47 protein-coding genes, 2 tRNA genes and 1 pseudogene (1 of these 50 running past the window's edge) are annotated in these 57671 nt (G+C 43.6%); 22 read left to right on the forward strand and 28 right to left on the reverse strand.

What is annotated here, in order from left to right:
- On the forward strand, positions 1-322 hold a 322-nt coding region (locus CRENPOLYSF2_RS12500; protein WP_140396859.1), incomplete at its 5' end, for a transposase.
- Between the two features lie 64 nt (positions 323-386).
- Here CRENPOLYSF2_RS12500 and CRENPOLYSF2_RS12505 read toward each other — a convergent pair.
- Positions 387-1085 (reverse strand): TSCPD domain-containing protein, encoded by a 699-nt coding sequence (locus CRENPOLYSF2_RS12505; RefSeq protein ID WP_087144284.1) that lies wholly within the window; start codon positions 1083-1085, stop codon positions 387-389.
- 153 nt (positions 1086-1238) lie between these two features.
- Here CRENPOLYSF2_RS12505 and CRENPOLYSF2_RS12510 point away from each other — a divergent pair, with 153 nt between their 5' ends.
- Positions 1239-1634, forward strand: coding sequence for a hypothetical protein (locus CRENPOLYSF2_RS12510; RefSeq protein ID WP_087144285.1), 396 nt, complete (start codon positions 1239-1241; stop codon positions 1632-1634).
- 138 nt (positions 1635-1772) lie between these two features.
- Positions 1773-2162 carry a hypothetical protein gene (locus CRENPOLYSF2_RS12515; protein WP_087144286.1) on the forward strand — a complete coding sequence of 130 codons (390 nt, stop codon included), beginning with the start codon at positions 1773-1775 and terminating at the stop codon, positions 2160-2162.
- A 67-nt stretch (positions 2163-2229) separates the two neighbouring features.
- Here CRENPOLYSF2_RS12515 and CRENPOLYSF2_RS12520 read toward each other — a convergent pair whose 3' ends face one another.
- From CRENPOLYSF2_RS12520 to cysD, 11 genes are all read right to left on the reverse strand, one after another.
- On the reverse strand, positions 2230-2463 hold the full coding sequence (locus CRENPOLYSF2_RS12520; RefSeq protein ID WP_087144287.1) for a hypothetical protein: 234 nt from the start codon (positions 2461-2463) through the stop codon (positions 2230-2232).
- On the reverse strand, positions 2451-2732 hold the full coding sequence (locus CRENPOLYSF2_RS12525; protein ID WP_087144288.1) for a type II toxin-antitoxin system HigB family toxin: 282 nt from the start codon (positions 2730-2732) through the stop codon (positions 2451-2453). The genes CRENPOLYSF2_RS12520 and CRENPOLYSF2_RS12525 overlap by 13 nt, the downstream gene beginning before the upstream one ends.
- Before the next feature lie 346 nt (positions 2733-3078).
- Positions 3079-3543: a hypothetical protein gene (locus tag CRENPOLYSF2_RS12530; protein ID WP_087144289.1), complete on the reverse strand. Its 465-nt coding sequence runs from the start codon at positions 3541-3543 to the stop codon at positions 3079-3081.
- A gap of 35 nt (positions 3544-3578) precedes the next feature.
- The gene (locus CRENPOLYSF2_RS12535; protein WP_087144290.1) at positions 3579-6860 is read right to left on the reverse strand and encodes an LAGLIDADG family homing endonuclease; all 3282 of its coding nucleotides are present in this window, start codon (positions 6858-6860) and stop codon (positions 3579-3581) included.
- 429 nt (positions 6861-7289) lie between these two features.
- Complete coding sequence (gene galU / locus CRENPOLYSF2_RS12540; RefSeq protein ID WP_087144291.1) at positions 7290-8177, reverse strand: UTP--glucose-1-phosphate uridylyltransferase GalU; 888 nt, start codon at positions 8175-8177, stop codon at positions 7290-7292.
- A 59-nt stretch (positions 8178-8236) separates the two neighbouring features.
- On the reverse strand, positions 8237-9637 hold the full coding sequence (locus CRENPOLYSF2_RS12545; protein WP_087144292.1) for a mannose-1-phosphate guanylyltransferase/mannose-6-phosphate isomerase: 1401 nt from the start codon (positions 9635-9637) through the stop codon (positions 8237-8239).
- Positions 9638-9712: 75 nt separating this feature from the next.
- Positions 9713-10243 (reverse strand): hypothetical protein, encoded by a 531-nt coding sequence (locus CRENPOLYSF2_RS12550; RefSeq protein ID WP_087144293.1) that lies wholly within the window; start codon positions 10241-10243, stop codon positions 9713-9715.
- Positions 10240-10770: a hypothetical protein gene (locus CRENPOLYSF2_RS12555; RefSeq protein WP_087144294.1), complete on the reverse strand. Its 531-nt coding sequence runs from the start codon at positions 10768-10770 to the stop codon at positions 10240-10242. Before CRENPOLYSF2_RS12555 ends, CRENPOLYSF2_RS12550 begins: the two co-directional genes overlap by 4 nt.
- A gap of 347 nt (positions 10771-11117) precedes the next feature.
- Positions 11118-12743 carry a sulfate adenylyltransferase subunit CysN gene (gene cysN / locus CRENPOLYSF2_RS12560; protein ID WP_087144295.1) on the reverse strand — a complete coding sequence of 542 codons (1626 nt, stop codon included), beginning with the start codon at positions 12741-12743 and terminating at the stop codon, positions 11118-11120.
- 81 nt (positions 12744-12824) lie between these two features.
- Complete coding sequence (locus tag CRENPOLYSF2_RS12565; protein WP_087144296.1) at positions 12825-13166, reverse strand: four helix bundle protein; 342 nt, start codon at positions 13164-13166, stop codon at positions 12825-12827.
- A 42-nt stretch (positions 13167-13208) separates the two neighbouring features.
- Positions 13209-14117: a sulfate adenylyltransferase subunit CysD gene (gene cysD / locus CRENPOLYSF2_RS12570; RefSeq protein ID WP_087144297.1), complete on the reverse strand. Its 909-nt coding sequence runs from the start codon at positions 14115-14117 to the stop codon at positions 13209-13211.
- A gap of 301 nt (positions 14118-14418) precedes the next feature.
- On the opposite strand from cysD, the gene CRENPOLYSF2_RS12575 reads away from it, so the two are divergent.
- The 11 genes from CRENPOLYSF2_RS12575 to CRENPOLYSF2_RS12625 all read left to right on the forward strand — a co-directional run bounded on the left by CRENPOLYSF2_RS12575 (position 14419) and on the right by CRENPOLYSF2_RS12625 (position 28138).
- Positions 14419-14495, forward strand: a tRNA-Met gene (locus tag CRENPOLYSF2_RS12575).
- A gap of 164 nt (positions 14496-14659) precedes the next feature.
- Positions 14660-15121: a ribosome maturation factor RimP gene (gene rimP / locus CRENPOLYSF2_RS12580; protein WP_087144298.1), complete on the forward strand. Its 462-nt coding sequence runs from the start codon at positions 14660-14662 to the stop codon at positions 15119-15121.
- A 13-nt stretch (positions 15122-15134) separates the two neighbouring features.
- Entirely contained in the window at positions 15135-16649 is a 1515-nt protein-coding gene (nusA, locus tag CRENPOLYSF2_RS12585) for a transcription termination factor NusA (RefSeq protein WP_087144299.1), read from the forward strand.
- Positions 16650-16662: 13 nt separating this feature from the next.
- On the forward strand, positions 16663-19287 hold the full coding sequence (infB, locus tag CRENPOLYSF2_RS12590; protein WP_087144300.1) for a translation initiation factor IF-2: 2625 nt from the start codon (positions 16663-16665) through the stop codon (positions 19285-19287).
- A 5-nt stretch (positions 19288-19292) separates the two neighbouring features.
- Positions 19293-19634 (forward strand): 30S ribosome-binding factor RbfA, encoded by a 342-nt coding sequence (gene rbfA / locus CRENPOLYSF2_RS12595; protein WP_087144301.1) that lies wholly within the window; start codon positions 19293-19295, stop codon positions 19632-19634.
- A gap of 13 nt (positions 19635-19647) precedes the next feature.
- Complete coding sequence (truB, locus tag CRENPOLYSF2_RS12600; protein WP_087144302.1) at positions 19648-20553, forward strand: tRNA pseudouridine(55) synthase TruB; 906 nt, start codon at positions 19648-19650, stop codon at positions 20551-20553.
- Between the two features lie 98 nt (positions 20554-20651).
- Complete coding sequence (gene rpsO / locus CRENPOLYSF2_RS12605; protein WP_087144303.1) at positions 20652-20921, forward strand: 30S ribosomal protein S15; 270 nt, start codon at positions 20652-20654, stop codon at positions 20919-20921.
- 67 nt (positions 20922-20988) lie between these two features.
- On the forward strand, positions 20989-23067 hold the full coding sequence (pnp, locus tag CRENPOLYSF2_RS12610; protein ID WP_087144304.1) for a polyribonucleotide nucleotidyltransferase: 2079 nt from the start codon (positions 20989-20991) through the stop codon (positions 23065-23067).
- Between the two features lie 698 nt (positions 23068-23765).
- Positions 23766-25838, forward strand: a complete 2073-nt coding sequence (gene prsK / locus CRENPOLYSF2_RS12615; RefSeq protein WP_087144305.1) for an XrtA/PEP-CTERM system histidine kinase PrsK — start codon at positions 23766-23768, stop codon at positions 25836-25838.
- 170 nt (positions 25839-26008) lie between these two features.
- Positions 26009-26821, forward strand: coding sequence for a monofunctional biosynthetic peptidoglycan transglycosylase (gene mtgA, locus CRENPOLYSF2_RS12620; RefSeq protein ID WP_087144306.1), 813 nt, complete (start codon positions 26009-26011; stop codon positions 26819-26821).
- 228 nt (positions 26822-27049) lie between these two features.
- Positions 27050-28138 (forward strand): L,D-transpeptidase family protein, encoded by a 1089-nt coding sequence (locus tag CRENPOLYSF2_RS12625; protein ID WP_087144307.1) that lies wholly within the window; start codon positions 27050-27052, stop codon positions 28136-28138.
- Here CRENPOLYSF2_RS12625 and chrA read toward each other — a convergent pair.
- Together chrA and mutS are read right to left on the reverse strand one after the other, a co-directional pair.
- Positions 28135-29517 carry a chromate efflux transporter gene (gene chrA / locus CRENPOLYSF2_RS12630; protein ID WP_087144308.1) on the reverse strand — a complete coding sequence of 461 codons (1383 nt, stop codon included), beginning with the start codon at positions 29515-29517 and terminating at the stop codon, positions 28135-28137. The two genes, CRENPOLYSF2_RS12625 and chrA, sit on opposite strands and share 4 nt — an antisense overlap.
- The gene (gene mutS / locus CRENPOLYSF2_RS12635) at positions 29514-32105 is read right to left on the reverse strand and encodes a DNA mismatch repair protein MutS (RefSeq protein ID WP_245807993.1); all 2592 of its coding nucleotides are present in this window, start codon (positions 32103-32105) and stop codon (positions 29514-29516) included. Before mutS ends, chrA begins: the two co-directional genes overlap by 4 nt.
- A 36-nt stretch (positions 32106-32141) precedes the next feature.
- On the opposite strand from mutS, the gene CRENPOLYSF2_RS12640 reads away from it, so the two are divergent.
- Positions 32142-32627, forward strand: coding sequence for a CinA family protein (locus CRENPOLYSF2_RS12640; protein WP_087144309.1), 486 nt, complete (start codon positions 32142-32144; stop codon positions 32625-32627).
- A 169-nt stretch (positions 32628-32796) separates the two neighbouring features.
- On the opposite strand, the gene CRENPOLYSF2_RS12645 is transcribed toward CRENPOLYSF2_RS12640, so the two are convergent.
- The 8 genes and pseudogenes from CRENPOLYSF2_RS12645 to CRENPOLYSF2_RS12680 form a co-directional block, all read right to left on the reverse strand.
- Positions 32797-32884 (reverse strand) — tRNA-Ser (locus tag CRENPOLYSF2_RS12645).
- A 57-nt stretch (positions 32885-32941) separates the two neighbouring features.
- A complete protein-coding gene (ttcA, locus tag CRENPOLYSF2_RS12650; protein ID WP_087144310.1) occupies positions 32942-33823 on the reverse strand; it encodes a tRNA 2-thiocytidine(32) synthetase TtcA in 882 nt (293 codons plus the stop codon).
- Between the two features lie 212 nt (positions 33824-34035).
- Positions 34036-35259 (reverse strand): beta-ketoacyl-ACP synthase I, encoded by a 1224-nt coding sequence (fabB, locus tag CRENPOLYSF2_RS12655; protein ID WP_087144311.1) that lies wholly within the window; start codon positions 35257-35259, stop codon positions 34036-34038.
- Between the two features lie 10 nt (positions 35260-35269).
- Positions 35270-35785 (reverse strand): 3-hydroxyacyl-[acyl-carrier-protein] dehydratase FabA, encoded by a 516-nt coding sequence (gene fabA, locus CRENPOLYSF2_RS12660; protein ID WP_087144312.1) that lies wholly within the window; start codon positions 35783-35785, stop codon positions 35270-35272.
- 69 nt (positions 35786-35854) lie between these two features.
- Positions 35855-37777: a lytic transglycosylase domain-containing protein gene (locus CRENPOLYSF2_RS12665; protein ID WP_176371119.1), complete on the reverse strand. Its 1923-nt coding sequence runs from the start codon at positions 37775-37777 to the stop codon at positions 35855-35857.
- A 61-nt stretch (positions 37778-37838) separates the two neighbouring features.
- Positions 37839-38084: pseudogene (locus tag CRENPOLYSF2_RS12670) on the reverse strand (type II toxin-antitoxin system YafQ family toxin); the annotation flags it as partial.
- Between the two features lie 37 nt (positions 38085-38121).
- Positions 38122-38379 carry a type II toxin-antitoxin system RelB/DinJ family antitoxin gene (locus tag CRENPOLYSF2_RS12675; protein WP_176371120.1) on the reverse strand — a complete coding sequence of 86 codons (258 nt, stop codon included), beginning with the start codon at positions 38377-38379 and terminating at the stop codon, positions 38122-38124.
- Between the two features lie 122 nt (positions 38380-38501).
- Positions 38502-41153, reverse strand: a complete 2652-nt coding sequence (locus tag CRENPOLYSF2_RS12680; protein WP_087144316.1) for a UPF0182 family protein — start codon at positions 41151-41153, stop codon at positions 38502-38504.
- 886 nt (positions 41154-42039) lie between these two features.
- Between CRENPOLYSF2_RS12680 and CRENPOLYSF2_RS12685 the strand changes: the two genes are divergently transcribed.
- Positions 42040-44487 carry a cadherin-like domain-containing protein gene (locus tag CRENPOLYSF2_RS12685; RefSeq protein ID WP_087144317.1) on the forward strand — a complete coding sequence of 816 codons (2448 nt, stop codon included), beginning with the start codon at positions 42040-42042 and terminating at the stop codon, positions 44485-44487.
- 123 nt (positions 44488-44610) lie between these two features.
- On the opposite strand, the gene CRENPOLYSF2_RS12690 is transcribed toward CRENPOLYSF2_RS12685, so the two are convergent.
- The 5 genes from CRENPOLYSF2_RS12690 to CRENPOLYSF2_RS12710 all read right to left on the reverse strand — a co-directional run bounded on the left by CRENPOLYSF2_RS12690 (position 44611) and on the right by CRENPOLYSF2_RS12710 (position 49202).
- Positions 44611-45204, reverse strand: a complete 594-nt coding sequence (locus CRENPOLYSF2_RS12690; protein ID WP_087144318.1) for a hypothetical protein — start codon at positions 45202-45204, stop codon at positions 44611-44613.
- Positions 45205-45225: 21 nt separating this feature from the next.
- Positions 45226-45771 carry a hypothetical protein gene (locus CRENPOLYSF2_RS18590; protein WP_140396860.1) on the reverse strand — a complete coding sequence of 182 codons (546 nt, stop codon included), beginning with the start codon at positions 45769-45771 and terminating at the stop codon, positions 45226-45228.
- Positions 45749-46576 (reverse strand): serine/threonine protein kinase, encoded by an 828-nt coding sequence (locus tag CRENPOLYSF2_RS12700; RefSeq protein ID WP_087144320.1) that lies wholly within the window; start codon positions 46574-46576, stop codon positions 45749-45751. Before CRENPOLYSF2_RS12700 ends, CRENPOLYSF2_RS18590 begins: the two co-directional genes overlap by 23 nt.
- Before the next feature lie 17 nt (positions 46577-46593).
- Entirely contained in the window at positions 46594-47397 is an 804-nt protein-coding gene (locus CRENPOLYSF2_RS12705) for a Stp1/IreP family PP2C-type Ser/Thr phosphatase (RefSeq protein ID WP_176371121.1), read from the reverse strand.
- A 95-nt stretch (positions 47398-47492) separates the two neighbouring features.
- Positions 47493-49202, reverse strand: a complete 1710-nt coding sequence (locus CRENPOLYSF2_RS12710) for a trypsin-like peptidase domain-containing protein (protein ID WP_140396861.1) — start codon at positions 49200-49202, stop codon at positions 47493-47495.
- Positions 49203-49996: 794 nt separating this feature from the next.
- Here CRENPOLYSF2_RS12710 and CRENPOLYSF2_RS12720 point away from each other — a divergent pair.
- The 6 genes from CRENPOLYSF2_RS12720 (at position 49997) to CRENPOLYSF2_RS12745 (ending at position 54125) form a co-directional block, all read left to right on the forward strand.
- Positions 49997-50824: a class II aldolase/adducin family protein gene (locus CRENPOLYSF2_RS12720; RefSeq protein ID WP_087144324.1), complete on the forward strand. Its 828-nt coding sequence runs from the start codon at positions 49997-49999 to the stop codon at positions 50822-50824.
- A 93-nt stretch (positions 50825-50917) separates the two neighbouring features.
- Positions 50918-51427 carry a gluconokinase gene (locus tag CRENPOLYSF2_RS12725; protein WP_217884112.1) on the forward strand — a complete coding sequence of 170 codons (510 nt, stop codon included), beginning with the start codon at positions 50918-50920 and terminating at the stop codon, positions 51425-51427.
- A gap of 312 nt (positions 51428-51739) precedes the next feature.
- Entirely contained in the window at positions 51740-52519 is a 780-nt protein-coding gene (locus tag CRENPOLYSF2_RS12730) for an RNA polymerase sigma factor (RefSeq protein WP_087144325.1), read from the forward strand.
- Between the two features lie 19 nt (positions 52520-52538).
- On the forward strand, positions 52539-53120 hold the full coding sequence (locus CRENPOLYSF2_RS12735) for a hypothetical protein (protein WP_087144326.1): 582 nt from the start codon (positions 52539-52541) through the stop codon (positions 53118-53120).
- Positions 53121-53349: 229 nt separating this feature from the next.
- Positions 53350-53634, forward strand: a complete 285-nt coding sequence (locus CRENPOLYSF2_RS12740; RefSeq protein ID WP_087144327.1) for a type II toxin-antitoxin system TacA family antitoxin — start codon at positions 53350-53352, stop codon at positions 53632-53634.
- Positions 53631-54125, forward strand: a complete 495-nt coding sequence (locus CRENPOLYSF2_RS12745) for a GNAT family N-acetyltransferase (protein WP_087144328.1) — start codon at positions 53631-53633, stop codon at positions 54123-54125. The genes CRENPOLYSF2_RS12740 and CRENPOLYSF2_RS12745 overlap by 4 nt, the downstream gene beginning before the upstream one ends.
- Before the next feature lie 62 nt (positions 54126-54187).
- Here CRENPOLYSF2_RS12745 and CRENPOLYSF2_RS12750 read toward each other — a convergent pair whose 3' ends face one another.
- A protein-coding gene (locus CRENPOLYSF2_RS12750) for a CHAT domain-containing protein (RefSeq protein WP_087144329.1) crosses the window boundary here: on the reverse strand, positions 54188-57671 show its 3' portion. The gene runs 1187 nt beyond the window's last position; 3484 of the gene's 4671 nt are visible here — the last part of the coding sequence; the start codon falls outside the window, past its right edge; its stop codon occupies positions 54188-54190.

A 57671-nucleotide genomic window follows, 5' to 3' on the forward strand; every position in this document is an offset into this window, starting at 1 on the left:
ACCAGGAACCACCGTCAATACTGACGAGTGGGGGGCGTACAACCATCTTGCAAAATCAGGCCGTCTGCATGTAACAGTTTGCCATACACCCGGCAAACGTGAATGGGCAAGGGATGATGACGGGGACGGTATCCGTGAGGTGCACACCAACACCAGCGAGGGTTTCTGGACAGGACTTCGCAACTTCCTTCGCCCTTTTCGGGGCGTTAATAAGGTGTTCTTGCAACAGTACATAGCTATACATGAATGGGCTCACAATATCAAAAGATGTACTTTGGCATTTTTGAGAATTATGTGTGGCATCACACAATTCGCCCCATGAGCCATAAGTGTTTGTCTGTGCGTGCAATCATATTATTTTAGTGAGTCGATCTATAATGGCCACATTAGCCGCACTTACTGTCGCCACAATTAAGACACGTCATACAGCCATCCATTAATACCAGCGCTTTGGTTTGGCATTTGCTACATAACAGGGCTTTGGCTGGAAATGCGCCATTATCACCCAGTGCTGAGGTATCATTATGCAATGCTTCAAATTCTTGGCGTTTGGCGGCTAAAAATTGTCTTTGGTGTTCATCCATTTCTTTGTCTTTTAACATACCGATTTGTTTCATGTGCGATTCAATCGCGCAGCCTATTTCAGCCACCAAAGACGGCATAAACACCCCGCCTTTTTTAAAATAACCTCCTTTGGGATCAAAAACCGCTTTTAGTTCTTCCACCAAAAACGTGGCATCGCCACCTTTACGCAATACAGCGGAAATAACCCGTGTAAGTGCTAAAACCCATTGAAAATGTTCCATGTTTTTAGAGTTGATAAATACTTCATAGGGTCTGCGCTCTTCATACTCTGTGCCCACATTAAGCACCATATCGTTAATGGTAATGTATAAAGCATGCTCGGATTGCGGGGTTTTTATTTTATAGGTTGAACCAAATAAAATTTCTGGGCGCGTGACATTTTCGTGCATGCTTTCCAGCGCATTGATTTTGGCATCGTTAGCCGATTGTTCGGATGCGGCCTTGTCTTCGCCGGACAATACTTTGTAAGTGGTGATTTTTTTGTCTATTTTAAAAGTCATAATGGTAAATCCGTAAAGTAAAAATAGTTAAGAACAGTATGGTATTAGGTGCGTAGCTTAGCAAGCTACGGTAAACGATAAAATATAAATAGGGTTCTTCTGGTAGTGCGCGTACAATTTTCGATAATTATTTAATTTTTATAGGGTGTAATAATGAAAAAAATAACTTTGGCATCTGTTGTACTGGCGTTGTCTGTATTTGCACATGTCGGTTACGCGGATGTTGAGCTGAAAACGAAAGAGCAAGTTGAAGGTAATTGGAAGTTGCAATATACCAAAAGCTCTTTAACGACCCAACAAATCATCAAGCGTGAAGATACTTGGTTAATGAAAGATGGCAACATTACTATCTCAAATATCCCGCATGATGGAAAACATTATGATCAGCCAGCGCTGATCTATTCTGTAGAAGATGGTAAATTAAAAGTACCGTATTTAGGCAGAGGCGGTGGTGACTTTTTCTCATTGGTTTCCATTGATGATAAAAATATGGTATTAAAAGGTAAGTTTGGCGAATATTATTATTTCGATAAAGTCGCTGCCAAGTAGCCTTGGTTTTTCGTGTTGTTTAATTGGCTAAATGACTGTTATTAGCTGATTAGGCACAACATAACGTTTTGTTTTAACGTGGCATCTTTTGCGACAAGATGTTTAATCATCATAGCTATTATTAACGCAGGTGAAAATATGAAAATGACTACTTTGTTAATCAGTGTTGCTATGGCTAGCTTGCCTGCGGTTGGTTTGGCTGCCAAGTGCCCGCGTTCTGATCTTGCTGGTACGTGGCGTGTATACACGGTATTTCAATCGGTGGTTCGTTGTACACTTGTTATGTCGAGCAGCGGCGTAATTGGTGGCCGATCCTCTTGTTATGCGCCCGATATTTTCGATTCCGTTCCCGCTACAGGTAAGTTAGTACTAACAGCAGATTGCCATGTAACGGGTAGTATTAATGCCAATGCTCAGCTGCGCTATCTTGATGGCTGGATCAGTAAAGGCAAAGACAGTGTTTCGGGTATCGGCTGGAAGCCTGGTAATGTGTTTGCCGGCAATGTGTTTTCTGGCGTGAAGCAATAGTGTTTGTTTTGTTGGGGTGATGTTAGGAACCCCATAGTGGATGTACGAATACGCATTGCCTATTGTGTCAGTCAGTCGATAAGTGTTGTTCATAGCTTTCAATAAAAATACCTAACGCGGTTACCAAACGGGCAAGCGGATGGTTTTCGTCGGCTCCGCCTAAATCCATTAGATGGTTTAGGGCATCAATGGCGATTTCGTAATCGTGTTCATTTTTAATAGGATACAGCGGTACGGCTTCGCACAGTGCCGCATAGTGGTTGATTGCTTGGATTGTTGTGTTGGCGGTTAAGGTTTCCATAGGTCGTACTCTTTGTGGGTTAACACGGCGCGAATGTAAACGGTTTGGGTATTAAAATGGATTGCAGTTATTAAGCGGTAATGATTGCCTGCAATATCAAATACATAATATTGGCCTACTTTGTCCACGGAATTAAAAGTGGTTTTCAGATCAGCATAAGACTTAACGTTTGTAGTTTCAATTTTTTTACGCCATTCTTGCAAAGCAGGTTTGGCCTGTGGGTGAATTCTCGAAAAATCCTGCAATGCTTTATTGCTTATAATTCGCATAGAATGAGTTTAAGTTATTTTTACAAATAATTGTATCGCACAAATGCTGTAGGTTGGTGCTGACGTTAGGAACCCCAACATTAGTGTATCAATCTGTTATGTTCTGGGGGGGCATAATCTACGGTATTAACTTTAGCCTGCTCAATGTCGGCTTGACCTGATTTATGAAAATAGTTGATAAATACCTCTAAAGGATTGGGAATTTTCGATCGACAAAAAGCCTCGGTGGAATTTATCGGGGCTTTTGGTTTTCTAAAAATCACATCAAAACTTTGTAACACTCTTCTATCAACACATCAATCAAACCCACCACACTAAAAACATCCCTGTATAGTGCAGCTTGTGGTCAATGAATAATTTTGCCCACAGTTTCATCCACACAAATCCTATCCAACCCAAAGCTACTGATTTCGTTAGCCCACTTTTCTTCTGATTCGGCAAGTGCAGCAAAGCGCTCTGTCTTTTTAATATCGGTTACATCAGTTACCTTGGCTTTTTTAAGCACGTCTCTTTCTGATAATCTTGAAATTAACTCGTCCCAAAAAGTATTGTTTTCAAATTCTTGAATAAACTCCTCAACAGCAGATTCTAATTCGACAGTTGGATAGTATTTGTTATCTTCCTCTTCAAGTTCGACCAAATCTTCACAGCCTATTTGATTGGCAAGTGCTAATAATTTGTGGAACAATTCCCCAAAAGCCTTGGTATCAGATCTAGATTCCGTATTATCGTGCGCATGCAGTACCCAATCAGCAATTTGCATGGCCTCAAGCAAGGAGCGGTATTCTTTTTTGGTAAAGTTAATTTTCATGATAGGTACATAAGATTATGTGAGTCATTAAAAGATCAAAACTTCCCATAATAGCCTTCCTTCAAGGCATCAAACAAATTCGCGGCACTGTGAATTTCACCGTCATACTCCACATCATCATTGCCTTTAAATTCCACCACCGAACCGTCTTCCAAGGTAAATTGATAGGTAGTATTTTCCAAATCTGACTCTTTAACCAGCACGCCTTGGAACACCTCAGGATTAAATCGGAACGTCGTACAGCCTTTTAAGCCTTTGTCGTAAGCGTATTGGTAAATGTTCTTAAAATCTTCATACGGGAAATCAGTCGGCACATTGGCGGTTTTGGAGATCGACGAATCAATCCACTTTTGCGCTGCCGCCTGAATATCCACATGTTGCTTCGGGGTGACATCATCAGCGGCAATAAAATAATCCGGCAATTTTTGGCCTGCTTCCTCGCTGTACGGCATGGCATTGGGGTTAACCAACGTGCGGTATGCCAACAGTTCAAACGAATACACATCCACCTTTTCTTTAGATTTTTTACCAGAGCGGATCACATTACGCGAATAATGGTGTGCAAAGCTGGGTTCAATGCCGTTGCTGGCATTATTGGCCAGCGATAACGAAATCGTACCGGTAGGCGCAATGGAACTGTGGTGGGTAAAACGTGCGCCCACTTCAATCAATTCCGCGACCAGTTCCGGCTCTTCCCTGGCCACTTGCTGCATATAGCGGCTGTATTTGGCCAGTAAAACCTTACCGGTGATGGCATCACCAATCTTATAGCCATCCGTTACCATTTCTGGGCGTTTGTGCAACATTTCACTGCTTACCGTGAAGACTTGTTCCATAATCGGCGCAGGGCCTTTTTCTTTGGCCAGTGTTAACGCGGCTTTCCAGCCTTCTATCGCCATTACTTTGGTGACTTCTTCAGTAAATTGTAAGGAGTTATCGTCGCCGTATTTCATACCCAGCATGGTAACGGTAGAACCTAAACCTAAATACCCCATACCGTGGCGGCGCTTGCTGGTAATTTCTTCGCGTTGCTTTTCTAACGGCAGGCCGTTAATTTCCACTACGTTATCCAGCATACGGGTGAATATACGGATGGTTTTGCGGTAAGTGTCCCAGTCAAAGCTGGCTTCTTGGGTAAAGGGTTTTTTAACAAAGCGGGTGAGGTTGATTGAACCTAGCAGGCAGCTGCCGTAGGGTGGTAACGGTTGTTCGCCACAATTTCCTGTTACAATTCCGTTAAATATAATTGTATTATTGTCATCTTGAGTTGTATCAAAGACGGATTCTTTTCCAATATATGCAATATGGGCGATTGAACTGGTGAAGTCATTTTGTTTAGCCCAAGTGCGATCTCTTGCCCATTCAGAATATTTTTCATTTTTCTCTTTTCCTAAAAAACCAATTTCATCCATAAAAACATCACGCGATTCTGAGCCGATAATCAACTCATAATCTGCTTTACATTCGTAAGCTTTTTGGCCACCCTTACCATCGGGCAACATTCTTGAACCCGCTTTTCGGCGCTTGAGGATTCGGCAAAAAATACCAAAATTGCTTAATAACTTTTGTACATCTCTAAGCAGATCAGGATGGCTTGATGCTAATCGAATCGTGCAATAATGATTTTTGTCATCACGTTGAACAGTACCATCAGCTTGGAATAAAGCGCTCAAATAGCCTTTTACACAGTCTTCCGTACCTTGCCAGATAACTTCTGGTACACGTAGTTTGCTGTCTTTATTAAAACCGTAAAATTCCAGTACTCTCGCTAATAAAACTGAGCGAATCATAATTAGGTTACGATCTGGAATAGCAACCGCTGAAATGGTATAGCTTCTAGTCGCGTTATGTTGCAAGGTGGTTGTGGCGATTAATTGATTAATATAAGCCACTAATTTTGGTGCAAAACCACGGTCGTCATTCCATAAGTTAATAACAGCCGCTTGTTGCTGTTTGCCGCGATTGGTGAAATGGCCATCGCCGGTAATAAAACCTAATAGGTTGCCGAAGTTTTTATCACCTTGCTGGCCAAATTGGCCTTTACCGGATTGGATCAGTAATTTGTCACGGATTTTTAAATCCTTTAATTTAATCTTGCCGCGAGAAGTGTAAAAGTCATGCCAAGCGGTGGCTTTGATTTCATAACCATCGCGCGTGGTAACACGATAAATGTCTGCTGACTCGGCGGTCATAAAAGCTGGTTTAGCGGGGCGGACAGCCGTGCCTTTTTCCTTTAAGCCCAATGCGCGATGATCAACGGTAACTTCCAATGGTGTATTACTGGCGTAAAGATCGCCAATTTTTACCATACCGAATTGCGTATGTAGGCGTGTATCAGCGGTAACACAAGGATTAGTCGCACGAATATTCTCGCAAAACCAGTTGTTATTCATTTCGTTCACTTTGTCGATCAGAATAAAACCCGGTTCGGCGTAATCATAAGTCGAACTCATGATGATGTCCCACAAGCGCCGTGCTGGAATCGTCTTACTGATACGGCAGGCCACCAAGCCAGCACTATTGACTACATAGTTTTCTTTATTGGCCAGATCGCGCCAGATAATGCTCGCTGTATCGTTTAAATCTAATTGATCTTGCTGCACTTCTCTGTCATTAATGGGGAATGACAACGGCCAGGGCGCATCGTTTTTAACCGCATCCATGAACTCGGTGGTAATCAACAACGACAGGTTGAACTGGCGCAAGCGGCCATTCTCGCGTTTGGCGCGGATGAACTCCACCACATCAGGATGGCCGACATCAAACGTGGCCATTTGTGCGCCACGACGGCCACCGGCGGAGGACACCGTAAAACACATCTTGTCGTAAATATCCATAAACGACAGCGGCCCTGAGGTATACGCACCCGCACCGGACACATAGGCATCCTTAGGCCGGAGGGTAGAAAATTCATAGCCGATACCACATCCCGCTTTTAACGTAAGCCCCGCCTCATGCACCTTGGCGAGAATATCGTCCATAGAATCAGCAATAATGCCCGACACCGTACAGTTAATCGTAGACGTAGACGGCTTATGCTCCAGCGCACCGGCATTGGAAATAATACGTCCGGCTGGGATAACACCTTGGCGTAACGCCCACAAAAATTCTTTGTAATACTTCTCTTGATTAGCTTTGCCTTTTTCAACTTCAGACAAGGCTTTGGCGACCCGTTGGTAAGTTTCATCAATAGTAGCATCCAGTGCCGTGCCGTCTTTGGACTTTAAGCGGTATTTGGTGTCCCAGATATCCATAGAGGCATCTTGGAAAGTGATTTCGGTTACGGCATTGGGGATGATGTGCAGTTGTGCGGTCATGATGAATCCTCCAGGCAGGATGTGGTGAGTGGACTGCGGTTACAAAGTGATTAGGCAAGTCTAGGGGGCTAAGGTTTTTTTGTCAATATATAGTGGGTTAAATACTTTATTTGCACAATATATAGTATTTTTGTTGATTTTTTAAATTCGTCGCTCGATCAATAAGTTAAAATAATGCTTTTTTTGTAAGCAAGATAAGGTATTGATAAGCGCTATTATCAGCACATTATTAATTAGACACGTCTTAGAAAATATTTTGGAAATTGGTTTGGTGCGGGTGTAGGCAGAGAAAAATACACGTATTGTGGCTACGACTGATTGTTTGGTGTGTTTTATACCCTGTGGAGAGTGGGTGTAAAGCGAATGATAATGAGCGCCGTTAGGCGCTCACAGTAAATTTATATGGCTTGTTTTAGTGGTCAAATGATTTTAGAAGTTTTCATCTTTGGTCAGTTCTCTCAAATACGCCAAAAAGTCATCTTTTAGTTCTTTATGCAATAGGCCATGCTCAACCGTGGCAATCAAAAAGCCTAATTTAGTCCCGCAGTCGTAACGCTTGCCTTCAAATTCATAGGCTAACACTTGCTCATCATGCATCAACTCGGCAATAGCATCAGTTAATTGAATTTCACCACCAGCACCGCGTTTGGTTTTTTTCAGCTTATCAAAGATGCCGGGCGTTAAAATATAACGCCCGACAACAGCCAGATTTGATGGTGCAACATCTGGTTTTGGCTTTTCAACAATCATTTCCACGGGGCCGTATTTGCCAGTAAATTCGCCGGTTCTGACAATGCCGTAACTGCCGGTATCGGCTGGATTAATTCTTTCTACACCCAGTATGGAGCTGTGTTTTTTTTCATACAAATTGACCATCTGCGCCATACAACCGCGCGTAGAGTCTTCAATTAAATCATCTGCCAAGATAACAGCAAACGGTTCGTCGCCAATAACGGGTCTGGCGCAATAAACGGCATGACCAAGCCCTAACGCTTCGGGCTGCCTAATAAATACACATGAAACGTGTGAGGGTAAAATATTACGAATCAAATCTAGCGTTTCTGTTTTACCCTTGGCTTCCAGCTCTTTTTCCAGCTCATACGCTTTGTCAAAATGATCGGGAATAGCACGTTTGCTGCGTCCCGTAATAAATACCATTGTGTCAATGCCGGCTGCAACGGCCTCTTCTACGGCGTATTGAATCAGTGGTTTATCAACAATAGGCAGCATTTCTTTAGGACTGGCTTTGGTGGCTGGTAAAAAACGTGTGCCTAAACCCGCCACTGGGAAGACGGCTTTGGTAATTTTTCTGGTCATTATAATGATTTCCTTATTATGGATATAAAATTGAAAATTAAAGTATTTTAAGTATTTAATTACACACGACCGTATTGATCGTTAAACCGGACAATATCATCTTCGCCCAGATAGCTGCCGGATTGCACCTCGACAATCTCCAGCGGAATAACGCCAGGATTTTCCAACGAATGCACTACGCCCAACGGAATATACGTTGATTCATTTTCGGTAATCAGTATTTGCTCATCGCCTTTACTGACCAAGGCGGTGCCTTTAACGACTACCCAGTGTTCAGCGCGGTGATGATGTTTTTGCAGCGATAATTTTGCGCCCGGTTTAACCACAATGCGCTTGGTTTGGTGGCGATCGCCACTGTCTACCGAATCATAATGCCCCCACGGGCGGTACACTTTACGGTGGGTTTGCGCTTCGCTACGGCCAAGTTTTTTTAATTGATCAACAATTAGCTTCACATCTTGCACGCGGTCTTTGCTGGCTACCATGACTGCATCGCTGGTTTCTACGATGACTAAATCATGAACACCAATCACAGTTACCAGCTTGTTCTCCGAGTAGATGAAAGAATTAGTGCTGTCAACAGTAAAGACATCACCGCAGATGGCATTGCCAGCGGTATCTTTAGCAGTGACATCCCATAATGCCGACCACGATCCCACATCATTCCAGCCTGCATCCAGTGGAATCACCACGGCTTTATCGGTTTTTTCCATCACCGCATAATCGATAGAATCGGCAGGGCAGGCAGAGAACAAGGCTTTATCCAGGCGGACAAAATCCATATCGGCTTTGGCGGCCGCGAGGGCTTTTTTACAAGCCGCTAGCATGGTGGGGTGAAATTTTTCCAGTTCCTGCAAAAAACTACCGGCGGTAAAGGCAAACATACCGCTGTTCCAGAAATAATTGCCGCTTTGCAAATACTGAACAGCGGTGGCTTTATCAGGTTTTTCTACAAATGCGGCGACTTTCATGGCGCTATGGGCGATTAACTCGCCGCTTTTAATATAGCCATAACCGGTTTGTGGTTCGGTAGGTACAACACCAAAAGTGACCAAAAAGCCTTGTTTGGCCATTAGCTTGGCTTGCATAACCGCTTTATGGAACGCCACTGTATCAAGAATGACATGATCGGCGGGCAGTATTAACAGCACATCCTCGGCAGAGGCGGCGGTTAAGGCGGCGACTGCAACCGCTGGTGCGGTATTTTTGCCGACTGGCTCAAGAATAATGGCGGCGGGGTGGGCATCAATCTCGCGCAGTTGTTCGGCCATAATAAAACGGTGATCTTCGTTACACACGGCAATGGGGGCTTGCAATCCAGCAAGGCCATCTAGGCGTTGTAAGGTGTCTTGCACCATCGTATGTTTGGCGATCAGCGGCAAAAATTGTTTGGGGTATTGGCCGCGCGACAGTGGCCAAAGCCGTGTGCCTGAGCCACCAGATAGAATGACGGGTATCATTGCTTTTTTTCCTTAATGTAAGCGTTGTTATGCGCCGGATGTACCGGCAGGGCTATGTTACGTGAGAAATCTTAACTATTGCTGAATTAGCTTAAGTGTATTTTCAGGTAATTGGTGTGCTGTTGCGTCTTGCAGATGCAGTTTGGCATCTTCATGCACGGTCGCCATGAAGGTAATCAACTGCATTTCATGCTTCATTTTCTGCTCTATGTCGGAGGCTTCCCACATGGCATTAAGCAGAACTTTAGCGTGATGATGGATGGTAAAAGCCACAGCTTCCGGTAGGTGCGTGTAGCTGTTTTGGATGGATTTTTTCAGCCGATCCAGAGAATTTAAGTATTGCTCATAATCTTTTACATCTTGGTTGCATTTGGTTTTATACATGGACAGTTCGCTGTCGTGGCGGACTTTAAGCAAACTGATGTCGTGTTCCAATTGCACACTGTGTTTTTTTAATTTGGCTGCCAAGGTTTCTTCGGCAAAGATTTGCATGTGCTTAAGCTTGGTCTGCTGCATCAGATTAGCGGTTTGCCATTGCAGGTTTTCATCTTTAACCGCATGGAACAGATCAATAATCTGCGATAGCCAGTTTTTGAGTGACATCATACCTTGGTGAGTGACGCTATGTGTTGCTGTAATTTTAACAGAGCGGCGCTATTTTGGTCATTTTTAAAACGCATACAGTCCGCTTGTAATTGGTTAAACTGGCTATCAGAAAGGTGTTTTTTTAAGGCTAATAAGTCATGATTGATGGCTTTGCTTAAGCTGCGTAAATGATTTTTGTTATTTTTGTACAGCAGACGTTTACGTTTTAATTCGGCAAGATAGCGTATTTTGTCGGTTTTAAGATGGAATAAACGGGTAATTTCTTGTTGTTTTTGCGATATATAGAGCAGTCTGCGCTGCATGCGCTGATGGTTGGAAAAATAATCTAAAATAGCTTGGGTGGTTAATTTGGCGATCAGTAGCAAGCCAGTGACCAGTATCAGGCTAAATGCACAAAAAAGCAGAGCGATGCCCAGTGTGTTAATGGTAGTGGGCAGCAGGGGAATCGACAGCCGCAGTAGTATATCCGCCAATAAAAATACGGCCAGTGCGGACACAAACAGTAATAAGGCAATGCGGATGATCAAGGGGCGTTAGTATGATGTTCAGGTTTGTGTCGGTTCATACCCGTGGTATTGCCTTCGCAGCCCACGGTAAGCATAATTAAAACTGTCCAAAATAAGACTGTGTGTTTTTTCATGGCGCATTTTTCCTATCACGATGATTGCCCATCAAGCGCAATGGATCACGTTGATCTGTAAGGGCGAAAAACAGCTATGACAATACTTTCATAGTATTTGGATTTTCACATGTTTTAATATGGCTTTCAATCGTTTTTAACGCGTTATTGTCCACGGAATACACAAAACAGGGGCATTTTCATTGCCTGTATTTTTTGTTTTTTGTGTACCCCGTGGACTAAAGTTTTTAGTCGTTAAAAAATAATTTTCTGCTTTTTTAGGGTATTGTAAATATCATCAAGCGTGTTTTGCTGGCAATCAAATACTACATCAGCCAATTCCGCCGAGCTATTAATACAAAGTCCAATCAAACCAGCGTTTTTAATGGCTTGCATCAGCGCGAAATCCTGGCTTTCCAGCACAGTAGCCGCATGGCCGTTATCAAACAGTTTTCTTTCCAATTGGTAGGCGAGTGCTTTACCTGCATCGCCTGTTAAAGACACAATGCTGGCCATCTGGCCAAAACGCGCGGCACGCTCTTCGCTGCTGACGGGGCGTTGCAGGCTTTCATCGATAGTGCCGGTAATCATGCCCGCACCCACCGTGCCGTTGGTCAAGCGGTCGATGATGATGAATGCGCCAGTGCCTTTGTTGGTTTTGTAGGTGTCGTATACCACGGGCGCGGTTACCGAAATCGCACACGAGCCGATTTCGTTTAGCTGCAAGGTAGTGGCATCGTGGTGTTCCAGGGTATTGACATCAATGCGGTGGTGGATCATGGCTACCGAGCCTGGCACGCTGCGGGTGGCCAGTTTGATGGTGTATTGCCGTCCCGGTGTTAAAGCGGCATCGGCCATCCATACAATGGTGGCGTTAAATTTATCGGCTACTGTGATGGTGGATGTGGTTGTACCCACCAATATATCGCCGCGACTGACATCGATTTCATCATCCAGCGTCAAGGTGACTGCCATTGAGGTAAACGCTGATGCCAGCTCGCCGTCATAAGTCACGATAGATTTGATGGTGCTTTTTTTACCGGACGGTAGGGCGGTTACTGTGTCGCCTTTACGGAAAATACCGGATGCAATTGTGCCACAAAAGCCGCGAAAATCCAGGTTAGGGCGGTTGACGTACTGCACCGGCAAGCGGGCATCGGTAAAGTTTCTATCGCTCATGATTTCTATGGAATTGAGCAGTTCCATCATCGGTTGGCCGGTAAACCACGGCATGTTTTCGCTGGGGTTGACGACGTTATCACCATCCAGTGCCGACATCGGGATAAAGTGAATATCCTGCAAGTCCAGCGATTGGGTGAAATTCATATAATCTTGTTTGATATTATTGAACACGGTTTCGCTGTAACCGGCCAAATCCATTTTGTTGATGGCCACGATAATGTGTTTAATACCTAATAGCGAGGCAATAAAACTATGGCGTTTGGTTTGGGTTTGCACTCCGTAACGGGCATCAATCAGAATGATGGCCAAATCGCACGTAGATGCGCCAGTGGCCATGTTGCGGGTGTATTGCTCGTGGCCTGGTGTATCGGCAATGATGAATTTGCGCGTTGATGTGGAAAAATACCGATAGGCAACGTCAATGGTAATACCTTGTTCGCGTTCGGCTTGCAGGCCATCGACCAGCAAGGCCAAATCTATTTTGCCAGCGCCAGTGGTGCCAGATTTTACGCTGTCGGCTTGCACGGCGGCCAATTGATCTTCGTAGATCATCTTGGAATCGTGCAGCAAGCGACCAATTAAGGTGGATTTACCGTCATCGACATTGCCACAGGTTAAAAAACGCAGCAGTTCTTTATTTTCGTGCTGTGTCAGGTAGGCGTTGATGTCGGTGCTGATGAGGTCGGATTGATGAGACATGGGTAAGGTTCAAGGTTCAAGGTTCAAGGTTCAAGGTTTTGTATTAAGCGGTTGCAGATGGCTTAATGATATAACCGAGGTTCATGGTTGGCGGGCTTTTATTAAAGCTGCGATCATTTTTGATATTTGTTCGACTTCTTGTATCCACGTTAATCCGGTGTGCTTGTGAATATAGCCAATCTCAATACCGATATAAATCTGAGTTCGCAGCTCACCTGCCGAGCCTTTGGCGTAAAAGAAAAACTTTATAGCATCTTTGTTAGTACCTCGTTCATAGCTTTCGGCAATATTACTGGATATGGATAATGCGCTACGGGTGATTTGGTCTTTAAAACCAAAGTCTTTGCAGTCTTTAAGGGCTTTATATATTTCCACGCATAATCGACAGCCACGTTTCCATACCTCCAAATCCTCAAAGCGCATAATGCTGTTTTTAACCTTGTTCCTTTTACCCTGAACCTGCTTTTAAAAATAACCTTCACGCTTCTTTTGTTCCATAGAGCCAGCTTGATCATGGTCAATCAACCGCCCTTGGCGTTCCGACGTCGTAGTCAACAACATTTCCTGAATAATCTCCGGCAATGTGGTGGCTGTTGATTCCACTGCACCGGTTAATGGATAACAACCCAGGGTACGAAAACGCACCATTTTTATTTCGACTTTTTCGTTGTCGGCTATCGGCATACGCTTATCATCGACCATAATTAACATGCCGTCGCGATTAACCACGGGGCGTTCTTTGGCAAAATACAGCGGTACGATAGGAATATTTTCCAGATGAATATACTGCCAAATATCCAGCTCAGTCCAGTTTGACAGCGGGAAAACGCGGATGCTTTCGCCCTTGTCAATCTTGCCGTTGTAGATATTCCATAACTCAGGGCGTTGGTTTTTGGGGTCCCAGCGGTGGTTTTTATCGCGGAACGAATATACCCGCTCTTTGGCACGGGATTTTTCTTCATCACGTCTAGCGCCACCAAACGCTGCATCAAACTGATATTTATTTAAAGCTTGCTTTAAGCCATCGGTTTTCATGACATCGGTGTGTTTTTTACTGCCGTGGGTAAACGGGCCGATACCTTGATCTACGCCATCTTGATTGATATGCACCAGCAGTTCCAGACCCAATTTTTTAACCAGATCATCACGAAAGCTAATCATTTCCTGAAATTTCCAGGTGGTATCAACGTGCATGAGTGGGAAGGGCGGTTTACCCGGATAAAATGCCTTCATGGTTAAATGCAGCATGACGGCAGAGTCTTTGCCTATGGAGTACAGCATCACTGGGCGTTCAAATTCCGCCGCGACTTCGCGGATAATGTGTATGCTTTCGGCTTCCAGTTGTTTAAGATGGGTAAGTTTAAAATCAGTCATTGATAACCTTTGTAGGTCTTAAAAATCCGCCCGCTTGGTAATGGCGCGGTGTACGGGTTGAATAATGTGGAATAGTCGGCTATTTTAGAGTGTACACGCCGTTAATGCCAGACTTGTATTTGCTTTGAAAGGTGTTTAAGTATTTTAAACTTATTTTTATATAGTCTTTGCTAGTTGTGCCAATGGTCTGTAATTGTTAAATACATTGCTTATAAATTTAGACTAAATCGTAGATAAGCTGGAGCGTTAGAAAATATAAGTTGCTAATTATTATAAACTGTCTATAATGTCTTAAATCAATCGCGGGGTGGAGCAGCTTGGTAGCTCGTCGGGCTCATAACCCGAAGGTCGTAGGTTCAAATCCTGCCCCCGCTACCAGTATATAGTATACGGATATGTGTATAGGCATAATGGATTTTGCCTGGAAAGCCCCTTATTAGGGGTTTTTTGTTTTCTGGCCTTTGGAAATTAAGGCTGGCATTAGGTTGTCAACGGAAGAGCTTCAGGCTCTTTTTTTATGTGCGTAGATAAGTGAGGGAAAAATGAGACAAGCTCCCGAACATTTGATTGTGTTATTAGAGCCAATTATTGCAGGTTTAGGATACGAATGCGTAGGGATTGATTATAATCCCCATCCAAAACACGGCATGTTGAGAATCTATATTGACAGTGAAAATGGAATTTTGGTTGAGGATTGTACAAAAGTCAGTCACCAGATCAGTGGTGTGTTGGATGTTGAAGATCCCATACAAGGTGAATATCAGTTAGAAGTGTCCTCGCCAGGTGCGGATCGACCTTTTTTTAAAATAAGTCAATTCGAACGTTTTGTTGGTAGCAATATATCGGTACACTTATATAAAGCGATAGCAGGTCGGCGTAAAATAACGGCTACGATTGTCGGTGTTCAAGATGATGTGGTACTGCTGAAAGAAGCAGATCAGATTTTAGAGATACCGTTTGATGCAATGAGCAAAGCGCGTTTAGTGCCTGAGTATTTAATTTAGAAGGGAGGATACAATGGCAAATAAAGAAATTTTGTTGGTAGCTGAAGTCTTTTCGAATGAGAAAGAGATTGACAAGGAAGTTGTTTTTCAGGCTATAGAGTCAGCATTGGAAACTGCGACTATTAAACGTCACGTTAATCAAATTAGAGCACGGGTTTCTATTGATAGAAAAACCGGTGATTACTCAACTTATAGACAGTGGGAAGTGGTTGCGGCCAATGACGAGGTGGATGGCGACGTAGAGTTTCCTACCACACAAATTTTATTAGATGTGGCGCAATTCGATGACCCGAATGCACAGGTTGGCGATATTATTGAAGAAGAAATTGACTCAGTTGATTTTGGCCGTATTGCGGCGCAAACTGCTAAGCAAGTTATTATTCATAAAGTGCGCGAAGCTGAGCGTAAAAAAATTGTTGAGGCCTACCAAGCGCGAGTGGGTGAATTAATTACCGGTATTGTTAAACGTATTGAGAAAGGCAGTGTGTATCTGGATTTGGGCGGCCATATTGAAGCTTTTATCGCCAAAGAAGACATGATTCCCCGTGAGCCTGTGCGTATTGGCGATCGTATTAGAGGCTATTTAAAAGATGTACGCTTAGAGCCGCGTGGCCCGCAATTATTTGTCAGTCGTACTGCACCAGAGTTATTGATTGCTTTGTTCCGTTTGGAAGTGCCAGAAGTAGGCGAGGGCATGATTTCTGTTATGGGCGCGGCGCGTGACCCAGGTTCCAGAGCTAAAATTGCGGTAAAAAGTAACGATCCGCGTCTTGACCCTGTCGGTGCCTGTGTTGGTATGCGCGGCTCTAGGGTACAATCGGTTACTAATGAATTATCGGGTGAGCGCGTCGATATTATTTTGTGGAACCCTAGCGAAGCGCAGTTTGTTATTAACGCTATGTCGCCGGCTGAAATTCAATCGATTGTTGTTGATGAAGATAAACACAGTATGGATTTGGCAGTTAACACCGAAAATTTATCGCAAGCGATAGGTCGTGGTGGCCAAAATGTACGTTTGGCTACGCAGTTAACCGGTTGGGAACTTAACGTTATTGACGCGTCTAAAGCTGAGAAAAACAGCGAAGCGGAAGCTGAAAAAATCACCCAAATGTTTATTGACCAGCTAGATGTGGATGCTGATATAGCAGCGATTTTGGCGGAAGTGGGCTTTAATTCCGTTGAAGAAATTGCCTATGTGCCGGTCAGCGAAATGTTGGAAATCGAGGGTTTTGATGAAGATTTGGTTAATGAATTAAAAAGTAGGGCAAAGGACGCGCTGTTGATTATTGCTATTGCGGCTGAAGAAAAAAGAGAAACAGCTACACCGGCACAAGATTTGCTGGAAATGGAAGGCATGGATAATGATCTGGCGTATGATTTAGCCAGTGACGGGGTTATTACAATGGAAGATTTAGCAGAACAGTCAATCGATGACGTGCTTAAATTTTCTGGTATGACCGAAGAGCGGGCGGCACGGTTGATTATGAAAGCGCGTGAGCCTTGGTTTGCTGAGGCTAAAACGAAGTAGGGTAGGGGTGAACATGAGTGATAAAACAGTACGGCAATTGGCTGAGGTAGTGCGTATACCTCTGGAACGGTTATTGGAACAGCTGAAAGAAGCGGGGTTATCTGCAAGTTCGCCTGATGATGTTATTTCCGAAGACGAAAAAATGCGTTTGCTCAGTCATTTGCGCAAACGTCATGGCAAGGTTGAAGACGGTGTTGAAAGCGCACCTAAGCGAGTCACATTAGAGCGTAGACAGGTGAGTGAAATTAAACAAACCAATGCGCCAGGCAGTGCTCCCAAAACAATCACTGTTGAAGTGCGTAAAAAGAAAACCTATATAAAACGCGAAGCGGATGATGTTAAAGAAGTTGTCAGTGTTGTTGAGTCAGTTACGTCTCCAGCGCCAGAGGTACCGCATAACGAGTTGCCGATTGCTGATGAGGTATTAGTGCCTGTGGTGTCCGAAGTTAAACCTGTCGTTACTGAAGCTGTTGTTGCTGAAATAGCAGTCATTGAAACCGAGACTGATGTTATTGAACCAGTGCTTACTGATATAGAACTCAAGCCTGAGCTTGATATAGAAGATAAATTTATAGTGTTGCCTATTAAAGGCGAAACCAAATCCAAGGTAGTGGCTAAGCCTAAAGAGCTGGATGAAGCCAAAAAGAAATTAGATGAGAAAGAGCGCCGTCTGCAAGAGTCTATCAATAAAAATGCCGATAGAGTGAGGCAGCAAGCTGAAGAAAAGCAAGCGGCTGCCCATAAAAAGAAACAAGATGAAAGCAATCGTGGCGGCGGTGGTAGAGATGCTAAAAAAGTAAAGAAAAAAGGCAAGCAACCACAGCGTGCAGCGCCGGTCTCGGATAGCAAACATCAGTTTGAAATGCCCAGTGCGCCGATTGTTTATGAAGTAACCATTCCTGAAATGATCATCGTTTCTGACCTTGCGCAGAAAATGAACATTAAAGCTGCATTAGTGATTAAACACCTGATGAAGCTGGGTTTTATGGCGACTATCAATCAAAGTATCGATCAAGACACCGCAGCCATTTTGGTAGAAGAAATGGGGCATAAAGTTATCATGCAAAGTGATGACGATCTTGAAAAAGAAATGCTGGCCGAAGCTCAAATTGAAGATGTACGTATTGCGTTACCGCGTGCGCCGATTGTGACTATCATGGGTCACGTTGACCACGGTAAAACGTCGTTACTGGATTATATCCGCAAAACCCGTGTTGCAGCCGGTGAAGCCGGTGGTATTACTCAACATATCGGCGCTTATCAAGTTAAAACCGATCACGGTGCAGTCACCTTTTTAGATACCCCAGGTCATGCGGCATTTACTGCTATGCGTGCCCGTGGTGCTGATGTTACTGACGTGGTCATTGTCGTAGTTGCCGCTGATGATGGCGTGATGCCGCAAACCAAAGAAGCCGTTGAGCATGCGAAAGCGGCTAACGTGCCTATCATTATTGCCATGAACAAAATGGACAAGCCCGATGCCAATCCTGATAAGGTGATGCAAGAGTTGTCGGTGATTGGTGTTCTGGCCGAAGAATGGGGCGGCGACGTGCAGTTCCTGAAAATATCCGCCAAAACGGGTGTCGGTATTGATGAGTTAATCGAAGCGTTAATTGTTCAAACTGAAATTCTGGAATTAACCGCGCCTGCTGAAGGGGTGGCTTCTGGTATTGTGATTGAGTCACGTTTGGATAAAGGCCGTGGTGCAGTAGCCACGGTATTGATTCAAAAAGGTACGCTGGAAAATGGCCAAATGGTGTTGTGTGGTCATGAATACGGCCGTGTCCGCGCTATGTTTAATGAAAATGGCAAGCCGATTAAAGAAGCAGGGCCTTGTGTGCCAGTGGAGATTTTAGGACTTTCAGGTACGCCTAATGCCGGTGATGAATTTCTGGTCGTGCAAAACGAGCGCATCGCTAAAGATTTGGCTAAGCACCGTGAAGACCGTAAAAAATTCACCCGCCATGCCGCCCAGCAAGCTTCAAAGCTTGATGAAGTGTTCTCCCGTATGACCACCGGCGAATTAGCCAGTGTTAATCTGGTGATTAAAACTGATGTACAAGGCAGTTTGGAAGCGTTACGTGGCTCGTTGGTGAGCTTGTCTAATGAAGAAGTCGAAGTAAAAGTCGTTTTTGGTGGTGTCGGTGGTATTAACGAAGGTGATGTCAATTTAGCCTTGGCTTCCAATTCTATTTTAATCGGCTTTAACGTGCGTGCTGATGCTACCGCCAGACGCTTGATTGAAGAAAAAGGTGTTGACCTGCATTATTACAGTGTCATTTACGATGCGATTGATGAAGTCAAGAAAGCCATTAGTGGTATGTTGGCTCCTGAGATCAGAGAACAAATTGTTGGCCTTGCGGCAGTACGCGACGTGTTTAAGTCCCCCAAATTTGGCGCGGTTGCCGGTTGTATGGTCATCGATGGTTTTGTCAAACGCAATTTGCCAATCCGCGTGCTGCGTGAAAACGTGGTCATCTATGAAGGTCAGCTGGAATCACTGCGCCGCTTTAAAGACGATGCCGCTGAAGTCAAGATGGGCATGGAATGTGGTATTGGCGTGAAAAACTACAACGATGTCAGGGTGGGCGATCAGATCGAAGTCTTTGAACGCACTGAAATCAAGCGGGTTCTGTAGGGTTTATGGCAAGAGAATTTGGCCGCAATGCGCGGGTGTCATCACAGATGCAAAAAGAGTTGGCAAGCATTTTTCAACGCGATGTGCGTGATGCACGACTGGGTTTTATTACCATCAATGAAGTCGTGGTGACCAAAGATTTAGCATCGGCAAAAATTTATGTCACGGTGTTAAACGTTGATGAACAAGGCAAGCGTGACAATGTGAAGCGCTTGAATGAATTGTCGCCGATTATTCGCCATGAATTGGCCAAGCGTATGCGCTTACGGCATATTTCGGAATTGCGGTTTTTTTATGACGATTCGTTTGATACCGGTATGCGCGTTGCTGAGCTGTTGCGCGATTAGCTAGCGTCACTTTATGAGCAAGCGCACTTCGGGACTCAATGTTCACGGCATTATCTTGCTGGATAAACGATTGGGCGTGTCGTCCAACAAGGCCTTGCAGGAAGTGCGGCGCTTATTTAATGCCAATAAAGCGGGGCACACGGGCAGTCTTGATCCCCTAGCCACCGGTTTATTGCCGCTGTGTTTTGGTGAAGCTACCAAGGTGTCGGGTATGATGCTCGATGATGACAAGCGTTATCAGGTGTTGGTTCAGTTGGGCGTAATGACCGATACCGGCGATTTGGAAGGTGAGGTGATAGCGACTAAGCTGGTACCTGAATTGTCATTGAGCGATATTAATCGTTGTTTAGCTAAGTTTTCCGGTGCGATTGATCAAGTGCCGCCGATGTATTCGGCCTTGAAACAAAATGGTAAAAAGCTGTACGAACTGGCCAGAGCCGGTATCACCGTTGAACGCAAAGCCCGTCGCATCACAATTTATGACATCACCTTATTGTCGTTTACCCACGATGAATTAAGCTTAGAAGTGGCGTGTTCTAAAGGCACGTATATTCGCTCATTAGCAGAAGACATCGGCCATGATTTGGGGTGTGGCGGCACAGTAAAAGCCTTGCGGCGTTTGCAGGCCGGGGAGTTTAAACTGGACGATGCCTACACGATAGAACAATTGGCCGCGATGCCTGCAACGGAACTGTCCGCGTGTTTAATTGCTGCCGATAAGCCTTTAGCGGGATTGCCAGCGGTGCAGTTGTCGGAAGATCAAGCTATACGTATTAATTACGGCCAGAGCGTAGACTGGCAAGATAGCTTTTTAGGCACGGTGCGTTTGTACCGTGGCCATGATTTTTTGGGGTTGGGAGAAATCCTTTTGGATGGTAAACTAGCGCCCACACGGTTGTTTAATTTAAACAAACCGTAGTACTCTGGCTTCTGCACCCTATTGTGGAAGTCAGGCTTTATCGGCCGTGTTTGCACGGCTTTCAATTTAATCTTAACTAAAAAATACTAGGGATTACCATGCCATTTACAGCAGAACAAAAAAAAGCAGTTGTTGAAGCCTATCGTTTAACCGAAACTGATACTGGATCACCTGAAGTGCAAGTTGCGTTATTGACTGCGCATATCCTGCATTTGACTCCGCATTTTGCGGCGCACAAAAAAGACAACCATTCGCGTCGTGGCTTGTTGCGTATGGTTAACAGCCGTCGTAAATTACTCGACTATCTTAAAAACAAAGACAGCGCCCGTTACCGTTCATTGATTGAACGTCTTGGTTTGCGTAAGTAAAAATTCAACTCAACAGTCGGCCCTTGCAGCACACAGCTGCGCATAATCTCAGCAAAGGAACCTTATAGTGACTCCTATTAGGAAAGAATTTCAGTACGGCGATCAAAAAGTTACGCTAGAAACGGGTGAAATAGCGCGTCAAGCAGACGGCGCTGTTATGATTGATGTCAACGGTACGTCGATTTTAGTGACGGTAGTGGCTAAAAAGAAACCCAGTGACGGTGATTTTTTTCCATTAACCGTTAACTATCAAGAAAAAGCCTATGCAGCGGGTAAAATACCCGGTGGTTTTTTCAAGCGCGAAGGTCGTCCTAGCGAGCAAGAAACCTTGACCTCGCGGTTGATTGATCGACCGATTCGTCCGTTGTTTCCTGATGGATATACTCACGAAGTTCAGATTATTGCGACAGTTGTGTCGTTAAATCCGGCGGTTAATCCAGAGATTCCGGCTTTATTGGGCGCATCGGCGGCGTTGGCGATTTCAGGCTTACCGTTTAATGGTCCATTAGGTGCGGCAACTGTCGGTTATAAAGACGGCGCGTATCTGTTAAATCCATCACCGGCTGAACTAAAAGAATCGCAACTGGAATTAGTGGTTGCAGGCACAGCGCATGCGGTACTGATGGTTGAATCTGAAGCACGCGGCTTATCTGAAGAGATTATGCTGGGCGCGGTGTTGTTCGGCCACGAGCAAATGCAGTTGGCGATTACTGCTATTAATGAATTCGCCGCTGCTGCGGGCGCTGGTAGCGTTGAATGGACAGCACCGGCGGTTGATGCCACCCTTAAGCAACTGGTGGTTGCAGAACTTGAAGCGGACATTAAAACCTCGTATCAGATTGTTGAAAAACTGGTCAGACAAGAGCGCTTAAATGATCTCAGGTCAGCAGCGGTTGAAAAAATCATGGCACTGGGTGAGTACTCTGAAAAAAATATCCGAGGCATTATTGAGCATTTAGAATCGGATATCGTACGCAATGCCATTTTGGACGACGGCAAACGTATTGATGGCCGCGATGTGTTTACTATTCGTCCCATTAGTATTAAAACCGGTGTGTTGCCAAGAACCCACGGTTCGGCATTGTTTACCCGTGGTGAGACTCAGGCTTTAGTCGTGGCTACCTTGGGTACGCAACGCGACGCACAAATTATTGATGCACTGGCGGGTGAATACAAAGAACCTTTCATGCTGCATTACAATTTCCCTCCGTACAGCGTGGGTGAAACGGGTTTTGTCGGCTCACCTAAGCGCCGTGAAATTGGTCATGGCCGTTTGGCAAAACGTGGCGTGGCGGCAGTATTGCCCAATATGGAAGATTTTCCGTATACCATTCGCGTGGTGTCTGAAATTACTGAATCCAACGGCTCAAGCTCTATGGCTTCCGTGTGTGGCAGCAGTTTGGCACTGATGGATGCAGGTGTACCGCTGAGCGCACCGGTTGCGGGTATTGCAATGGGCTTGATTAAAGAAGGCGAGCGTTTTGCGGTGTTATCCGACATTTTAGGTGATGAAGATCACTTGGGCGATATGGATTTTAAAGTCGCAGGTTCAGAACACGGTATTACCGCACTGCAAATGGACATCAAAATTGATGGCATTACCGCAGAAATCATGAAAGTGGCCTTAGCGCAAGCCAAGCAAGGTCGTTTGCATATTTTAGGTGAAATGAACAAAGCCTTGGCAACGACCCGCGATGAAATGTCTGATTTTGCCCCACGTATTATCACTTTCAAGATTGATCCGAGTAAAATTCGTGAAGTGATTGGTAAAGGCGGCGCAACTATTCGTAGCATCACTGAGCAAACCGGCGCTAGCGTTGATTTGACTGATGATGGTATTGTTAAAGTAGCTTCTGTTGATAAAGCAGCCGGTGAAGAAGCGCGTCGCTTGATTGAAGAAATTACCGCTGAGGTTGAAGTGGGTAAGGTTTATGAAGGCAAAGTGGTTAGATTAATGGATTTTGGTGCGTTTGTGACCATTCTTCCAGGCAAGGATGGTCTGGTACATATCTCGCAAATCTCTGATGAACACGTTGATAAAGTCAGCGATAGACTGAATGAAGGTGATGTGGTTAAAGTGAAGGTGCTGGAAATTGACCGTCAAGGTCGTGTTAGGCTGAGCATTAAAGAAGTTGATAAAGACTAACTTAAGCTTTATTGATGATATCGTAGTATAAAAAAGAGCCGTAAGGCTCTTTTTTTTGTAAGACTGGGCAGAATAATAGAGCGCTGTCTTACGTATTTTTAATTAGGATGAGTTGTGATGTAGCGGTGTAGGTAGGTTGCGATAGCGTAAGCCAACATTTTCTCAAATCATTATGTTGGGTTGCGACTAATACCTGCCCAATGCACACCTTAGCTTTTATCAATCGAAAATAAAAGCGTTGTATACGTACAGCGTTTTCAACTTAGGACAGTTACAGCCACCGTTCGTGCTGAGCTTGTCGAAGCATGAACGGCACACTTCGACAAGCTCAGTGCGAACGGTTACGCTGTAACTATTGAACTGTGAAAACGCTGTAACATTTGATAAATACATAGCTTTTGCTGTGCTATATAAAAAGTTTGTTTTTCAAAAAGTATTTCTAAGCAACTTAATAACTGTAGCTATACTTGTTAATATTATTAATAAATAACCCCTCTGTTTTTAAAAACACCCATTATGTATAGGTGGTTTTTTAATAAAGACAGATGATATTTTGCTTTAGCTTATACATTGATTTTATTAAGCCGTATATTTATTTTACATGGCGGTAAGTGTTTTTGGTAAATAATTTTTTATACTGCTGTGGTTGTTAAAGAGCGATGCGCTTAACGTATCAACGTATGTAATCAGGATACGATATGAATTTCACAGAAAAATTTGGTTTTTTCAGTTATTTAATAGCTGCGATTACCTATGCTTTACTGCTGTTTTTGTCATTAAAAAAAATCAAAAACAATCATTATGCCATCCCTTTTACATGCGCTATTGCGATTTCTCTACTGTGGTCGCTTTATACTGCATTTGCTATACAAAGTGAACGGTATTTTATTTCAGGCACGTTATCAATTGAAACATTACGCGATACTGCGTGGTTATTTTTACTGACCACATTAATTTCAAGACAATATTCCGAGAGTAGGTATTTTTTACTGGGTAAATATAAATCGAGTATTTTGCTCGTTGTGTGGATTATATTTATTTTTTGTCTGGAATTTTTTAATGATTTTCGCTATCAATTTCAGGAGTTTTTGGGTCGTGATATTCGGCTTTTAGCGCATGTTATTTTTGCGATTCTGGGATTGATATTGGTTGAGCAGCTTTACCGGAATGCCTCTGTTGACTTGCGCTGGGCCATTAAATTTTTGTGTATGGGGCTGGGTGGGTTATTTTTTGTTGATTTTATTGTCTACACCAAATCGCTATTATTTTTTCGATTAGATTCTCAGTTGTGGTATTCCAGAGGATTAATTAATGCCTTGGTAGCGCCTTTGCTGGCATTATCTATTTTGCGCTTACAATCTGAAAAACCACGTATTTCGTTTTCAAGAAAATTAGTATTTCATACTACCGTGTTGTTTGGTTCCGGCATTTATTTAGTAATAATGTCTTTAGCCGGCTTTTATATCAGGGATTATGGTGGTAACTGGGGCGAGATAGGGCAAATTGTTTTTATTTTTCTGGGTGTTTTAGCTTTTTTGATTTTTTCGTTGTCTGGAAAAATTCGTGCTATTACTAAGGTATTTTTAAATAAACATTTTTTTCATTACCGTTATGATTACCGTGACGAGTGGATTAAACTCAGTAAAACCATTTCTCAATTATGCTCTATTGATGAATTGTCTGGCTTTATTATAAGAACAATGGCGGATTTGGTAGACAGTTCTGGGGGCGGTTTATGGTTAAAGAATGATCAAGGTGACTTTTATCTCGCTGAAGAGCATCATTTAGGCTTTAATGCGCCGCCACTGATCAGTGCAGATTCATCGTTAATAAAATTTATTAAAGCCAAGCGCTGGGTTATTGATTTTTTTGAATTATTGCATAAACCCGAAGTTTACAAAGAAGTGGATTTACTGGAATGGAACGCTGAAAAAAATAATGTTTGGTTACTGATTCCTCTGTTTAGGCAAAATGAAATAGCTGCTTTTGTGGTATTAACCAAACCCAGAGTGGCGCGAAAACTCAATTGGGAAGACCATGACTTATTAAAAACAGTCGGCATGCAATTAACCAATGCGTTAGCGCTTAATCGTACCAGTGACGAGTTGGCGCGTTCACGACAGTTTGAAGCCTATAATCGCCTGTCGGCCTATTTGGTTCACGATCTGAAAAATTTAGTCGCTCAAATCGCTTTAATTGTAAAAAACTCCGAAAAACACAAGCACAATCCAGAGTTTATAGATGACTCTATTGAAACCTTACAAAACGTAGTTAATAAGATAGATTTTTTATTGAGTCAGCTCAGGCAAGGTGAGATTAAAGAAACCAGTAAAAGTCTGATTAATCTGGTTGAAATTATCAGTGATGTCGCTATACAGCAAGCAGGTAATAAACCGACGTTGCAATTAGTAGCACATAAAAATCGGGTGCATGTCGTCGGTGAAAAAGAAAAAATGACGGCAATCTTAGGGCATTTAGTGCAAAATGCACAAGATGCAACTCAGGACGATGGCTTTGTTAAAATGGAACTCAGTACAGATAATGAGCATGCTATCATTAAAGTAATTGATAATGGTACGGGTATGAACAGTAAATTCATTGCTGAACGTTTGTTTAAACCGTTTGATACGACAAAAGGCAATGCGGGTATGGGTATTGGTGTTTACGAGGCACGCGATTATATTCTTAAACACGCGGGGCAGATTACTGTTGACAGCGAAGTAGGTAAAGGGACTTCATTTACTATTAAATTGCCATTATCCGCTTCCTGATTATAGATTAACGCGCATTAATAAATATGAAATACAATAAGTCATGTGTTGTGCCGACGATAAGTCGCATATCAATTGTAATCGATGTGCTTTATAGTGTTTAACAACACTGTTGAACATGCGTTGTTATAAGCATTCACTTTCCTCTTTTTTTCAAAGAGGGGAACTGAATGATTACGAATTGTTTAGGCACAAAACATTGCTGGATTATCTATAACCTGTTAGCAGTATTTACCTTGTCAAAAAAAAATAAAGTTAACCATCATATCCTCGCTAAGCCAGTCTCATTCCGAAGAATATTGAAAACCACACTGCTTAACATATTGTTATTTTTTATGGTGTCATCGGTGGGATCGTGTTTGTTATTACGCTGGTTGCCCGTGCCAACATCAACATTTATGTTGTATCGACATTATCAAGATGTGATTAATGGCGCTACTTTTAAAGCCATAGATTACCGATGGGTGGCAGCTCAGAAAATGTCGTCGAGTGCTTTTGTTGCGGTAATGTCATCTGAAGATCAGCAGTTTTTTCGACATTCAGGATTTGATATGCCCTCCATACAGGCATCGATCAATGTCTATTTAAATGGTGGACGACTGCGTGGCGCAAGTACTATTTCTCAACAAGTGGCAAAAAATCTATTTTTAACTCCCTCCAAAAATTTTGTGCGTAAAGGACTCGAAGTGTGGTTTACCGTGCTAATCGAATTTCTGTGGAGCAAAGAACGTATTTTGGAAGTTTATTTAAATATTGCCGAATTTGGTGATCATATTTTTGGCGTAGAAGCGGCTAGTCAACGCTATTTTGGTATTTCTGCACAACACTTGAGTCAGTCGCAAGCAGCGTTATTAGCGGCTACGCTGCCTAACCCCATTCGTTATCAGGCACAGCACCCTTCTGGTTATGTATTAAAAAGGCGAGATTGGATACTCAGACAAATTCGTAATATGGGCTACAATATACACAGTACCCTTAAGTAAAGCTTACGTGGTAGAATTTGTGGTGAGTGGCTTTTTATCTGGCCGCTGATTTGGGCTGTTTTATGATGTGACTGACATTTTTCTAGCAATATGTTATCTCGCAGTAAGCTATAAAGTACGCCATTAAGCCAGTAATCGTTTTATACGCTATATGAATTCCTGTTATCCCTGCTAATAAGCACTAATTAATTTATCTTTGTTTTATAGATCCTTGAGAAATTGACTGTAATGAAAATTCGCAAATTATTTGTACTTACTGCCTTGCTACCCTTTATGGGGGGCAATGCTTATGCTACAACGTATCAACTGCCCGAAAATCCTAATGATAATATCGTTACACAATATCAAAATAGGCTTGCCTTAGAGCGCTCTGATCAAGAAGAAACTCTATTAGATGTGGCCTTGCGGCATTTGCTGGGACAAAATGAAATTGTTCGACTTAACCAAAAATTAGATCGCTGGGAAGTTAAAAAAGGTGACATGGTGCGCTTGGCGAATAGACGTATTTTGCCTGACACGCCGCATAACGGTATTACGTTGAATATTTCTGAATTTCGTATGTACCACTACCCTGCCAATCAACCGGGTACAGTGATGTCTTATGCACACGGTGTTGGACGGCAAGATTGGAAAACACCTTTAGGTGAAACCAAGATCATTAAAAAAATAAAAGATCCCTCATGGCATCCTCCTGAATCCATTCGTAAAGAACATGCGGCCAATGGTGATCCATTGCCTGAAGTTGTGCCGCCAGGACCGCATAACCCATTAGGGGCGCATGCGTTGTATTTAAATTTACCCGGTGAATACAGAATACATGGCACTGATATTGATAAAATATTTGGTATCGGTATGCAAATTACCCACGGTTGTGTGCGTATGTACCCTGACGATATTAAAGAACTGTTTGGTAATGTAGACGTGGGTACGCCGGTATACTTAGTAAAACAACCGATTAAAGTTGGTTGGTTGGACAACACCTTGTACATTGAGGTGCATCCTGATTTGCAAGGCGAAGAGATCAGTGACGGCCAGCGTCGTGAAGATGCGTTTAAACTGATTCAAAAAGCCACCAAACAAGAAATGCCAGAAGTTGACCAAAAAGCCTTAAGTTTGGCGCTGAAAGAATTAACCGGTGACCCTGTCGCTATCTATGAAGGCGTACCGCCTAATTTAGAAGTGACACCACCCGCTGCGACGCTACCGGTAGAAACTATGCCAGTAATTGAAGAAATATCACCTCCTAAAGACATGCCGTCACCCGCACCAGCGCTCATTAAGAAAGGTTCGGGCGATGGGTATTATCACGGTGATTAAGATATTAAACCGTGCTGGATTAGCCACGGTTTAACAAAAGCCAATAACAACCCTACAGATGCACTTGCCAGGATAACCGCTATAACGCCTATTTTATAGCGCGATAGGGCTAAGAAGGCGGCGGCAAAAATCAATACAGCACAGTAATCGACAGCAGCGTTAAAACCTGCTGGCCAAAATACTTGTACAGCAAAAAACACGGCCAGATTTAAAATAACGCCGACCACGGCAGCAGTAATTGCTGTCAGTGGTGCGGTAAATTTTAATTTACCTTGGCTAGATTCTATCAGTGGCCCACCCGCTAAAATAAAGATAAAACTCGGTAAAAAAGTAAAATAGGTGGCCAAACAGGCGGCGATTGTGGCTCCCAGTAATGCACTATCAGCACCTAAAGGCAGGTGATTCCAGCCTGATAAAAAACCTACAAAGGTAACAATCATAATTAATGGTCCAGGTGTTGTCTCACCCAAGGCTAAACCATCCATCATTTGGGTGGCACTTAGCCACTGATAATGTTCAACAGCACCTTGGTACACATACGGCAATACCGCATATGCTCCGCCGAAAGTCAGCAACGCGGCCTTGGTAAAAAACCAGCTAATTTGTGTAAATGTGTGTGTCCAGCCGTACTGCCAGCATAAAAAACCCACCACACTGCTCCATAATAATAAGCCTATCAACACTAATAAAATGAATCGTGACCACCGAAATTTTGCGTGTTCAGGAATAGGCGTGTGATCATCAATAATAGCCACACCATAACTTTTTTGAGCGCTACTGTGGCCACCGGTAGCAAATTTTTCCGGTGCGACGTGGCCACCAATAGCACCGAATATTGCCGCCAATAATACGATGAGCGGGAAAGGCAGGTGCAGAACAAAAATACCTAAAAATGCAGCACCAGCAATAATCCACATAACGCTATTTTTTAATGCACGAGAACTGATGCGGTGTGCAGCAAACAGCACAATCGCTGTCACTGCCGGTTTAATGCCATACAACACAGCGGATACTTCGGGTATATGACCAAAACGCACGTACAGCCAGCTCAACAAAATAAGCAAAAATAACGATGGTAAAACAAAAAATACACCGGCAATAATCCCTCCCCAAGTACGGTGCATCAGCCAGCCAAGATAGGTGGCTAGTTGTTGGGCTTCAGGGCCTGGCAATAACATGCAGTAATTGAGGGCATGTAAAAAACGTTGTTCAGAAATCCAGCGTTTACGCTCTACCAGTTCTTGGTGCATAACCGCAATTTGGCCAGCTGGACCACCAAAGCTGATAAACCCCAATTTAAACCAAAACAGGCAAGCGCTTAAAAAAGTGATTGACGGCGGTAAGCTGGCGTTAACGGTGTCATAAGTTTTGTTGGTCATAAGTATTTAATAGATGCACCTGTGAGGGCTTTTAGTTTATAAAGCAGCTCTAACGCTTGTTTAGGGCTCAAGTCATCCGGTTTAATATCGTCAAGTAAGCTGAGCGCTGGATGTTCAGCGTGTGATAAAAACAAATCCAATTGATTATAACCGTTGGCATCGGCTTGTTTTTCCAAGGTGACCGTGTCTTCTAAATGCCGTAGTTTTGTCTTGGCATTATCAATCACGCAATGCGGCACACCGGCTAAGGCGGCCACTTGTAGGCCGTAACTTTGGCTGGCTGGGCCATCTTTAACCGCATGTAAAAAGATGATTTTATCACCGTGTTCCATTGCATCCAAATGCAGGTTATGGATGGTTTTTTGTTCGCTGGCGAGGGTGGTCAGTTCAAAATAATGGGTAGCAAACAAGGTAAAGGCCTTGGTTTCTTTGGCCAGATGGTCGGCACACGCCCATGCTAATGATAAACCATCGAATGTGCTGGTGCCTCGGCCAATCTCATCCATTAAAATTAGGCTTTTTGAGGTGGCATTGTGCAAAATATTAGCAGTTTCCGACATTTCCACCATAAAGGTCGAGCGGCCACTGGCCAAATCATCCGATGCGCCAATGCGGGTAAATATTTTGTCTATCGGCCCGCAAGTAAATGATTTGGCCGGTACAAAACAACCGATATGCGCTAATAACACAATGAGCGCAGTTTGGCGCATATACGTTGATTTACCGCCCATGTTGGGGCCTGTAATAATCAACATACGGCGTTGATTGGAAAAACATACATCATTGGCGACAAACGGAATATCCGATACTTGCTCCACCACGATATGCCGACCGCGTTCGATGTGCAATCCGGTTTTAGTTGTTAAACTGGGCTGAGACAAGTTGAGGGTTTCGGCACGTTCTGCAAAGGTAGTTAGCACATCCAGTTCTGCTAACGCTGCCGCGCAGCGTTGCAGTGTGTCTACTGAGCAAGCCAAGTGATTGAGTAGGGCTTCATACAGGGCTTTTTCAAAGCTTAAGCACTTGTCTTTGGCGCTGAGTACCTTGTCTTCAAAGTCTTTCAGCTCTTCGGTGATATAACGCTCTGCACCTTTTAGGGTTTGTTTACGGTGGTAATGTGCGGGAATTTTATCCGAATGCAAATGCGAAGCTTCAATATAATAACCGTGGACGCGGTTGTAATTAACTTTCAGGGTGGCAATACCGGTTGCCGCACGTTCACGGATTTCCATATCAATCAGGTATTGGTCGGCATTTTGGCTTAAGTTGCGTAACTCATCCAGTTCAAGATTGTAGCCTGGCGCAATGACACCGCCATCACGTATTAATACGGGTGGATTATCAATGATGGCGCTTTGTAGTAATCTTAACCGCTCAGGATGTTCGCCAATTGCGGCACTTAAATGCAGGAGTTGCGGGTTTTCGGTAGTGGATAAGCTGTGATGCAAGGTTGGCAGTACTGCCAGCGTTTGCCGTAATACCAGTAAGTCGCGTGGCCGTGCTGATTTTAAAGCAATACGCGAACTGATGCGCTCTATATCACCGACGGATCGTAAGGTTGTTTGAATATCGCGATAGACTTTAGATTCAAGTAAGCTATCAATGCAGCTGTAACGTTTATTGAGCAGGTCGTGACTGCGCAGTGGCCGGTTGAGCCAACGCCGTAAACAGCGACTGCCCATTGCGGTGATCGATTTGTCCAGCACACCAAGCACCGTGTATTGCAGGTGGCCGGACGGGTGAAAGTCCAGTTCCAGGTTACGGCGGCTGGCGGCATCTAATAAGATAGTATCGTCGCTGCTTTCGGTACGGATGCCTTGAATATGGGGCAGGGCACTTTGGTGGGTGTCTTTAATATAATGCAATAAAGCCCCAGCGGCGGCGATGGCGGAGTGCAAATTATCGCAACCAAAGCCTTTTAAATCCACGGTTTTAAACTGTTTTAGCACTTGCTGTCTAGCGCTTTCCGGCTCAAAATGCCACGGCGCTCTTCGGCATAATCCGGCTCTGCGCTTTAAGTCAGCCGGTAAAAGCCAGTCTTCGCTGAATAATAATTCGGCGGGATTAAGCCGCTCAATTTCGCTGCATAATTGATTTTCAGAGCTGACTTGTTGTAGCACAAAACGCCCGCTGCTGACATCCAGATGGGCAAGACCGTAGTGGTTACCAATTAAACATACGGCAGCCAATAAATTATCTTGGCGCTCTTCCAGTAAGGCTTCGTCGGTAACTGTGCCTGGGGTGACCACGCGTACTACTTTACGTTCAACAGGGCCTTTGGACGTTGCAGGGTCGCCGATTTGTTCACAAATAGCCACCGATTGGCCTTGCCGGAGTAGTTTGGCCAGATAGCTTTCGGCGACGTGGTAGGGGATACCCGCCATAGCAATCGGTACACCTTGCGAGTTGCCGCGACTGGTGAGGGTAATGTTCAGTAATTGCGTGGCTTTTTTGGCATCATCGAAAAACAATTCGTAAAAATCGCCCATTCGGTAAAATAAAAGTGTGTCAGGGTAGTCGGCCTTGATGCGAAAATACTGTTGCATCATTGGGGTGTGTGGAGTGGCAGGTAGGGTGTCTTTAATCATGCCGCTATTTTATCTGAAGTCTTAGGGGTCACCATCATGGATAAAGAATTATTTTTTTTAGCGCAAAGAGCTGGGCAATTTTTAACTGCGTGTGGTAAGACGCTTGCGCTGGCCGAGTCGTGTACTGGTGGTTTGATTTCTGCGACATTGACCGATGTAGCGGGAAGTTCGGCGTGGTTTGACCGAGGCTTTGTCACCTACAGCAATCAGGCTAAGATGGATATGCTGGGCGTTAAACCAGAAACTTTGCAGCATTACGGGGCAGTGAGTGCAGAGACGGTTACGGAGATGGTTGCTGGGGTGTTGGCGCACAGCAGCGCGGATTGTGCGATTGCGGTAACCGGTATAGCAGGGCCTGGTGGCGGTACGGCGGAAAAGCCAGTGGGTACGGTTTTTGTTGCCTGGCAGTGGCGTGGTGAAAAGGTATTGGTTATGCGTAAGCAGTTTGTGGGTAATCGGCAGTCTGTTAGGCGACAAACGCAAAGGGTTGCTTTGATGACGTTTTTGAGTCCCGTTTTTTAAACGTCGCAGTAATGTACTCGATCAAAATTTAGGGGTTTAGCCGACACAAGTGACGTTGAAGTTTTATTTGGGATATTCTTTCGTAGAAAGAATTTAATGATGACGAAGCAGTAATTTACTGCGCTTTGTTTAAAAGATGAAAAATTATTAATAATTTTGTAGTGAGTAGTGGCGGAGAGGCAGGGATTCGAACCCTGGGAGGGTTACCCCTCAACGGTTTTCAAGACCGCCGCATTCGGCCGCTCTGCCACCTCTCCTAACTCTGAGTATTATAACAAACTGACCAATAAAATCAATTTATAATGGCAGGTGGACTAAAATTGCGTCAGTACGTTTAATCCATTGACATCAATAGTTTTGCTACCACACAATTGTACGGTTTCATTTACATCATCACCGATGCCGCGTGTTAATCCTACAAAATCAAACAATTGCCTATCCGCCAATTGCGACGGCGCGGCGTTTTGCAAACTGGTAAAAATAGTTTCCAAACGACCAGGAAACTGTTTGTCCCAGCCTTTTAACATGGCCTTCATGGCGTTGCGTTGCAGATTTTCTTGCGAACCGCACAAGTTGCATGGAATAATCGGGAAGTTTTTAAAGGCCGAAAAGCGTTCAATGTCTTTTTCGCGGCAATAAGCCAGCGGACGGATAATGATGTTTTTCTTGTCGTCACTGAGCAGTTTAGGTGGCATGGCTTTGAGTTTGCCGCCGTAAAAAATGTTCAGAAAAAATGTCTCCAAAATATCATCACGGTGATGCCCTAAGGCAATTTTGGTAATGCCATTGGCTTCGGCATAACCGTATAACGTGCCGCGCCGCAATCTGGAACACAACCCGCAGGTGGTTTTACCTTCTGGGATCACGCGTTTAACTACGCTGTAGGTGTCTTTCTCAATAATATGATACGGCACGCCCAGCGCTTGCAGATATTCCGGTAACACATGCTCAGGAAAGCCCGGTTGTTTTTGGTCGAGATTAACGGCGATGATGTCAAAATCAATCGGCGCAGTTTTCTGCAAACCAACCAGCACATCCAACATGGTGTAGCTGTCTTTGCCACCGGATAAGCACACCATGACCTTATCGCCTGCTTCGATCATGTTGTAATCGGCGATGGCATCACCGACGTAATGGCGCAGCCGCTTTTGCAGTTTATTAAACTGAATCCTGGCTTTTTGATTAGGATCTGACATGACAGGATTTAAAGTATATGAAAAAAAAGATAACGAGGATAACCGAAAACAGCAGTCCACTAGAAACCTAAAATCTTGCGTTCCTACGGGTATGGGCTAATTCAGTCGATGGTTAATAAAATCCACAGAAACGTCGAAACTACAAAAATCTCAACAGGTTTCCGTGGACAGTTTTATTTAATCAACGGGCATAGACAGGTACTGAATAGTAATTAGCCGTTATAACGTTGGAAAATTAACGTTGCATTGGTGCCGCCAAAGCCAAAGCTGTTGGACATAATCGTATTTAAAGTGACGTTATCTTCACGCTCGCGCACTATCGGAATGCCTTCAGCACCAGGGTCTAATTCGGTGATATTGGCGGAGGCGCTCAAAAAGTTTTCTTCCATCATCAGCAAGGAATAAATCGCTTCATTTACTCCCGCAGCACCCAGCGCATGGCCGGTGAGCGATTTAGTGGAGCTGACTTTAGGCACGTTGTCTGCACCAAACACGGTGCGCAGCGCTTCCAGTTCTTTGGTATCGCCTACCGAAGTGCTGGTGCCGTGCGCGTTAATGTAATCAATCTTGCTGCCGTCGGTCATCACAATGGCTTGCTGCATGCAGCGTACTGCGCCTTCGCCGGATGGTTGCACCATGTCGTAACCATCTGAGGTTGCCCCGTAACCCACCAATTCCGCATAGATTTTTGCGCCACGGGCTTTGGCATGTTCCAGCTCTTCCACCACCAACACACCGCCGCCGCCGGAGATAACAAAGCCGTCACGGGTCGCATCATAGGGTCTTGAAGCGGTTGCTGGCGTAGCGTTGTATTTGGAAGACAGCGCCCCCATTGCATCAAACAACACCGACAACGTCCAATGCACTTCTTCGCCGCCACCGGCGAACACCACATCTTGCTTGCCTAGCTGGATCAATTCCATCGCATGGCCAATACAGTGGGCACTGGTTGCGCACGCTGAGCTGATGGTGTAATTGACCCCTTTAATTTTAAACGGTGTCGCCAGGCACGCGGTATTGGTGCTGGACATGCAACGGGTCACCATATATGGCCCTACGCGCTTAACGCCTTTTTCGCGCAAAATGTCGGCAGCGTCCACTTGGTTAGACGTAGACGGCCCACCCGATCCCATCACCAAGCCGGTTCTGAAATTGGACACGTCGGATTCGGTCAGGCCAGCATCATCGATGGCTTGCTGCATGGCGATGTAATTGAAGGCCGCACCATCGCCCATAAAGCGCTTAATTTTGCGGTCGATAAAGGCATCAAAATCAATGTTGATAGGCCCGTGAACATGGCTGCGAAAGCCCATGTCGTGGTAGACATCGGAAAATACAATACCGGAGCGGCCTTGTTTTAACGATTCAACCACGTCTGACCGATTATTGCCGATGCTGGACACAATGCCCAAACCGGTGATGACCACTCTTTTCATAATGCCAATCCTAAAAATCTGCGGTAGAGGTAAATAGACCCACCCGTAAGTCGGTCGCCGTATAAATCACTTTGCCGTCCACTTCCATCGTCGCATCGGCAATGCCCATGTAAAGTTTGCGCATGATGAGCCGTTTCATATCCAGTCGATAGGTGACTTTTTTGGCTGTGGGTAATACCTGGCCGGTGAACTTTACTTCACCGACACCCAAGGCGCGTCCCTTTCCAGGTCCGCCCATCCAGCACAAGAAAAATCCCACCAATTGCCACATGGCATCTAAGCCTAAGCAGCCGGGCATCACCGGATCGCCCTGAAAATGACAGGCAAAAAACCATAAATCTGGCGTAATATCTAATTCAGCTACAATCTGGCCTTTACCATACGCGCCACCTTCATCGGTAATCAGCGTGATCCTGTCCATCATGAGCATGTTCGGTAGGGGCAGTTGTGCATTTTGCGGCCCGTACAGTTCCCCTCTACCGGACATCAGCAATTCTTCGCGCGTAAAACTAGGCTGCTTATCCATAACGATATACCTTTAGAATTATAATTATGTGAACTGCCTATTATCTTACAGCCATCGAAAAAAATCAGCTCAATTTTTGGCTGCCGGTACATCTGGCAATATATTTTTCAATTTCAACGAGTTTCTTTGCAATCTGTGTTGGTAGATAATGGCATAAGACAGCACGGTGCTAACATATTTTCGGGTTTCTTTATACGGAATAGTTTCCACCCACAAATCGACCGGCAGTGCTTTGCCTTGCGGCAACCATTTCTTAACCCGTGCAGGGCCTGCATTATACGAGGCGGTGGCCAGCGCCGCGTGGCCATTAAACTGCTTGAGTAATTCTTTAAAATAGTAACTGCCGTATTTAATGTTAAGTTCAGGATTAAATAAATCCTGGTCTGAATGCCAGCTGTCACCCAAAGTTTTGGCGATTTGTTCGCCCGTGCCCGGCATCAACTGCATTAAACCTTTTGCACCCACAGGCGATGCCGCCATTTTATCCATCATACTTTCTTGGCGCATCAAGCCAAAAATAAGCGCGGGGTCAAGGTTTTGTAACGCCGCGTTACTTTCAATCTGGGCTTTATAATCGGTGGGGAAACGTAAATCCAAATCATCCCAGTAATCGGCTTTGGTTAAGGTGATGATAGCGGTTTGCTGCCAATGCCAGCCTTGTGCGAGTTTAGCGGCCAATAACAATTGCTCTTTGCTGAGCTTTTTAATCAGTATTGGCCATAAACGACGGGCATCTGTTTCCCGCTTAAGGGCAATAAATTCTTCAACCACCTTAAGTTCGGTACCTTGCCGCAGTGCTGCCAGTGCCTCGTCGTTGATGACAATCGGCTTGTCATTGAGTTGGTAGGGCAGGTCAAGTCGGTCGGCGGCCAAAAAGCCATGAAAACTCCTGTCGTTGGCAACCATAGCATAAGTCGCTTGTGCTTTGGCGGTATCACCGGTTTCACCTAAGGCTCTGGCGTACCAGTATTGCCAATGTGGGTCTTGCTGTTGTTTGGCAGAAAAACTGCCGAAGGCCTTAATGACTTGTGGCCAGTTTTGCGTAAACAAGGCGGAGCGGATACTCCACATTTTTAGCTCTTCATTCGGCTGTGTTACCCGTGCCAAACGCTCAAATACTCGGTGATCGCGGCGTACCGCTAAAATTAATGCCAGCCGGTGTTCAATGCGTTGGCGGGTGGTCTCATCCAAGTTAAACGACTTGTTTTGGCTGTCCCACAGGTTTAGCGCCAGCTCAATATTGGGCTTGGCCAACTTGTCGATGCCATAGCTAAATAACCGACCACTAAGGCTGTCTTTATTTTTCAAAAAAGCCGTGTTTTTAATACTATCAGGTGTTTGATGAATGTGTAACCATTGCTTGGCAATTAATTGCTCATCTTGGCTGAGCAAGCCCAGTGTCGCATTGGCGGTGGCGAGATTGTTTTGCGTTAAAGCTGCCTCAAAACGTTGCCAGATTACTTCAGGCTTTAATTGTCCTGAGCGGGTTAATGCCGTAAACAACACGGTGCAGCTTTCAGGATAGGTGGCCAGTGATGCCCACATGGTTTGCGTGGCTTCTAAAGCCTGTGCTTGTTCACCCGATTGGTAGCGTGCCCATTGGTATTGGCAGCTGAGGTTTTTATCGTCGCTGGGCTGGTAGTATTTGATGAATTCTGGCCAACGTTTTTGTTCTACCAGTCGGTTTAGCCAGCTTGTGCGTAGTGTATCCGCATAATGGCTATCTTTATGTGCAGCTAAAAAATCAGTAATGGCAGCGGTTTGCGACAATCGGTTAGTGAGCCATTTAGCCTGCAAATACGGGTATAAGGGATAGCCTGCCAGCTTTTTGGTTAGGCGCAGGTAGTCTTTTTCTTGGTCTTTGCCCAACAGTTTTTCGGCATCGGCAAAATACTCGCGCTGCTGGGCGAGACTAGGCAGGCTACTGGCTTGATACCAGAAAAATACACCACAGCTTATTAATAATATTACAGCTGCGATTTTTAAGCGCATTGACTTTAATTTGTCCATTTTGATTTAGAGTCGGCAGGAAAGCGTTGCCCATCTTGCCGAGCTAAAACAAATCTGCATGTGTGCCGGTTAATTCTATAGAGAGCAAATCTTTTGGAAAATCTTTTGCGTTCTTTTTTTGATACAGTAAAAGCCAATCAGGCTCAATATGAAGATCACGAAAACCCGTAAAATCCCCCGAAAGCGCAGGATCCCGATAGGCCGGTGGAAGTGGCGAGTCATGTGCCAGTAAAGCAATCACCTGCTTAAGCTTGATCATTTTTTTCCTCGTAGCTGCATGAGCTTGTACTGCTTTTTGAACGCTTTTTTATAAATAACTTTTCGCATTAACGCTCAAGATCAGCAAATAAATCTTCCAAATTAGCAAAGTCCTTCGAATATTCTTGGTTTTCGAGTAGTAATTTTGCCGTCGTTGCATTCGGCGTATATTCAATAGGAAAGGGTATAGAATGCGTTCTTCGTACTTGTGCAAAGAACATTTTCACTGCCTGTGCAGGCGTAATTCCAAGATCGTGCAGGATGGCGAAGGTTTCCGTTTTATCCTGTTCATCAATTCGGATTTGATAGGTAGCAGAACGTGCCATAGTGAGTATTCCTATAAAAATCATATAATAACTGACATTGTAATGACAAAAAACAGAAATCCCACTATTTTTTGAAAATACTGAGAGTAAGGGCAAATGCTTATTTTGCCCTCTCCCTATAACTACTTACTCGCTGGCTCAACAATCGCCCTAGATGTACCAGGGCCAATACTGTCTGCCGCATCTTTCAAATAAGTCTCTTTTAAATGTTTAAACGCCGACCATAAAGTAGTGTCCATCACCACTTCATTACCAATGGAGACAATGACACGCGACAGTTCCGGTATTTTGGTTTTGGTAGAGGTTAAATACACCGGCTGCACATACAAAATGCTATTGCCCATAGGCAAAATAATCATGCGTCCCATTTCCACTGTAGAACCGTATTGTCCCCACAAAGTAAATTGCGCGGATATTTCTGGATTCTGGTTAATCAGTGCTTCCACTTGGGCAGGACCATTGACCTGTACATCTTTACCGAATTTGTACACAGTAATACCAGGTTTATAATTTGCGCCACAACTGCTGCTATCTAATACGCTGGCCGCACCGATCATACTGAGATTATTACGATTAACCGGAGTCATCGGATTAATCAGCACAAATTCTTCTTTGTCGTTACAGTTGCCAAAATTAACCGTTTGATAATATGGCAATACCTCTTTGCTATTCACATTGGCCAATGTCCAGGTTTCCGCCTGCTCGTAAAATAATTCTGGGCTTTGCTGATGGTATTTAGCAAACATCTTCATTTGCAAATAATATAAATCACGCGGGTAACGTAAGTGCTTGCGTAACTCGTTTGGCATTTCTTGCAGGTTTTTAAATAAACCTGGATACGCATTGCTGTAGGCTTTTATCAAGCTATCCGAGGGATCGGCAATGTAATAATCGACATCGCCATCGAACGCATCCACGACTATTTTAACGGAATTGCGGATATAGTTGAATTTTTCAAGACTCGGCGAAGCTGCCGCCTCAGTTGGCTTGGACACCGGATAATACGGCGATAAGGTATAGGCATCCAGTATCCAGTAAAAGCGGTCTTTGGTGGTGACCAAATACGGGTCTTTGTCCAGATGCAGATACGGTGTTAATTTATGGACGCGCTCCTTAATATTCCGAAAGATTTTAACCTTGCTTTCGGTAGAAATATTGGTGGAGAAAAATACATTCTTATCATGGAAATAAAATGCAAATAACGCTTTTCTAAAAAACGACGGAACAGGGATGCCGCCCTCACCATGATACGCACCCGTTACGCTAGGATCAGTGCCCGCAATACCCATAACGGTTAAATTATTCGGCACAACCGCGTAATCGTACTGGCCTTCGCCGTAGTAAATATCGGGGTGTTTAACATCAAAACCGACATCGGATTGCATATTTAAATCCCGTAAATACCACACCACCGGCTTATCGGCATCTTGTGCGGCGGGGGTAGCAACAGCGCCGTAGCCATGCGTATAACGTAAGTGGGTATTTTCCCAGTTTTGCGCTTCGGGTGGTAGCTTGGAGATGTTGATTTCTCTGGCCGCCAAATTAACTTGCCGCGTATGGTTAAGAATAGAGTATTGGTCTTCATCCACCGATAAAAAACTGTAGTAGGGTCTGATCTCCTGCAATTGTTTATAGCTGTCTAGCAAAAATTCCCTATCCCATACCGGAATATTTTCAAAACGCTCTTGGGTACTCCATTTTTCAATATCGGCTGCCGCATTCAGTTTAATGGGCATATCCACGGTTTTAATATTTTTTAGATCATAAGCATCTAAGGTGGCATCAATATTGTGTTGTATAAAGGGTTTTTCGGTTTTAACCGGATTGGGATCGATAATAAAATCCTGGATATTTTCAGGGATAAAGTCGATTTGCGGCAGTACCAAAACCCCGACAAAAAATGCTGCCGAGATGAATAATGGCGTTTTAATACGGTGTTTGTCGGAGAAAATGTACAAGCTGGCGGTGACCGCTGTGGCCAAGAAAGCCGCTATGCCCAACCAAATCAGCGGCAATTGGTAGCGTATTTCTATAGATCCTGGCCCATAAAAAATCGGTTCATGGCTGTCGGTGTACAGCAGGTTAAAGCGTTGCAGTAAAAATCCCCACACCACAAAAATCAGTACAAAAGCCATCAAAATGGTGAGATGGATTTTTGCGCCTAGGTGAAATTCTCGGCTTTGATCAGGCACAAAAATGTGTTCCAGCCAATACAAAGTACCGACCATGAAAAAGATTAGCGTGGCGGTGATTAATAATTCACGCTGAATAAGTGAATAAACCGGATAAGACAGCATGTAAAAACTGACATCATTGCCATACACCGATTCTTTAACCCCAGAGTCGCCACCAAAAAAATACAGCAAGGACTGTTCCCATTGGTTGTAAAACGGGATAGCGATGAAGATGGCCAGTAGTAAGGCAATTGGTGTATAAACTTTTGCCGAGCCGTACATAAAGGCATCGGCAAAGCGTTGAAATTTCTGGTTTTTAATGAAGTTATTTAAGACTTCTTCGCGTGGATTTAAACCCAAATAAGATGAGGCAACCCAAAAGTGAAAAAAGAAAATCACAAAAAAAGCCAGCGTAACACCACCGGATAAAAAATATTTATACAGTAAACGCAGCCAGAAATAGCCTTCTAATTTAAGTGACTGAAACCACCATAAATCTACAAATAAATCGATAAATATAAAGTGAAAAGCGACAATCAAAACGATTATTAACGCTAGTATTGCGCCAGCTAATGCGGGTAAAGACTTTAATGTTTGCATAATGCCTCCCTATTATTGTGTGTAAGCCAACAATACGCAGATAAGCCAATTTGATTACTCAGATGACAGTATCTAACGCATCGACAAATTATTTTTATTCTACCACTCAATTTGTATTCATATTGATTTAGAACAACTGAGACCGCTTTAAATAGTAAGCTTCACTTGTTTAATCATAAGGTTTTTGTGCCTGTGGCAGTGGGATTGGATGAGTCAAAATTAACCACTGTATTTATTGTATTTCCATAAAAAACATCCACTTATAATTATCAAGGCTGGGTCACTTAATTTTACAACTTATTAGGCTGGTTTACTGTAACCAATGTGTTAAAACATGAGTGAATACACATAAGCCGTATAGATAAGCGTACAATAACAACAAAATTATTAGATAATTTTACAAAAAACGATATTTACGTTTTTATTATGCGTTTTTTTTAGCGTGATAGCTAAAATTAATGTGTCAGTTTTATATACATAAGCTCAATAAATAAGCGGTAATTACTGGTTTATCGTCTAAGCATTAACTGGAAAAATCATACGATTTCATTATTTATATAAAAAATATCGCTATCTAATTCGAAAATTACATTTTAAATCAATTTATTATGTATTAATCTAAGGTGGCTTTGTAATGTTTTCGTGCTTTTACAATATCTTTCTTAAAAAATGGCTTGAAAAATGCTGAGCCTAATGTATTGCTGTTTTTTAGTTATTAAAGCCTTTAACCGATCGTAAATATACTTAAGGAACGCGCACGAAATAACTTGAGCAAGTTCATGCTTCGACAGGCTCAGCACGAACGGTGGTGGCGTTTAAGTTGTTCAAGTTATTTCATGCACGTTCCTAAGTTGTGTCGCTAATACCACTTGATCAAGAGTCAAAAATGTCCATACATCGCACTTTTTTTGCCAAAAAATACACTTATTTAATAATACCCAGTGCATTAGCTTTATGCACAACAGCTCAGATGGCCAATGCCGCTGTACGTAATGCTATTGTGCTTGAAAATTTAAAAAGAGGAACTAATGCATGGCAACACGTTGATCAAAGCAAATTAATCGGTTCTAAAAGACCCAACGCTGGGCCAACTATTGCGAGCGCTATGCCAAACGTAAGCGCGGAAACGGCAACTTGTACCACCCGTTCACCGGCTTTCCCTTGGGGGGGTGACGATTGTATTAGTGGTTATACCTCGACACCCAGTGTTAATAAAGGCGGTAGTATTGATTTTAAAGTTAGCGTTAATCCGGCGCAAAATTTTACCATCAATTTTTATCGCTTGGGTTGGTACGGTGGCAATGGTGGTACATCGGTAACTAGCACAGCCGCTTTGCCCGCAACAACCCAGCAACCCTGTGTTATGGAATATAAAACAGGGCTTGCCGAGTGTAATTGGTCTAACAGCTACACCTTAAATGTCCCGTCCACGTGGACAACCGGTGTTTATTTGGCGCAACTTACTAGTGCAACAGGCTGGAAAAGCGAAATTTTATTTGTGGTAAAAGATGACAGTCGTCCAGCGGATTTCTTATATGAAGTCCCTGTATTAACTTACTTAGCTTACAACAATTATCCTGATGGTACTGGTAAAAGTCTTTATGACAGCAACAGTGCCGGTAATGCCAAGGCGGTTAAAGTTTCATTGGATAGCCCGCAAGATCATCAATTTGGCACCTGGTTAGGTTCGGATTGGACTGAAATTCATCTTGTCGCCTGGTTAGAAAAAATGGGCTACAACATAAACTATACCACCGATCTTGATGTGCATACGGCAGCCGCCAATTTAAAAGCTTATAAAGGCGTTATTATTGGCGGGCACAGTGAATATTGGACTAAAGCCATGTATGACAACACTGAGCAAGCACGCGATGCAGGGGTCAACTTGGCATTTTTTGGTGCGAATGCAGCGCATTGGCAAGTTCGCATGGAAAACTCCAGTTCAGGTATTCCTAATCGCGTATTGACGTGCTACAAAGATGAGAATGGCTCATCGAATGATCCTGTCAAGGATGCAACACAAACTAAAAAATGGCGTGATTTAGGCCGTGCCGAGCAAACGCTTATTGGTGTACAGCATGACATAGATGGCTGGAATCTGGGTTTATCTAATCAGCACGCGCTAAAATTACAAGAAACTAACCATTGGGCGTACAACGGCAGTGGCTTAAGTGATGGAAATCTCATACCGTATTTAGTGGGTTATGAAATTGATAATTTTAATCCGAGTTACCCTAAGCCACCGCTGTTAACACCAACCAGCCAAACTTTCATAGCCGAATCGCCTTACTATAATCACAGTAACGCACTTTATAAATCGCAAGCATCGCTTTACCAAGCGCCGAGTGGTGCATGGGTTTTTGGCTCTGGTACTATGTCTTGGAGTTGGGCTTTAGCCAAACAAGCTTCCGATTCGTATGTTTTTCAAAACACCGCTATCCAAAAAGTCACACAAAATATTTTAGATGCTTTCAAAAGCAAACCTACATCCAGCAATCGTTCTCCTGTGGCCATAAACGACAGTGCCAACGTTAATCAAGATGCTACGGTCAGTATATCTGTATTAAATAACGACAGTGACCCTGATGGCAATAGTTTAACAATCAGTGCGGTAGGTGTGGCTGCACACGGTGTGGTTGCAAATAATGGGACATCAATTACGTATACACCTACCGCCAGTTACTATGGTAACGACAGTTTTAACTACACTGTAAGTGATGGCTTTAATGGCACGGCCACAGCCAATGTTGCTGTTAGCGTTAATCGTGTTAACCGTGCGCCGATAGCGAATAAAGACAGTGCGGTTGTTAATCAAAACGCTACGGTCAGTATATTGGTATTGAATAACGACAGCGACCCTGATGGTAATAGTTTAAAAATCAGTGCGCTGAGTACTGCGGCACACGGTGCGGTTAGCCATAATGGCCGTGTAATTACTTATAAACCTGTCGCTAATTACAAGGGTAATGACAGCTTTACTTATACTATAAGTGATGGCTTTAATGGCACGGCCACAGCCAGTGTCGATGTTACCGTTAAACCTATCACTTATGCCAATCGCCGTCCGATAGCAATACGGGATTCTGCTAAAGTGATTAGTTTACGTACCAATAAGGTAGTCAGTATTTCTCCGCTTAATAACGACTCCGACCCTGACGGTAATACATTAACATTGCTTGGCTTTACCAAACCCAAAAGAGGCACGCTAACGCAAAATGGTAATGTTTTAACTTTTACCGCAACTAGCAGCGGCCAAGATAGCTTTAACTATACAATTTCTGATGGATTGGGTGGTACAGCTACTGCGCCGGTTTATATAACTATAGGCAAATAGGGCTACCAATTTAACGCACGACAGGTATTGCGCCTTTTGGTAGTTCCTACATAACTCTGAACTGTTTTGTGGGGACTATCCATTGTTGTGGGTTCATTGCCTATTTGAAATGTTTGGCCACAATTAAGCACGATGTCGTCTTCCTGCGCTTTTTGAAAAAACGACTTTATAAGCAGTGAGTTGATTAGTTTTTTCGCATGTTGCGCCAGTGCGTCTAATTTCATTCATTACTTTTTGAGGTGTGCCAGCTGGGCATTTGACGTGAACGGTACCGTGAGATTTACGTAATTTACTATTTGAATTAGACAGAAGTCGTCGTGCTGCTGGTGATAAATGACGACCTGAAACCATTCCTACATTCGATACAGTTAGTGTTTCTTTTTTGATTTCACGGGCGGCCTTACCCTGTACCGTTACATTAGCCTCATCAATACTGTCCCGCTCCGCACCGACCTGATTTTTCCAAACAGCCTCTTGCTCCACAACAGACTCACTAAAAGAATCCGCAAACGCGTATGCAGCTGCTCCACAGACAAGTGCACCAGTACCAGCACCTATAGCCATCCCTTTTCCGCCGTCTGCAAAAGCGCCCACTATCGCACCAAGACCTCCACACGCCAATGCGGCTAATCCAGTGTTTCTTGTTCTTGGATCATTAGTTGCACAACCGTTAAGTGTAAGCGTTGTTACTAATAGGACAAATAATAATTTTTTCACGTTTATTTCCTCTATTTTTAGTTAATTTTTGAGTAATCTATCCACCATTGCGGCGGCTTCACGTTCTATGTCGGATGGCGGCGTTCTAGGTCTAGTAGGTCTAGTGGGTCTAGTGGGTCTAGTGGGAATGGGGTGGTGTACTATACGCGGAGCTATTACATGGCCACGTCTAGGTGGTGTCTTGGGTGGCACTCTTATAGTTGTAGTGTTGGGTTTTAGTGGGGGCTGTGTCTCTACAGGTAACGGATTTGAAGCTCCTGGCAATTTTGGCGGAATTTTTACTGATGGCGGCTGTACATTGACAATTTCGTCTTTTACTTTTGGGGTATTATCAAGTGGAACAATTGGCGCAATTGGTTTGGCTTCTTCAGCAGGCACTGTCGTTTTAAGTGTTGCGGCAGAGGTTACGGAGGGCTGTGAAATCGGCGGAGCAACCGTTTTATCAAGGTTAAAAATGGCTATTGCACTGCCTAACAAAACCGCTAAAAAAATAATGCCAGGGTAATCCAAGCAAAATTGTTTAATGGGTTTAAGCCGTTCTGTATTAGCTGAAGCGGGGGGGGGCAAAGGCGATCTGCTTACGCAATGCCTCGCTAAATTCGCGGGCGCTGGAAAAACGTTTTTCAGGGTTTTTTTCTAATGCCTTAAGTACTAGCCGTGCTATTTCCTTGGGTATTTCTTCTGAGAAAGTACACGGCGATTTCGGCTTTTCATTAATATGCGCCTGTTGCAGTTCAAATTCGGTATCTTTTACAAAAGGGATTTGCCCCGTTAACATTTCATACAATACTATGCCTACGGCATAAATATCCGAACGTGCATCCGTCTCATGCGCTTTAATTTGCTCTGGCGACATATATTCCAGCGTGCCAATGGCATGGCGGGTTTTCGTCAATCTGGCGGTATTTAAAATTCGGGCAATGCCAAAATCCAGGATTTTTACCGTTTTTTGCTCGGTAATCATCAAATTAGAGGGCTTAATATCACGGTGTACAATATTAAAACTATGCGCGTGATCCAAGCCATCCAAAATTCCTATGGCATATTGCACGGCAATTTGCCACGAAAGTCGGCCTTCTTTACTGATGACAGAATCAAGCGTTTCACCTTTTACATACTCCAAGACCATGTAGAACATGTCATTTATCTGATCAAATTCATAAACAGTCGCAATATTGGTATGGCTCATTCGCGCCTGTGCTATCGCTTCCGATTTAAAACGCTCAACAAGATCTTCTCGGCTACTTAATTCCGGCTGTAGAAATTTAATGGCAACATCGCGGTTAAGCCTGACATGGGCATATCTGTAGACTTTGCCCATACCGCCTTCACCGATCTCGCCAACGAAGTTAAAATTATTAATGGGAATCATAATAAAGTGTCTGTAAGTTAAACGCGGGTAACGGGGGCTTCTTTTAAAACAGGTGGTTTATCAACGATTTTGACGACAATCACCGAAATATTGTCGTGACCACCGCGTTCATTGGCTAAATCAACCAGCTGTTTGCAAGCGTCTTGTGCAGGGCACTCAACAATGATTTGGCTGATTTCATTGTCAGTCACCAAATCGTATAAACCATCTGAACACAGCAAAAAGCAATCACCGATTTTAATGGCCAGCGCTTCAGTAGATGAATCTACTTTTTCATCTACTTTAGTGCCTATCGCACGGGTAATCCAATGTCTATCGGGATGGTTTTCAGCCGCTTCCGGTGTTAATAAACCGCCTCTCACCATATCGGCTACCATCGTGTGATCCTGTGATAACTGAGTACATTCACCTTTGCTACATTTATATAAACGGCTATCGCCCGCATTGGCATAATAGGCAAAGCCGTCTATTAACGCTAAAGCAACCAGCGTTGTTCCCATACCTTTGAGTTCGGGTGTAGTCTGGGATAATTGATAAATGCGTGTATTGGCCTCATGAAAGCTTTTTTGTAAGGCGTGTGCATAATCACCCATGCCCAGATAGTCGGAAAATTTTTGCTGAACAACTGCCACCGCCGTGTGGCTGGCAACCTCGCCACCTTGGTGGCCACCCATGCCATCAGCCACCACGACCAAAAAATTACGCTTATCTGAAAAACGCACACAGCCTATGTTGTCCTGATTGTTTGATCGCTCAAGGCCCACATCCGAAAACAGGCCTATATCGGAAAAATAAACTTCTGGTGCTCTGTTTAAGTTCATATATTTTGGTCGTTTAAATTTGAAAAATAGATGGCTAAAGAATCGCTTTATTGGCATTTTTTATTAATCTAGCGTATGAACAGGATGGTTTTTGTTTACATAAATTCTTTTGCATGTTTAATGGGAACCGCAAAAGACACCATTGTGCCGTTGGCATCTTTCTTTATGGCAGTAAAAATACCAATCACATGGCCTTTGTCGTTAAATACCGGTCCGCCGCTGTTGCCGCTGCCTGTGGCAGTGACGGTTAATTGATAAGCATCATTCAGTTCGCTATAACTGTTCGCCGCCTCTGAACTGGTGATGACTTTACCGATAGCACCTGGGGTGACGGTAACATCTGGAATTGTTAACCATGTACCCGACTGGTTTTGTCTTGCATTGTCCGGAGAAATGCCCGGATAGCCTATAACCGTAACGGGCGCTCCTGCTGAAACTGGATCATCAAAGCCCATTTCAACCGGTTGCAGTTTTTTTGTCGGCTCTATTTTTATGAGTGCAACATCGGCATTGCCAGATATAGGGCCTGCATGAGCCGGAAGCCTTAAGCTTGTGCCTTTAAAAGTGACATCCAAATAATCATAACGGCCTTCAACAAGCTTGCCGCGCAAAGGTGTTTGGCCGAGCATTTTAGCTTTGGTAGGAATCCATTTTTTTAACGACGCTAGGTATTCATTACTGCTGGCATCGTTTGCCATTGGTTTTAGCGTGGGGGCTGAGCAGGCACTGTCATTACATACCATTAAAATACCGGGCAGTTTAAAGTCTGTGCTTTGCGTCATTTCCCACGGTGCGGCAACATGGCGATTAGTCAATATATGACCGCCTTCAGTAATTACAAAACCAGAGCCAGAACCGGAAGCACCAATAGAGATACCGTTTTCAAAATCTAAAAACGGTTCAACTACGCCATCAATGAGGACATACCAAGGCATTTTTTCGCTAACGCACTTGCCTTTAGCATCGGTAGCACAGCCAAATTTTTGAAACACTTGTTTACCGGTGGGCGTGTATATGAGTTTCCAGCTCATTTCGATTAACACGGTTGAATTGCCAAATTGAGTCTGAATATTTTCCGCGTTTAACTGGGCGTTGTTTGTTATGTTATCAATCGCCTGTTGCTGAGCCTTATTGTTACTTGCGTTATCTAGTGCGGCTTGCGTATTGTTTTTTTGGATTTCTAATTTATCCTGATAAATTGTGTAAGCAAAAATGCTAGATGCCAAAATAACAATGCCGATAATACTCGCGCCCATATTGATCATTTTTTTCCGGTCATGGTTTACCGCTGTGCTAATTAAGCGCTCTGCCGTTTTTTCACCAATCTTCTTTGATTCTGGTGATGTCATCGTCGAATTTGTTGGCAGTGACCCGTTTGAAGCCGAGGTGTTTTGAACCACCTTTGTCTGTGGCGTGGAAGGCAGTATTGCGGTAGGTTTTGGCCCGATGAGTTTGGTTTTTGGTGTTGCTGGATCAAGATTAAACGTAAATTTAACGCTGCCCTCATCCTTGTCGCTCTTGCCCAATTGGACTTCATCATTGGCTTGCAATTGTTTAGGCGTTGTTATTTTTACGTTGTTAACAAAGGTTCCATTTGAGCTATTAAGATCGGTTAACAAAAATTGATTTTTATTTTGAACAGTAATTTTGCAATGTCGGGTACTAACATAAGCATCTTTTTCTGCATCGAAAGCCACTTGGCAATCACTGCTTCGACCAAAAACAATTTCTTCGATAGGCAATTCAAAAACGTCTGTTTGATTGGATTTTGATCCTGTCACATGTTTGATGATAATTTTTTGCATCTTGGCCTCTTTATTTTTAGGGTTTAAAACAATTTTAAGTGGGCAATATTTTTCTAAATTATGCAATTTAGAATCTTTGTAAAATAAACTGAAATTTAACAAAATATGTCAATTATTATTATGAATATGTACATTAATTTACCTAAAAATGTCAAGAATAATTATTAAAATCAGCTTATGAGCCAAATAATTAAGGCTCATATTGGTTAATACGCTCGTATGAAGCAAGTGGGGTTATTTTTTTAAAATTTATTTTGAGTTCAGGGCTTTCTAAAAAAATAATCTTAAAATCGTTAACCCCATTTGCCGGAAAAAAACGTACTACTTGTTGATGCATGGAAAATATGCCCAACATTATCGGGAAAGTAAGTTGGCTCAACCCTGGCTATTTTGGGTCTGCTGCTGGCATTTTCTGTTTATGATGCACTTAACTGACTGTATACAGGACATTTTTAAAATAATTAGCCTGTTATTTAACCCCGTTTGGCCTCCAGCCACGTATTACTTAATGAAGATATTGCAATGCTTACTAAGTGTAAGGCGCGGTATGAAAGCGAAAATCCAGAACATACGCATGATTTGCATTAATTCTTAAGACAAAACTTTAACGTGATGAGGTTTCTTATGAACAACCCCAATTTACTGGACGGTATTCGATTATTGGTTTACCGATTTGCCACAGACAACAGGTATAAAAATGAAGCAATAGACGCACTCTTAACGGATTTGGCACCATTGTGCGAATACCAACAGGTACATGTTGCCTTGCACAATGTAGACATTAAAAAACTGATATGGTGCTGTTTTTGGTAACCAGCCTGGCAGACCTTGAACAACTGCGTAACCTTAGGTTTCCAGATTCAGTACAAAAAGTGGTGGCTTATTTTTTTACGGGTACTGAATTTAGCTGGATAAACGATGCCAATTACCGCCGCCCCTATAAGGCGCGCTCGTTTTTTTTGATTTGTGCCGATCAGTTTACTGAATCGCTGATTTACACCAGTTCCCAGAAAGTTTTTGACACGCTTTGTCACAGGACAATCAGAAATAAATTTGCTGACGAAGCATTATCTACCCAGATTGTGGAATATACCGGCATCAACCCTCAATCTGCCATTGCCGAGATGAAAGAAGCGGGTTGGTATCTTCGTGACAGCGGCTTAAACCATTCGGATAGTTTTGCAGGCGCCATTGCCTTGCGTTTTGGCAACAGGTTTATTATCAATGCCTCCAAAACGGATAAATACCAAATTACCTACGACCGAGTTTGCTACGTTGAGGATTATATTCAATCCGAAAATAAGGTGAGGTATGTCGGCTATTTTCCACCGTCTTCAGAAAGTCTGGTGGCACTGCGGGTATTTCAAGAATTTACATATGTCAATGTGCTGCTGCACTTCCATTACAAACACATGACTTATTCACCTAAGTTTAACGCCTACCGAACAACCCATTATGTGCCTTATGGCCTCATGGAAGAAGCGGATACCTTGGTCGATAAGTTAAAGGCCACGGGAAGTTTTGTAATTGCAAATGGCCACGGTGAATTTGTGATGGCAGAAAATTTGTCTGACGCAAAGGCGACCATTGGGTATTTATTAGCTTTATACGACTTAACCTAACGCTTGCCGAGACAAAAATTCTTTAACGAAATAACCAGAGACAACGCGGCGCTAATTATGCCCAGCGCCGCATTAAACCAATCAGGAGACAATATGAAAACAATGCCAAAAACGTGGGTCATTATGGGGGTTGCCGGATGCGGCAAAAGTTTAATTGGAGCTAAGCTAGCGCAAGCTTTGAATGGCAATTTTGAGGATGCTGACGTATATCATTCACTGGCCAATAAAATTAAAATGGAAAAAAATATTCCATTGACAGATGAAGACCGCTGGCCTTGGTTGCAGGAGTTGCATTCACTTATAGCGCTGCATCAAACCTTAACGCCTTGTTATGTGCTGGCTTGTTCTGCATTAAAACAAAGTTACCGTGATATGCTTCGTGTTGAGGGTTTAGCTAATGTGCCGCAATTTGTCTTTCTTAAGGGAACTAAAGAGCTCTTTGCCCAGCGTATCGCTGAACGCGCAACTAATCCTGTCGATGTAAAGCCTGAGTTTCTCGATAGTCAGTTCGCTACGTTGGAAGAGCCGCAAGATGCCATCATTGTTGATGCTAACCTAACGCCCGATGAGATTGTGGCCTTTATCTTGGATCAGTTCAGTTGAAATTACCCGTGATTGGTTAGGATTGGTAATCTGTGGTTTATAGCGTTTCAAACAAACTTGTTATAACTGTCACCATTTTTATACACACGTCGCCCCGTATTTTTTTGATACCTTTTTGTATAGGGTTTCTTATAGTGCGGGGTAAAGTGATTTTTGAAATTTTTTTACATACACCATAAGTGTCCGTGACTTTTAGGAAAAACCGTGTTGAAATAAGCTAAAGCTTACAAATTAGATATTTGGCTTACAAAAGGCTTGTTGTCTTAGTTTAAGCAGCTGCTGTTTTTACCTTTAAAGCTCATAGGAAATTTAATGTTAAAAAAAGAATTATCGGATGAAGATTATTGGAAACTCTACAAAGCCTTTTGCAAAGGCGACCAGCGGGCAAGCAAGGATTTGGTAGATCAGTTGGGCAAGCGCTTATATAACTACGTTAAAAAAATTAACTATAACCTAAGTAAGGGACATACTTTAACTTATACTTGCGAAGAAGATTTTCAAGATTGTGTAGAGCATACATGGGAAAAGTTGATTGAAAATTGCACTAAGCCTTTTAAGCAAATTAATTTTTGGAGTATTGCAAGTACTATCGCCAAGTGCAAGTTATTTGACGATTGGCGAAAAATAATGGTTGAGAAACGCAACTTGGGTGAAAAACTGTCAATTGATGATGACACCAAATCGGAATACGGGAATGATTTTGGTGAAAAAAGACCTAACAAAGCCGAATGGGAAAACAGTATTGATCCTAGTGTAAATAGACCCAAAAACTCTGAAGAATTGGCTATGATTGAACAATTTTTTGAGTTTCTGGAATTTTTACCAGAAAATCAGCAATGGGGAAACATTTTTGATCCTTATGCCAAAACGCCTGATGAATTAGAAAAAGTTCGGCAATTTATTGAGGCGGTAACGTTATTGCCAGAAAAACAGCGAGCAGCACTGATTTTGCAACTGGAGGGCTATTCTAAAGCCGAAATCGCTGACATCACGGAAGAGAAAGTAGAAACTGCTAAAAATCAAATCCGTTTGGCTAAGGATAAAATAAAAAAATTCTTATTCCCGGAAACAGGTTACAAGGACACCTATTAAGCATGAGAGGTTCTAAATTATGAATTCCAATACGCCCCCGTCTACTGAAGATGATGAAGCTTTCGATCTGACATTGCAGAAACTTTACCGTTCGGCATTGTTTGATGAGAAATTTCAACAACAAGTTGCTGCTGACTTACGCGCATTACCACCACAAGCGCGGGCTAAGTTAAATGCTGCCGACCGTGCGTTTATGGAAGATGCCGATTTACCTGATGCACTGGCCAAAAAACTCATGGCCATGACCTGTGGCTGTAAGCCTAAGCCGTGGTGGAAAAAGCTGTTTTCATTCAATTTTGATATGGGCAATTTTCTGTCCCCCGCCTTTTCGGTACCTGTGTCTTTAATGGCGGGTGTGTTGTTAGGGGTTTTACTGCCTAAATTCATGCAGCCTAATACGTCATTTGAATCTTTGGGTGGTGATACTCCAGAAGCGGTACAACATGCAACGTTGGGAGAAATTGCCAAAGAAACCAAGGACGATCCGAAACAATGGTTATCCGCTATTGCTGATTTGGTGCGGCAAGGCAAAGCGTCCGAAGCCCAGAAGCAGTTACAGGAATTTGGAATGCGCTATCCGGGTTATTCTACCTCTGAGTAAGGGTTGAAAATAGCGGCTAATATTCGGGTAGATGTAGCCACCGGTATCGCTCCACTTTAACTGGAAAAGGACGTGCAACTATTGGATATTCGGGCTTTGCTGGGGCATGAGGGCATTGCCACCGCCCAGATTTACATTCATACGAGGGCAGGAGCGGCTCTCTAGATTGGTGGCGGATATTTGACAATGTACGGGTTTATAACGTACATTATAAAAAGGAGGACTCATAATGACACAAGAAACCCTACGTACATCTCGAATTGAAGCCCGTATTACGCCCGATGCGCTGGCCATTGTTAAACGCGCTGCTGAGCTTGAAGGCCGCAGTGTGAGCGATTTTGTGGTGTCTTCCGCCCAGGAGGCGGCACGCCGTACGATTGAAGAAACTAGCCTCATCCGTTTATCTTCGGAAGACCAGCGGCGTTTTGTTGACCTGCTGCTCAACCCGCCGCCAATTTCTCCGGCATTGGTTCGCGCCAAAGAAGCCCACGCGCAGTTGTTCGGTTCGGAGTGACGGGACGGTTTAGCATTGAGGTCTTGGCCAATAGTCACAACCGGCAAGGGTTTTACTGTGGTGTGGAGGCTTTAGACCGTTATTTTTTGCAACAGGTGACGCAAGATGTAAGGCGACGGGCGACAGCGTGTTATGTAGCGGTGGAAACAGATACTGGCCGCATTGCCGGTTATTATACGCTGGCAGCGGGCGGCATCCCTTTAAAGGATATGCCAGAAGACATTATAAAACGCCTGCCACGCTACCCGTCAGTTCCGGTTGCTCGATTGGGGCGGCTTGCCATTGGCAGTGGTTTTCAGGGGCAAAAGCTGGGCGCAGGGCTGTTGTGGGATGCCTTGTTACGGTCTGCACGTTCCGAGGTGGCGGTTTTTGCGCTGGTTGTGGATGCCAAGGACGACACGGCGGAAAATTTTTACCGTCATCATGGTTTTGTTGGTTTTGGTTCGCTGCACCATCAGTTGATCTTTCCTTTGACAAAATTTACAACTTGAATGAATATCGTATGGTTTATTTTTGGTGGTTCAAGGGAGCCACTTTACAAACAACTGGCCGGTTATTCTGTCGCAACCGGTATCGCCCCACCTTCGCCCAAAATAACAAACGGTGCCCAGTAAGCCGGATGCGAAGGGATGTATTTGCCTTCTAAGCCTAATTTGCATTTCCAATTGCAACGGGTCTCCCTGTTGATCAACTCCTGCATACTGTGTTGTAAGGCTTCAGCACGGCTGAGGGTTGGGTGGTCGCGCAAGTCTTTAAAGAGGTGGCGGGTTAGGTTTTGCATGGTGTTGGCATCCACTTTCCATTGCGAGGCCAACACGCTACGCGCCCCCGCCACAAAAAATCCTTTGGACAATTGCGACAGACCTTCCGGGCTATCTTGCATAGCGGCGGTTTCGCAGGCGGCCAGTAACACCCAGTCGGCATCCAAATCCAGGGTGGCGGCTTCGCTGCCAGTCAGGTAGCCGTCATCTTTGCCGCCAGTTTCCAATGCCGGTGTTAATAGGCTAGCCTCATCGATGGATTTATCGCCGCTTTTGGCTGGGAGTGTCATCACCAAGCCCGGCTCGCCAACCGGGGGCAACAGCGCATGGGTGGCAAAACCCACAATGCGGTGCTGGCGTAACCGCCCTTCATCACTGAGTTGTTTGACTTGGCTTTCGGTGGCCTCTTGCTCCAGAAAAAGTGCTTTTGGCGGCTCTGTTGTCACACCTAATTTTTCGGCAATGTCTTTTAACGCGATGGCAGTTTGCGGAAGGTTGTCCAGATTCTCGCGCAGGGTTTCGCTGGCATCGCCGCCCAGTGCCACGTATTGCCCCAGGCTTTGGAATTGTTCTGACGGTTGGCTTGTTTGGGCAACCTGGCCTTCTTTGAGTATCGGGTTACCAAAACCGATGAATGGGGCTTTGGCGTGCGAGCCTTGTTGTAGGTTGTGGTTGCCGCGCAGGTAGGCCAAGGAGTGTACGGCAGGCAGGTAGGAGAAGGCGTAATGCTTTGCCAGCCAGTCGGCATGGGCGTAATCGCCATGTTCCTTAGCAGGATCGGGTGTGGCGGGTGGTTTGGTTTTTACCAATAAATGCAAGGGTAATTTTTGCAGGGCATCATCTGTTACGACGATGATGTGTTTTACGTCGGTGAGTTCCTTTTCGATGGGTTCAAAAATGTTGGTATATAAACCATATGCGGCTCTTATATCAAAAGGCTTTAATCCATTTTGTGGATTTTTCAGGGATTCATGCAAGTTATCTACATTATTACTGATGGATTGGTGTTTTGCGTTAAGACGATGCAAAACCGGCGCTTGCCCAGGCCGCACCACAAACACATAGGAAGCCTCTTCATCCACCAGGTAGGCCAACAGGGCTTCATCGTGTTTTAACAGGGACTGCGCTTTTTCTAAGGTAATGGGTTCTGGGTGGATTAACTGGGCATAGGCTGGGAATTCCTGTTGCAATGCTTTATCTAGCTTATCAATTTCTTGTTCGGCTGCTTGTTGTTTTATTTGTAACTCTTTGGCTATTGCAACACTTTCCTGGCCAGGTTTACTCAGCATTTCAATATACCGTTTATCCAAATCTTGCCAAAGCGTTTGTTGGTTCCACAATGCCTGCACTTTTTTCTGGATGTCTGGATTGCGGCTACTTAAGCGCAGTGCGGTTTGTTGTAGAGATTGGGTTCGTTGGTCGCCGTGGGCAAGTTGCAGGGTTTGAAAGGCTTCGGGCAGATTTGTTAACTGGCTTGTTTTAGGGTTTGCCATCAACTTTTGTTGCAGACGGAACAGTAGACGGGCAATATTTCTCCGTTTATTGAAGATGTCAACACTTTGGCGTGGTTTAGAATCTGAAACATTTGTATTTTCAGACAATGCTTGCATTTTGGTGTAAATAATAGCTATGGATTGTCGGGCAAAATTGAAGGCGTTAACAGTATCCCCCTTTTTTTCCTGTAATACAGCCAGATCGCTTAGGGTATCAGCGGTATCCTGACTGTTTGGATAATGAGCTTGCTCTTTAGTAAGTACTTCTTGATACAAGGTTTCGGCTTTGGTGTAATCACCTTGATCACGGTAAATATTAGCTAATTGACGTTGAATTCTATTAATTACGTGGTGATAGGGTTTTGTTTTTAATTGAATAGCTAAAGATAAACTTTTCTCGTATAGGGGTATGGCATCTTCATGTTTTTTTTGTAGTCTATAACAATTTGCCAATCTACTTAACGCCTGTGAGTGTATCCATTTTTTATTGTTATTTAATGAGTCATTCTCTAATTCTTTAATAATTTGTTTGCGTAATTTTTCTGCATTGCTGAGTAACGATTTTTTTATACTCATGTCACTACTATTTTCAGCTTGTAACTCATACAAAGAAGCTAAATGGGAAATATTCTTCAATATATCAAGATGTTGATCCATGTATATCTTTGGTACGGCTGTTTCCCTTATGGATATACTACGTTGCAGCAATTGTTCTGCTTTTTCATACCAGCCAATGTCGACATATAAATTCCCTAAATCCTGTATGACTCTTGCTTTATCATCTTGATATTGTGTGCTCATTGCTTTTTTTAAAAAACTCTCTGCCCGGCCATATTGCTCGTGCTCAAGGTAAAAATATCCTAAATCATTATAAATTTTTGAATGAAGCTCACTATCATCATATTTATTTTTTATTATTAATGATAAACGTTGCAAATAGAGTGCCTCTGCATCATGGTATAATCCTTGTGCAGAAAGAGTATCTGCTAAGAATTTTTGAAGACCAAGAAAACGCCGAAAGCTTCTACGTTTCAACTTGCTTTCAACGTTAAGTGCTTGTCGAATAACCTTTTCTGCCTGTGGATACTTCCCCTGTTTCCAGAATAGTTCCCCAATATCTCCCATTATTGACACGGTACTATGGCTATAATCATTTAATTTAAGTTGAGTAATGAGTGCTTGTTGCAGCAATTTTTCTGCCTCCGCACAACGTTCCTGCTCACAGTAAATTTCAGGCAATTTGAACAAGACAGAAGGGAGAATTTCCCCATTTTTTTGCCAAATAGATACTGCATTTTTGAAATTTTTTTCAGCTTTAGCATATAGCCCTTGCTTGTAATTAATATCTCCAATTTTTTCAAATGATATTGCAATATCACCATGGTTTTCCGGCAAAGTCTTTTGCCTATTCACAAGAAGTTCACGTTGTAGGGATTCAGCTTTGTTGTAGTTATGTCGGCGAAGTTCAGAGTCAACATACGACTCAAGTATTTCTCCTGGTGTAATATGTGAATGAGAATAATCATTATGGCTAATAGATAAAGCCAATGCCTTTTTATATAAAATTTCAGTAGACGAATCATAACGATTTTTTATACTACGAACCTCAGCTAGATTTTTCAAACAATCCACCAAACGATCTTTGTATTCGACTTCTATATTTTTATATTCGGCAATCAAATCTTCATCGGTAATATTGACGAGGCTTAGTGCTTCTGAATTATTTGTCTTCAAGGTATCTAAGCATTGCTGATAAAAGTTTTCAGCTTGTTGAAAATGGTTT

Origin of the sequence: Crenothrix polyspora (genome assembly GCF_900163755.1) — a bacterium.
Taxonomy (GTDB): domain Bacteria; phylum Pseudomonadota; class Gammaproteobacteria; order Methylococcales; family Methylomonadaceae; genus Crenothrix; species Crenothrix polyspora.

Coding starts and splice junctions, on each gene's coding strand:
- CRENPOLYSF2_RS12505 (WP_087144284.1), bottom strand. CDS start 1,085: ATGACTTTTAAAATAGACAAAAAAATCACCACTTACAAAGTATTGTCC.
- CRENPOLYSF2_RS12510 (WP_087144285.1), top strand. CDS start 1,239: ATGAAAAAAATAACTTTGGCATCTGTTGTACTGGCGTTGTCTGTATTT.
- CRENPOLYSF2_RS12515 (WP_087144286.1), top strand. CDS start 1,773: ATGAAAATGACTACTTTGTTAATCAGTGTTGCTATGGCTAGCTTGCCT.
- CRENPOLYSF2_RS12520 (WP_087144287.1), bottom strand. CDS start 2,463: ATGGAAACCTTAACCGCCAACACAACAATCCAAGCAATCAACCACTAT.
- CRENPOLYSF2_RS12525 (WP_087144288.1), bottom strand. CDS start 2,732: ATGCGAATTATAAGCAATAAAGCATTGCAGGATTTTTCGAGAATTCAC.
- CRENPOLYSF2_RS12530 (WP_087144289.1), bottom strand. CDS start 3,543: ATGAAAATTAACTTTACCAAAAAAGAATACCGCTCCTTGCTTGAGGCC.
- CRENPOLYSF2_RS12535 (WP_087144290.1), bottom strand. CDS start 6,860: ATGACCGCACAACTGCACATCATCCCCAATGCCGTAACCGAAATCACT.
- galU (WP_087144291.1), bottom strand. CDS start 8,177: ATGACCAGAAAAATTACCAAAGCCGTCTTCCCAGTGGCGGGTTTAGGC.
- CRENPOLYSF2_RS12545 (WP_087144292.1), bottom strand. CDS start 9,637: ATGATACCCGTCATTCTATCTGGTGGCTCAGGCACACGGCTTTGGCCA.
- CRENPOLYSF2_RS12550 (WP_087144293.1), bottom strand. CDS start 10,243: ATGATGTCACTCAAAAACTGGCTATCGCAGATTATTGATCTGTTCCAT.
- cysN (WP_087144295.1), bottom strand. CDS start 12,743: ATGTCTCATCAATCCGACCTCATCAGCACCGACATCAACGCCTACCTG.
- CRENPOLYSF2_RS12565 (WP_087144296.1), bottom strand. CDS start 13,166: ATGCGCTTTGAGGATTTGGAGGTATGGAAACGTGGCTGTCGATTATGC.
- cysD (WP_087144297.1), bottom strand. CDS start 14,117: ATGACTGATTTTAAACTTACCCATCTTAAACAACTGGAAGCCGAAAGC.
- rimP (WP_087144298.1), top strand. CDS start 14,660: ATGAGACAAGCTCCCGAACATTTGATTGTGTTATTAGAGCCAATTATT.
- nusA (WP_087144299.1), top strand. CDS start 15,135: ATGGCAAATAAAGAAATTTTGTTGGTAGCTGAAGTCTTTTCGAATGAG.
- infB (WP_087144300.1), top strand. CDS start 16,663: ATGAGTGATAAAACAGTACGGCAATTGGCTGAGGTAGTGCGTATACCT.
- rbfA (WP_087144301.1), top strand. CDS start 19,293: ATGGCAAGAGAATTTGGCCGCAATGCGCGGGTGTCATCACAGATGCAA.
- truB (WP_087144302.1), top strand. CDS start 19,648: ATGAGCAAGCGCACTTCGGGACTCAATGTTCACGGCATTATCTTGCTG.
- rpsO (WP_087144303.1), top strand. CDS start 20,652: ATGCCATTTACAGCAGAACAAAAAAAAGCAGTTGTTGAAGCCTATCGT.
- prsK (WP_087144305.1), top strand. CDS start 23,766: ATGAATTTCACAGAAAAATTTGGTTTTTTCAGTTATTTAATAGCTGCG.
- mtgA (WP_087144306.1), top strand. CDS start 26,009: ATGATTACGAATTGTTTAGGCACAAAACATTGCTGGATTATCTATAAC.
- CRENPOLYSF2_RS12625 (WP_087144307.1), top strand. CDS start 27,050: ATGAAAATTCGCAAATTATTTGTACTTACTGCCTTGCTACCCTTTATG.
- chrA (WP_087144308.1), bottom strand. CDS start 29,517: ATGACCAACAAAACTTATGACACCGTTAACGCCAGCTTACCGCCGTCA.
- mutS (WP_245807993.1), bottom strand. CDS start 32,105: ATGATTAAAGACACCCTACCTGCCACTCCACACACCCCAATGATGCAA.
- CRENPOLYSF2_RS12640 (WP_087144309.1), top strand. CDS start 32,142: ATGGATAAAGAATTATTTTTTTTAGCGCAAAGAGCTGGGCAATTTTTA.
- ttcA (WP_087144310.1), bottom strand. CDS start 33,823: ATGTCAGATCCTAATCAAAAAGCCAGGATTCAGTTTAATAAACTGCAA.
- fabB (WP_087144311.1), bottom strand. CDS start 35,259: ATGAAAAGAGTGGTCATCACCGGTTTGGGCATTGTGTCCAGCATCGGC.
- fabA (WP_087144312.1), bottom strand. CDS start 35,785: ATGGATAAGCAGCCTAGTTTTACGCGCGAAGAATTGCTGATGTCCGGT.
- CRENPOLYSF2_RS12665 (WP_176371119.1), bottom strand. CDS start 37,777: ATGCGCTTAAAAATCGCAGCTGTAATATTATTAATAAGCTGTGGTGTA.
- CRENPOLYSF2_RS12675 (WP_176371120.1), bottom strand. CDS start 38,379: ATGGCACGTTCTGCTACCTATCAAATCCGAATTGATGAACAGGATAAA.
- CRENPOLYSF2_RS12680 (WP_087144316.1), bottom strand. CDS start 41,153: ATGCAAACATTAAAGTCTTTACCCGCATTAGCTGGCGCAATACTAGCG.
- CRENPOLYSF2_RS12685 (WP_087144317.1), top strand. CDS start 42,040: ATGTCCATACATCGCACTTTTTTTGCCAAAAAATACACTTATTTAATA.
- CRENPOLYSF2_RS12700 (WP_087144320.1), bottom strand. CDS start 46,576: ATGATTCCCATTAATAATTTTAACTTCGTTGGCGAGATCGGTGAAGGC.
- CRENPOLYSF2_RS12705 (WP_176371121.1), bottom strand. CDS start 47,397: ATGAACTTAAACAGAGCACCAGAAGTTTATTTTTCCGATATAGGCCTG.
- CRENPOLYSF2_RS12710 (WP_140396861.1), bottom strand. CDS start 49,202: ATGCAAAAAATTATCATCAAACATGTGACAGGATCAAAATCCAATCAA.
- CRENPOLYSF2_RS12720 (WP_087144324.1), top strand. CDS start 49,997: ATGGTGCTGTTTTTGGTAACCAGCCTGGCAGACCTTGAACAACTGCGT.
- CRENPOLYSF2_RS12725 (WP_217884112.1), top strand. CDS start 50,918: ATGAAAACAATGCCAAAAACGTGGGTCATTATGGGGGTTGCCGGATGC.
- CRENPOLYSF2_RS12730 (WP_087144325.1), top strand. CDS start 51,740: ATGTTAAAAAAAGAATTATCGGATGAAGATTATTGGAAACTCTACAAA.
- CRENPOLYSF2_RS12735 (WP_087144326.1), top strand. CDS start 52,539: ATGAATTCCAATACGCCCCCGTCTACTGAAGATGATGAAGCTTTCGAT.
- CRENPOLYSF2_RS12740 (WP_087144327.1), top strand. CDS start 53,350: ATGACACAAGAAACCCTACGTACATCTCGAATTGAAGCCCGTATTACG.